Source organism: Paenibacillus pabuli NBRC 13638, from assembly GCF_001514495.1.
Lineage (GTDB): Bacteria > Bacillota > Bacilli > Paenibacillales > Paenibacillaceae > Paenibacillus > Paenibacillus pabuli.
This window is the reverse complement of record NZ_BCNM01000004.1, coordinates 115,343-173,013: the sequence shown is the minus strand read 5'-3', so window position 1 is coordinate 173,013 and position 57,671 is coordinate 115,343. Positions and strand designations below refer to the sequence as shown.

General features: G+C 48.2%; 56 protein-coding genes (2 of these 56 running past the window's edge). 17 read left to right on the top strand and 39 right to left on the bottom strand.

Annotation, left to right across the window (positions count from 1 at the left end; genetic code table 11):
- Positions 1-597, bottom strand: partial view of a vWA domain-containing protein gene (locus tag PPA03S_RS07895; RefSeq protein WP_062321552.1) — the beginning only. The gene continues 1,197 nt to the left of window position 1, outside the view; only the first 597 of its 1,794 coding nucleotides appear in the window; its start codon is at positions 595-597; its stop codon lies beyond the left edge, outside the window.
- Between the two features lie 536 nt (positions 598-1,133).
- Here PPA03S_RS07895 and PPA03S_RS07890 point away from each other — a divergent pair.
- Positions 1,134-2,066, top strand: coding sequence for a hypothetical protein (locus tag PPA03S_RS07890; protein WP_068964010.1), 933 nt, complete (start codon positions 1,134-1,136; stop codon positions 2,064-2,066).
- 233 nt (positions 2,067-2,299) lie between these two features.
- Here the strand turns inward: PPA03S_RS07890 and PPA03S_RS07885 are convergent, their stop codons facing one another.
- From PPA03S_RS07885 to PPA03S_RS07775, 22 genes are all read right to left on the bottom strand, one after another.
- Positions 2,300-3,853 (bottom strand): DEAD/DEAH box helicase, encoded by a 1,554-nt coding sequence (locus PPA03S_RS07885; RefSeq protein ID WP_062321549.1) that lies wholly within the window; start codon positions 3,851-3,853, stop codon positions 2,300-2,302.
- A gap of 458 nt (positions 3,854-4,311) precedes the next feature.
- Positions 4,312-5,763 carry a SulP family inorganic anion transporter gene (locus PPA03S_RS07875; RefSeq protein WP_062321545.1) on the bottom strand — a complete coding sequence of 484 codons (1,452 nt, stop codon included), beginning with the start codon at positions 5,761-5,763 and terminating at the stop codon, positions 4,312-4,314.
- Between the two features lie 516 nt (positions 5,764-6,279).
- Positions 6,280-6,600 carry a hypothetical protein gene (locus PPA03S_RS07870; protein WP_062321543.1) on the bottom strand — a complete coding sequence of 107 codons (321 nt, stop codon included), beginning with the start codon at positions 6,598-6,600 and terminating at the stop codon, positions 6,280-6,282.
- Positions 6,601-6,623: 23 nt separating this feature from the next.
- Positions 6,624-7,079, bottom strand: coding sequence for a GNAT family N-acetyltransferase (locus tag PPA03S_RS07865; protein ID WP_062321541.1), 456 nt, complete (start codon positions 7,077-7,079; stop codon positions 6,624-6,626).
- Positions 7,080-7,092: 13 nt separating this feature from the next.
- On the bottom strand, positions 7,093-7,641 hold the full coding sequence (locus PPA03S_RS07860; RefSeq protein ID WP_167665998.1) for an ATP-binding cassette domain-containing protein: 549 nt from the start codon (positions 7,639-7,641) through the stop codon (positions 7,093-7,095).
- A 309-nt stretch (positions 7,642-7,950) separates the two neighbouring features.
- Positions 7,951-9,621: an ABC1 kinase family protein gene (locus PPA03S_RS07855; RefSeq protein ID WP_062321538.1), complete on the bottom strand. Its 1,671-nt coding sequence runs from the start codon at positions 9,619-9,621 to the stop codon at positions 7,951-7,953.
- On the bottom strand, positions 9,622-9,999 hold the full coding sequence (locus tag PPA03S_RS07850; protein WP_062321536.1) for a phasin family protein: 378 nt from the start codon (positions 9,997-9,999) through the stop codon (positions 9,622-9,624). It lies immediately after the preceding gene.
- 72 nt (positions 10,000-10,071) lie between these two features.
- A complete protein-coding gene (locus tag PPA03S_RS07845; protein ID WP_062321534.1) occupies positions 10,072-10,710 on the bottom strand; it encodes a ThuA domain-containing protein in 639 nt (212 codons plus the stop codon).
- A 35-nt stretch (positions 10,711-10,745) separates the two neighbouring features.
- Positions 10,746-11,468 (bottom strand): SDR family oxidoreductase, encoded by a 723-nt coding sequence (locus PPA03S_RS07840; RefSeq protein ID WP_245683546.1) that lies wholly within the window; start codon positions 11,466-11,468, stop codon positions 10,746-10,748.
- Positions 11,469-11,815: 347 nt separating this feature from the next.
- Complete coding sequence (locus PPA03S_RS07835; RefSeq protein WP_062321532.1) at positions 11,816-12,652, bottom strand: uroporphyrinogen-III synthase; 837 nt, start codon at positions 12,650-12,652, stop codon at positions 11,816-11,818.
- A 129-nt stretch (positions 12,653-12,781) separates the two neighbouring features.
- The gene (locus PPA03S_RS07830) at positions 12,782-13,987 is read right to left on the bottom strand and encodes a GerAB/ArcD/ProY family transporter (protein WP_062321530.1); all 1,206 of its coding nucleotides are present in this window, start codon (positions 13,985-13,987) and stop codon (positions 12,782-12,784) included.
- A 56-nt stretch (positions 13,988-14,043) separates the two neighbouring features.
- Positions 14,044-14,265, bottom strand: coding sequence for a hypothetical protein (locus PPA03S_RS07825; RefSeq protein ID WP_062321529.1), 222 nt, complete (start codon positions 14,263-14,265; stop codon positions 14,044-14,046).
- Positions 14,258-15,457: a Ger(x)C family spore germination protein gene (locus tag PPA03S_RS07820; protein ID WP_062321527.1), complete on the bottom strand. Its 1,200-nt coding sequence runs from the start codon at positions 15,455-15,457 to the stop codon at positions 14,258-14,260. The genes PPA03S_RS07825 and PPA03S_RS07820 overlap by 8 nt, the downstream gene beginning before the upstream one ends.
- Before the next feature lie 4 nt (positions 15,458-15,461).
- Positions 15,462-16,922 carry a spore germination protein gene (locus PPA03S_RS07815; protein ID WP_245683552.1) on the bottom strand — a complete coding sequence of 487 codons (1,461 nt, stop codon included), beginning with the start codon at positions 16,920-16,922 and terminating at the stop codon, positions 15,462-15,464.
- 283 nt (positions 16,923-17,205) lie between these two features.
- Positions 17,206-17,541 (bottom strand): hypothetical protein, encoded by a 336-nt coding sequence (locus tag PPA03S_RS07810; protein WP_062321525.1) that lies wholly within the window; start codon positions 17,539-17,541, stop codon positions 17,206-17,208.
- A 46-nt stretch (positions 17,542-17,587) separates the two neighbouring features.
- Positions 17,588-18,289 (bottom strand): pirin family protein, encoded by a 702-nt coding sequence (locus PPA03S_RS07805; protein WP_062321523.1) that lies wholly within the window; start codon positions 18,287-18,289, stop codon positions 17,588-17,590.
- A 279-nt stretch (positions 18,290-18,568) separates the two neighbouring features.
- Positions 18,569-18,979 (bottom strand): DoxX family protein, encoded by a 411-nt coding sequence (locus PPA03S_RS07800; protein WP_062321521.1) that lies wholly within the window; start codon positions 18,977-18,979, stop codon positions 18,569-18,571.
- Between the two features lie 42 nt (positions 18,980-19,021).
- Positions 19,022-19,882 carry a M56 family metallopeptidase gene (locus PPA03S_RS07795; protein ID WP_062321519.1) on the bottom strand — a complete coding sequence of 287 codons (861 nt, stop codon included), beginning with the start codon at positions 19,880-19,882 and terminating at the stop codon, positions 19,022-19,024.
- A 1-nt stretch (position 19,883) separates the two neighbouring features.
- Positions 19,884-20,300, bottom strand: a complete 417-nt coding sequence (locus PPA03S_RS07790) for a BlaI/MecI/CopY family transcriptional regulator (protein WP_062321517.1) — start codon at positions 20,298-20,300, stop codon at positions 19,884-19,886.
- Positions 20,301-20,743: 443 nt separating this feature from the next.
- On the bottom strand, positions 20,744-22,207 hold the full coding sequence (locus PPA03S_RS07785; RefSeq protein WP_062321515.1) for a catalase: 1,464 nt from the start codon (positions 22,205-22,207) through the stop codon (positions 20,744-20,746).
- 248 nt (positions 22,208-22,455) lie between these two features.
- Positions 22,456-23,262 (bottom strand): winged helix-turn-helix transcriptional regulator, encoded by an 807-nt coding sequence (locus tag PPA03S_RS07780; protein ID WP_062321513.1) that lies wholly within the window; start codon positions 23,260-23,262, stop codon positions 22,456-22,458.
- Complete coding sequence (locus PPA03S_RS07775; RefSeq protein WP_062321511.1) at positions 23,238-23,633, bottom strand: Fur family transcriptional regulator; 396 nt, start codon at positions 23,631-23,633, stop codon at positions 23,238-23,240. Before PPA03S_RS07775 ends, PPA03S_RS07780 begins: the two co-directional genes overlap by 25 nt.
- Before the next feature lie 275 nt (positions 23,634-23,908).
- Here PPA03S_RS07775 and PPA03S_RS07770 point away from each other — a divergent pair, with 275 nt between their 5' ends.
- The gene (locus PPA03S_RS07770; protein ID WP_062321509.1) at positions 23,909-25,033 is read left to right on the top strand and encodes a GGDEF domain-containing protein; all 1,125 of its coding nucleotides are present in this window, start codon (positions 23,909-23,911) and stop codon (positions 25,031-25,033) included.
- Between the two features lie 119 nt (positions 25,034-25,152).
- Here the strand turns inward: PPA03S_RS07770 and PPA03S_RS07765 are convergent, their stop codons facing one another.
- The gene (locus tag PPA03S_RS07765) at positions 25,153-26,091 is read right to left on the bottom strand and encodes an aldo/keto reductase family protein (protein ID WP_062321507.1); all 939 of its coding nucleotides are present in this window, start codon (positions 26,089-26,091) and stop codon (positions 25,153-25,155) included.
- Positions 26,092-26,344: 253 nt separating this feature from the next.
- Here PPA03S_RS07765 and PPA03S_RS07760 point away from each other — a divergent pair, with 253 nt between their 5' ends.
- Entirely contained in the window at positions 26,345-27,358 is a 1,014-nt protein-coding gene (locus PPA03S_RS07760) for a LacI family DNA-binding transcriptional regulator (protein WP_062321505.1), read from the top strand.
- A 131-nt stretch (positions 27,359-27,489) separates the two neighbouring features.
- On the opposite strand, the gene PPA03S_RS07755 is transcribed toward PPA03S_RS07760, so the two are convergent.
- Positions 27,490-27,720 carry a hypothetical protein gene (locus tag PPA03S_RS07755; RefSeq protein ID WP_062321503.1) on the bottom strand — a complete coding sequence of 77 codons (231 nt, stop codon included), beginning with the start codon at positions 27,718-27,720 and terminating at the stop codon, positions 27,490-27,492.
- Positions 27,721-28,190: 470 nt separating this feature from the next.
- Here PPA03S_RS07755 and PPA03S_RS07750 point away from each other — a divergent pair, with 470 nt between their 5' ends.
- Positions 28,191-30,152: an anaerobic ribonucleoside triphosphate reductase gene (locus tag PPA03S_RS07750; protein ID WP_062321501.1), complete on the top strand. Its 1,962-nt coding sequence runs from the start codon at positions 28,191-28,193 to the stop codon at positions 30,150-30,152.
- A complete protein-coding gene (gene nrdG, locus PPA03S_RS07745; protein ID WP_062321499.1) occupies positions 30,149-30,658 on the top strand; it encodes an anaerobic ribonucleoside-triphosphate reductase activating protein in 510 nt (169 codons plus the stop codon). Before PPA03S_RS07750 ends, nrdG begins: the two co-directional genes overlap by 4 nt.
- A gap of 224 nt (positions 30,659-30,882) precedes the next feature.
- Here the strand turns inward: nrdG and PPA03S_RS07740 are convergent, their stop codons facing one another.
- A complete protein-coding gene (locus PPA03S_RS07740) occupies positions 30,883-33,702 on the bottom strand; it encodes a glycoside hydrolase family 3 C-terminal domain-containing protein (RefSeq protein ID WP_062321498.1) in 2,820 nt (939 codons plus the stop codon).
- Between the two features lie 383 nt (positions 33,703-34,085).
- On the opposite strand from PPA03S_RS07740, the gene PPA03S_RS07735 reads away from it, so the two are divergent.
- The 5 genes from PPA03S_RS07735 (at position 34,086) to PPA03S_RS07715 (ending at position 38,530) form a co-directional block, all read left to right on the top strand.
- A complete protein-coding gene (locus PPA03S_RS07735) occupies positions 34,086-35,639 on the top strand; it encodes an FAD-dependent oxidoreductase (protein WP_062321495.1) in 1,554 nt (517 codons plus the stop codon).
- A gap of 282 nt (positions 35,640-35,921) precedes the next feature.
- Complete coding sequence (locus PPA03S_RS07730) at positions 35,922-36,251, top strand: PadR family transcriptional regulator (protein ID WP_062321493.1); 330 nt, start codon at positions 35,922-35,924, stop codon at positions 36,249-36,251.
- Positions 36,244-36,837, top strand: coding sequence for an HAAS signaling domain-containing protein (locus PPA03S_RS07725; RefSeq protein WP_062321491.1), 594 nt, complete (start codon positions 36,244-36,246; stop codon positions 36,835-36,837). The genes PPA03S_RS07730 and PPA03S_RS07725 overlap by 8 nt, the downstream gene beginning before the upstream one ends.
- Positions 36,834-37,736, top strand: coding sequence for a DUF4097 family beta strand repeat-containing protein (locus tag PPA03S_RS07720; RefSeq protein WP_062321489.1), 903 nt, complete (start codon positions 36,834-36,836; stop codon positions 37,734-37,736). The genes PPA03S_RS07725 and PPA03S_RS07720 overlap by 4 nt, the downstream gene beginning before the upstream one ends.
- 74 nt (positions 37,737-37,810) lie before the next feature.
- Entirely contained in the window at positions 37,811-38,530 is a 720-nt protein-coding gene (locus tag PPA03S_RS07715) for a 3-ketoacyl-ACP reductase (protein WP_053782754.1), read from the top strand.
- Between the two features lie 93 nt (positions 38,531-38,623).
- On the opposite strand, the gene PPA03S_RS07710 is transcribed toward PPA03S_RS07715, so the two are convergent.
- Positions 38,624-39,172 (bottom strand): helix-turn-helix domain-containing protein, encoded by a 549-nt coding sequence (locus PPA03S_RS07710; RefSeq protein ID WP_062321487.1) that lies wholly within the window; start codon positions 39,170-39,172, stop codon positions 38,624-38,626.
- Between the two features lie 59 nt (positions 39,173-39,231).
- The gene (locus PPA03S_RS07705) at positions 39,232-39,597 is read right to left on the bottom strand and encodes a glyoxalase superfamily protein (RefSeq protein ID WP_174532116.1); all 366 of its coding nucleotides are present in this window, start codon (positions 39,595-39,597) and stop codon (positions 39,232-39,234) included.
- A gap of 226 nt (positions 39,598-39,823) precedes the next feature.
- Here PPA03S_RS07705 and PPA03S_RS07700 point away from each other — a divergent pair, with 226 nt between their 5' ends.
- From PPA03S_RS07700 to PPA03S_RS07680, 5 genes are all read left to right on the top strand, one after another.
- Positions 39,824-40,501 (top strand): alpha/beta hydrolase, encoded by a 678-nt coding sequence (locus PPA03S_RS07700; RefSeq protein ID WP_062321486.1) that lies wholly within the window; start codon positions 39,824-39,826, stop codon positions 40,499-40,501.
- A complete protein-coding gene (locus tag PPA03S_RS07695) occupies positions 40,498-41,268 on the top strand; it encodes a DODA-type extradiol aromatic ring-opening family dioxygenase (RefSeq protein ID WP_062321484.1) in 771 nt (256 codons plus the stop codon). The genes PPA03S_RS07700 and PPA03S_RS07695 overlap by 4 nt, the downstream gene beginning before the upstream one ends.
- A 323-nt stretch (positions 41,269-41,591) precedes the next feature.
- A complete protein-coding gene (locus PPA03S_RS07690; protein WP_062321482.1) occupies positions 41,592-42,188 on the top strand; it encodes an SMI1/KNR4 family protein in 597 nt (198 codons plus the stop codon).
- Positions 42,189-42,380: 192 nt separating this feature from the next.
- The gene (locus PPA03S_RS07685) at positions 42,381-43,382 is read left to right on the top strand and encodes a cation diffusion facilitator family transporter (RefSeq protein WP_157284006.1); all 1,002 of its coding nucleotides are present in this window, start codon (positions 42,381-42,383) and stop codon (positions 43,380-43,382) included.
- 246 nt (positions 43,383-43,628) lie between these two features.
- Positions 43,629-44,129, top strand: a complete 501-nt coding sequence (locus tag PPA03S_RS07680) for a hypothetical protein (RefSeq protein WP_062321480.1) — start codon at positions 43,629-43,631, stop codon at positions 44,127-44,129.
- A 522-nt stretch (positions 44,130-44,651) separates the two neighbouring features.
- On the opposite strand, the gene PPA03S_RS07675 is transcribed toward PPA03S_RS07680, so the two are convergent.
- From PPA03S_RS07675 to PPA03S_RS07660, 4 genes are read right to left on the bottom strand one after another with little or no spacing between them, the layout of a single operon-like run.
- A complete protein-coding gene (locus PPA03S_RS07675; protein WP_062321478.1) occupies positions 44,652-45,725 on the bottom strand; it encodes an ABC transporter substrate-binding protein in 1,074 nt (357 codons plus the stop codon).
- The gene (locus PPA03S_RS07670) at positions 45,722-46,531 is read right to left on the bottom strand and encodes an ABC transporter permease (RefSeq protein WP_024632840.1); all 810 of its coding nucleotides are present in this window, start codon (positions 46,529-46,531) and stop codon (positions 45,722-45,724) included. The genes PPA03S_RS07675 and PPA03S_RS07670 overlap by 4 nt, the downstream gene beginning before the upstream one ends.
- Positions 46,506-47,339: an ABC transporter permease gene (locus PPA03S_RS07665; protein ID WP_062321476.1), complete on the bottom strand. Its 834-nt coding sequence runs from the start codon at positions 47,337-47,339 to the stop codon at positions 46,506-46,508. The genes PPA03S_RS07670 and PPA03S_RS07665 overlap by 26 nt, the downstream gene beginning before the upstream one ends.
- Positions 47,329-48,438 (bottom strand): ABC transporter ATP-binding protein, encoded by a 1,110-nt coding sequence (locus tag PPA03S_RS07660; RefSeq protein WP_062321474.1) that lies wholly within the window; start codon positions 48,436-48,438, stop codon positions 47,329-47,331. The genes PPA03S_RS07665 and PPA03S_RS07660 overlap by 11 nt, the downstream gene beginning before the upstream one ends.
- Positions 48,439-48,695: 257 nt before the next feature.
- Between PPA03S_RS07660 and PPA03S_RS07655 the strand changes: the two genes are divergently transcribed.
- On the top strand, positions 48,696-49,967 hold the full coding sequence (locus PPA03S_RS07655; RefSeq protein WP_062321472.1) for an MFS transporter: 1,272 nt from the start codon (positions 48,696-48,698) through the stop codon (positions 49,965-49,967).
- 37 nt (positions 49,968-50,004) lie between these two features.
- Here PPA03S_RS07655 and PPA03S_RS07650 read toward each other — a convergent pair whose 3' ends face one another.
- The 4 genes from PPA03S_RS07650 to PPA03S_RS07635 all read right to left on the bottom strand — a co-directional run bounded on the left by PPA03S_RS07650 (position 50,005) and on the right by PPA03S_RS07635 (position 53,511).
- A complete protein-coding gene (locus tag PPA03S_RS07650) occupies positions 50,005-50,475 on the bottom strand; it encodes an NUDIX hydrolase (protein WP_062321470.1) in 471 nt (156 codons plus the stop codon).
- A gap of 146 nt (positions 50,476-50,621) precedes the next feature.
- Entirely contained in the window at positions 50,622-51,830 is a 1,209-nt protein-coding gene (locus PPA03S_RS07645; protein WP_062321467.1) for a nitric oxide synthase oxygenase, read from the bottom strand.
- Between the two features lie 128 nt (positions 51,831-51,958).
- The gene (locus PPA03S_RS07640) at positions 51,959-52,438 is read right to left on the bottom strand and encodes a Dps family protein (RefSeq protein ID WP_062321465.1); all 480 of its coding nucleotides are present in this window, start codon (positions 52,436-52,438) and stop codon (positions 51,959-51,961) included.
- A gap of 332 nt (positions 52,439-52,770) precedes the next feature.
- On the bottom strand, positions 52,771-53,511 hold the full coding sequence (locus PPA03S_RS07635) for an HAD family hydrolase (RefSeq protein WP_062321463.1): 741 nt from the start codon (positions 53,509-53,511) through the stop codon (positions 52,771-52,773).
- A 265-nt stretch (positions 53,512-53,776) separates the two neighbouring features.
- Between PPA03S_RS07635 and PPA03S_RS07630 the strand changes: the two genes are divergently transcribed.
- Complete coding sequence (locus tag PPA03S_RS07630) at positions 53,777-54,043, top strand: hypothetical protein (RefSeq protein WP_068964008.1); 267 nt, start codon at positions 53,777-53,779, stop codon at positions 54,041-54,043.
- Between the two features lie 105 nt (positions 54,044-54,148).
- Here the strand turns inward: PPA03S_RS07630 and PPA03S_RS07625 are convergent, their stop codons facing one another.
- From PPA03S_RS07625 to PPA03S_RS07615, 3 genes are all read right to left on the bottom strand, one after another.
- On the bottom strand, positions 54,149-55,906 hold the full coding sequence (locus PPA03S_RS07625) for an adenine deaminase (protein ID WP_062321461.1): 1,758 nt from the start codon (positions 55,904-55,906) through the stop codon (positions 54,149-54,151).
- 195 nt (positions 55,907-56,101) lie between these two features.
- Positions 56,102-57,160 carry an ABC transporter ATP-binding protein gene (locus tag PPA03S_RS07620; protein WP_062321458.1) on the bottom strand — a complete coding sequence of 353 codons (1,059 nt, stop codon included), beginning with the start codon at positions 57,158-57,160 and terminating at the stop codon, positions 56,102-56,104.
- 18 nt (positions 57,161-57,178) lie between these two features.
- On the bottom strand, positions 57,179-57,671 hold the 3' portion of the coding sequence (locus PPA03S_RS07615; protein ID WP_062321457.1) for an ABC transporter permease. The gene runs 299 nt beyond the window's last position; only the last 493 of its 792 coding nucleotides appear in the window; the start codon falls outside the window, past its right edge — the gene reads right to left on this strand; it ends in the stop codon at positions 57,179-57,181.

The following is a 57,671-nucleotide window of genomic DNA, read 5'->3' as shown; positions in this document are numbered from 1 at the left end:
ATCCTTGTTCAGTTTGCCGTCTGCGTTCAGTCCAATCGTATAGACGGGAATTCCCTGATCCTGTGCTTCCTTGACGGCCTTTGCCAGATCCGCATCGGACTGAGACTGGGTGCGACCTTTGGTTTTGTTAAAATCATTGTTGCCGTCAGCCAACAGCACAATCATTGGCGAGTGAGATGCGTCTGCCCCATGGTTCAGTACATTCACCGCTTCAGCCACCCCGACAGAGATATCGGTATATGGCCCTCGGCCGAGCTGATCAATAAAATCTTTCAGGCTGCTTTTGTCCGCATCGGACTGTATCTCCAGCAATGCCTTTTCCCTCTCCACCTGATCGGTGTAAGCGACAATCCCTACCTTGTCCCCCTGGACCGGCAGCATATCAATAAACATTTTCATGGCTTCATTACTGATCTTGTCACGGTCACTTGTATTCATTGAATTACTTACATCGGCTACAAGTACCGCATCGATTCCGCTTGTCTGTCCCTGAGCCGCTGCAGCATGTGGCAGCAACGCCTGAGGTAACAGCAGCGATAGAAATGCCAGCAGAACCAGAGTTCCGCTGAGCCAGCGTATTTTGCTTGTCCGCAGCATTGGGTGTACTCCTTCACGTTTGAGATTAAAATGGGAATAGTTTATTATAGGCGTCAAGCCTTAAGGAAATCTTAACAGTCTACTAATAAATTCTGAAAAGCACCCCTATCTTGAGTTACAGTTTTGTAATGACTGACAAAAATCGACGAATTCACGTCATTGGCTGGCATGAAAGTTCCAACTATGGAAATATGATATAGTTATTGCCAGCAAACTGCAATATAACGACGCTTGATCAGTGAACATTATCGTTTATAAAATGAATAGAAGAATCACACGCTAACGAGAAGGGCAGAAAGGTTGTTCTGCCATCGAATTGGGTCGAGTGTGCAATCAATAGTTCATCTTATAATATAAGGAAAATGATCAAGCCATAGAAAGGAACGGATTATGGTTACATACGGATGCCTCGCCATATTGTTTCTTTTTGTCATGATAAAGGTGATTGCGTCCCAGCTTCATCGACGCAAACCCGTTTCCCGGGAAGATGCGGATCGAACCCTCTACACTATTCTGAATGGCGAGCGTGATTGAGCATGAGCACTAAACAAGTTGTATCCATCAGACCTTTTATAAGAACAACACATGCCTTTCAAAAGCTGCGTGTCTGCAAGCGGTGCGGCCAGTATACCTGCCTGTGGGAAGACCACTGTACCGCCTGTGGGCGCGGTACCCTTGCCACAGTGGAAGAACGCGCCTCTTCCCGCGTGAAACGCCGTATTGCACGCGACCTGTTTATCACGGTAATCCTTGGTGCGGCAGCTACCTATTTTGGTGAGACCATAGACCAAACGATGGCGGCGGCCAGCGTCTCCCTGCTGCTTCTGGCTGGATTGATCTTCATGCAAAAGCGATCCTTCCAGGTCGAACAGCAGCGCGAGCTCAAACGCATGCTGCGTCAGGATGAGGAAGCGATTCGACAAGGCATCAACCGGAATTGGGCACTTGTCGCAGAAGCGCGCAAGCAAGATGAAGCGCTAGCCTATGAAATGCTCCGGGAGATCGGCTCACTCGTCTATAACGACCGGATTCGTCTGCAGCAGGTTGCGCTGCTGCAATCCTTCGTCCTGCGCAGCGATATGGACCTGCAGCTCAAACCGCTGCTGCTGCACAGCTTCGAGCGGCTGCTCGCTGAATATATCGGTGAAATCGCGCGGCTGAAGCCCGAATTGGTCCGTGAAGATGCGATCCGTTATGTCGCCACGTACGAAGTTAATATTTTGCAGCTGCACAATGGGATTAAGATTCTGACGGCAGTAGCCGCAGCCGCTGTACGTAAAAGTAAATATATTGAGTTGTTCCCCAGTCTTATTACCCGCTATGCCCGCTTTATGCCCAAAGATCGGTTTATGCGGCTCTATCGAACTCTGGAGCTGTATCCAGGTAAAGCACGCGGTGGTCTGGCGGAATCGGTTGGTCGGGTGTATAACGAGAAGTATCGGGATAACTATGCAGATATTCATGTGTAGAGCTGTTGTATATGGACTCGAAACGTAAATTAGTGCAAACTCAATCCCTGTATATAGACGAACTGAACTTCATTAACCCCTGCATGCATTCTGGAATTATGCGTGATGTTGCATAACTTTTATCATATAAGCTTCGACGAAAAAACACCCCATCCTTAGGTCTAGGATGAGGTGTTTTGTTGTTTGGAAAATGTATGGCGTTCTTCCAGACTGCTTGCCATGGGTTGTATCATTTACCGACCGCGACGAGAATCGCGACGGTCGTTCTTGACCGGCCCGCGGCCCTGCTTGCTTGGGCCGCCTTCACTGCCGCGCCCGGCGCTGCGCTTGTCGGCGCTACGGCCGCCCCAGCCGCTGCTGCGTTCATCGCCGCTGCGCCCTGCACCGCGCCCGCCTTGGCCCACTGCGCTGCGACTGCTGTCGCTGCTGCGCGCGGAACCACGGCCTGCGCTGCGCTCATCGCCACTGCGGCCGCCACTACGACCACCGCTGCGTCCACCTTCACCGCCGCGGGAACCACCACGACCGCCACGTCCGCCTTCGCTGCGGCCGGTGCGACCTGCGCCGCGACGGGCACTGCCTGTCCCAGCGGAGCGTCCGCCAGAACGTTCTTCATCACCCTGACTGTTGATGGAACGTCTATTTGCTCCAGTTGATGCTACTGGACCTTCACTTGTCCATTGGATACGGGACAGCTTCTGATTGGTGCCTTCCTCAATACGAGCAAGCTCCGGTCTGTCGTGCTGTGTTGCAAATGTCACGGCAAGGCCCGTGCCGCCAGCACGACCCGTACGGCCGATCCGGTGGATATAGCTTTCCGCATCATGCGGCATATCGTAGTTGAATACATGCGTTACGCCTTCAACATCCAGTCCGCGTGCCGCAACATCCGTAGCAACGAGGATTTGCAATTTCGCGTCGCGGAATGCTTTCATTACGTTCTCACGCTTGGATTGGGACAGGTCCCCATGAAGTTCATCGCTCGCATAACCTGCTTCGCGCAGATCTTCATTCAGCTTGGATGCACGACGCTTGGTCCGGCAGAAAACAATTGCCAGGTACGGGCGATACGTATCAATCATGCCGCGAAGGGCCTCAAGTTTGCCACGATCCGTGCACTCCAGCACCTGCTGGCGAATCTGATTGATCGGAATCACGGACTTGGAGGATACTTTCACATCCTCCGGGTCTTTCATGTAGTTCTTCGCCAGGTTGCGAATGCCTTTCGGCATCGTTGCCGAGAACAGCATTGTCTGACGTTTCTGTGGCAGTTCACGAAGGATGGTCTCCACATCATCCAGGAAGCCCATGTGCAGCATTTGGTCCGCTTCATCCAACACCAGTTTTTTCACATTATCCAGCTTCAACGTGCCACGACGCAGATGGTCCAGAAGACGTCCCGGCGTACCAATCACGATCTGTGTACCGTTCTGCAGTTTACGCAGCTGTTTGTCCACATCTTGTCCGCCGTATACCGCGAGCACATGCAGCTTGTCGTCGTTTGCAGTCAGCTTCTTCGCTTCTTCCGTAATTTGCAGCGCCAGTTCCCTCGTAGGAGCAATAATTAGCGCTTGCGGCGAGCGGTCGGATACATTAATTTTCTGAATAATCGGCAGCAGGAAAGCCAGCGTTTTCCCTGTACCTGTCTGTGCCTCAGCAATAATATCACGCCCACCCAGCAGTACCGGAATCGAACGCTCCTGTACCGGAGTCGGCACGGCGATGCCCTGATGTTTCAGGATCTCGCACCATTCCGGGCGAATGCCCAATTGTTCAAAGTTTGCCAATCGTTACACCTCTGTATATTCATTTAGATAAGTCCATTTCATAAATGCTTTCACTTGAACTTCAATCAAGACTAGTTTTCCGTATATCAATCATGATTATGAAATGAATTTTTTAAAAAGCAATCGGTCCGTTGCTCTTCTTCTCCATACCCTGTAGTTTACACGTTAGTCAAGCAAAACAAAAGGGGATCAGGAGTTACTTTCCTCCATTTGATCACAAATGTCCCGGATCGTTGTGTTTAAAGCGTTAAGGAATCATACTACGGTTCGTAAGAATATCGGACGCATGAAATTACAGGCAATAGGACGTGTCGGGTTCGTTAGACCCAAACTAATTAAGTTTTTAGCTGACCTATATAAAAAAAAGGCCGTCCCTGTCATGATCCATCATGACTTGCAGGACAGCACCTTTTATCACCTATCAATGTTACTCATTTGGATTCAGCTATAGCAATTAATTACGAACTTTGCCCTTGCACCGTAGCCAATCCACTTTTATCAAGCAAACGAGAGCTTTCCTCGTTCAGTCCGCGCAGATGTACCGTTTTGCCCAGCTTCGCATATTTGAACTTCACTTTCCCAATGGCGACAACCGCCGTGTTATCCCAAATATGTGAGCCACCAAAATCAATCGTGATTTCCTGCGGATCGGCTTCTGCATTGAACTCATCGACAAAGCGGGAGGATGAACCGAAGAAGAACGGTCCGTTAACCTGGTACACCTTCTGCCCCTGCTCCTCATTAGCCTGCACTCGGATTTTGGTCTGTTTCCAGCCAAAATGAAGAACGCTAAGGACAACACCGACCATCACACCGATGGACAGATCGTGAGTATACACTACAATTGCAACCGTGATGATCATGACAATGGCTTCCGCCCGTGGCACACGCGCAATGTTCTTGATGGAACTCCAGTCAAACGTACCGATGCACACCATAAACATCACACCTACGAGTGCACCCATCGGCACCTCTTTCACCACACCACTCAGCAATAACAACAATATGGCGAGAAAAGCCCCTGCCGTAAATGTCGATAATCGACCTCGACCACCAGATTTCACATTAATAACCGACTGTCCGATCATTGCACAGCCGCCCATGCCGCCGAACAAGCCGTTGACAAAGTTCGCGATTCCCTGACCGCGTACCTCGCGGTTTTTGCTGCTCTTGGTCTCGGTCATTTCATCCACGATGGTAGCGGTCAGCAGGGATTCCAACAAACCTACCAGTGCCATCGTGAACGAATAAGGCAGTAGAATCATTAGCGTATTGAGGGACCAGTCAATATTGGGCAGGTGGAACATAGGCAAAGTACTTGTGAGATTGCCCATATCACCTACGGTTTTGACATCCAAATGTAACAGCGCCGTAATGATCGTCATGATCACAATGGCAATCAGTGGAGCCGGAACGCTTTTGAAAAACCTTGGCAAAATATAAATAATCGTCAGCGTGCCTGCTACCATCGCATACATAATCCAGTTGGCGCCCGTGAAATGGGTCAGCTGCGCCATAAAGATCAGAATCGCCAGTGCATTCACAAACCCTGTCAGTACCGAATGAGGTACAAACGTAATAAACCGTCCAACCTTGAAAATTCCCAGAATAAACTGGATAATACCTGTCAGAATTGTAGCAGCAAACAGATATTCCACGCCATAATCCTTGACGAGTCCTACCATCAGCACCGCCATGGCGCCCGTTGCTGCCGAGATCATGCCCGGTCTTCCACCAGCAATCGAGATCACAATCGCAATCGTGATCGAAGCGTACAATCCGACCATCGGATCGACCCCTGCAATGATCGAGAACGCAATAGCTTCCGGGATTAGCGCCAGCGCTACCGTTATGCCTGCCAGCACGTCTCCGCGAATGTTGCCAAACCATTGTTGTTTTAAAGTATTCATAAGTCCTTTGTCGTTCCTCCTACGTGTATCAACTCAAATTTGTCTTATCACCTGATGGGTAACGAAACGATTCATCACTGATCCATTACAACAGACAGCACAAAACAGCGGAATACTCTTCCGCAAAATTCGTCAATCGTGGCTAAATAGCATCATATCTACAGCATAATCAATTCGGCGCATTTCACTGTTCCCAAGCTTGATCTTGGTCTGTACCTCAAATTACGAATCTTTCACCACAGGAATTAGGCTATACAACATCAATTTTGAACACGTCTCATCCGTTCCTGTGGTCCCGCTTGTTTCCGTCCCATTCCGTTTTCTTTTTCTTGCCTTCAGGGCACCATGAGCAAAGCATGGCACCTATAGTTTTCCCCTCTCAGAAAAACTGGGTCCGTTAATGTACTGACCTATTATTATAACCACAGGATGCAATATGTACAACACAATTAAGCTAAGAATATAACAGTATATCTCTTAGAATCTAATCTTTTCGTTACTTTATTCAAAAATACTTTATTTTGAACATAATAATCTAATGACAAAAAAACCTCCCTCGTTGGGTTTCATGGAATGATTCAGACCGGGTTCGATGGACGAATGGTCCCAGCGCTGGGCCCCTTCTGTCTGAACGACTACATTTACGTTGCTGGAAGAGCCGACTCTCATCATTTCCTTTAAGTCATCGCTTGCCATATGAAAATCGCTTGCCATATCCGAACCGATCATATAGATGAGAAAGGTGTAATCGGCCTGCCGATCGGATGCTTTTAGTTCAGACACAGGAAGAAACGAGACAAGCAGAATGAACACAAGCAGCTGTATTATTCTTTTCATTGCTTTCCCTCCTTGTTTTCACTCTATGCGATATGCCATAAAGAGAAATAACCATCTTCATCGGGAGCCTCGTTCTCCAGTACAAAACCAGTAGACTGAAAACACTTCAAACAAGCAGCGTTGTCGGCTTCAATTCCGGCGTACCATTTATGGATCGTTCCCAGCTCGGGCAGCTGCATGGCTTTTCCAACCACTGCCCTGCCGTAGCCCTTGCCCCGAACCGACGGATTGACAACGATGGCAATGCTTCCCGTATTATGCTCCTCCTGCTCAATCATAATTACGCCTACAGCTTCATCCTCCGAAAAAGCGACCCACACGTCATAACCGGGATGCTGCTCGACATGCCGGTACCACTCGCCTAAAGGAAGCATTCCCTCCAATCGTCGATGAACCTCTGCATCCTTAAACCAATCCTCCAGCATCGCCAGATCGCGTTCCGTAAACGGCCGCAGGTTGTCAATCGTTACCACGCTCATTTCATCTCACCTCTTATCTGTATTTTTGAGCCTGCATGTTGTACAGTTCGGCATACCCTGCCCCATTCACAAGCAATTGGTCGTGGGTTCCCGTCTCCATGATTCTACCCTGTTCCATATAGACTACATAATCTGCGTGGCGTGCAGTGCTTAACCGATGCGAGACGATGACCACCGTCTTGTTCTTCATTAAATCCCGCATTCGCTGGAATACGTCTTCCTCCATGAACACATCCAGCGCTGAGGAAGGTTCGTCCAAGATCAGCAATGCGGCAACATCCTCTCTCATAAAAGCACGGGATAATGCAATCCGCTGCCATTCTCCTCCGGAAAGGCTTCTGCCTGCGAACAGCCTACCCAGCTGTGTATCGTATTTTTGCCCCAGTTGGTGGAGAAATCTGGCCACTCCGCCCAGCTTGGCAGCTCTTTCGATCATCCTTCGCTCGTTAACAGCTGCAAGATTGCCTAGTCCAATATTGTCCCCAAGATTCATTTCATAGCGTACAAAATCCTGGAATACCGCTGTGGCCTGTGTTCGATAGGCAGCGATATTTTCGCGCAAGGATAACTCATATTTTCCGAATTCCTGAAAAAACAACCGAGATATGCTCTCTCAGCTCCCTGACATCAAACGAGCGAATATCCACACCGTTAATTTTGATCTCGCCTTCGCAAAACTCATAGAAACGGCACAGTAGCTGACAAGTGTCGTTTTGCCCGAGCTGCAAAAATTGATAAAGGCGGAATTACATTAGCTGTCATGCCTTACGTATACTGATGCTGGCCTGAATATGGCATTCTCCAAAAAACTATAAAAATAAGACCCGCAAAGATTCTTTAAAAAGATCTCTTCGCGGGCCTTGTTGTTATGCTAGAATCTCCCTGATTTAAATATCGAATAGAGCAAGAAGGCCACCATCAGAATCGCTACCAGAAAACCAATCTCAATTACGGGAATATCCCATAACATGGTAGATTGGTGACTGATAGAGGAACCAATAATCAACCCCACCATAATAATACAAAAAGCGAGCAGCACGATACTAAAGGACAATCGGTTACTGATCTGGTCCAGTCTGCGCATAAGTGCTTCAAGTTCAGGGACATTGATCTCCAGCCGCAGTTTTCCTTTGCTGATGATCGATGAGATCTGTCTCAGCTGTCCCGGAAGCCCCATGACACTCTCAGCCATATCAGCAGCACTTCGAAACAGACGATTCTTGATCCGCCCCGGATTGAAACGTTCCTTGATCAACTTCCGTCCAAAGGGCTCCGCCATATCCACAATACTCAAAGAAGGATCGAGATGTTCGATAACACCTTCCATGGTGAGCAGCGACTTCCCTAGCAGCAGAATGTCGGCAGGCATGACGACCCGATGTCGCTGGGCTACGCTGAACAGATCATTCAATGCTTGACCCACGCTGATTTTGGAAAAGGGAATATCGTAATATTTGCTGCGCAGCTTGTCCAGATCGCTATGAAGCCCTCGCAGATCCATATCATCTGGCATCATGCCCAGCTTCTCAATTGCCCGAATCATGCTGTCCGTATCCTTGCGCATCAATCCGATAATGAGCGAAGCCAGCTGCTGCTTCATTTCATCACTCAGACTTCCCACCATGCCAAAATCGATAAAGGCCAGCCTTCCATCCTTCAACACCATCAGATTGCCCGGATGCGGGTCAGCGTGAAAAAATCCGTGAATGAAGATCTGATTCAACAATGAATCAACCAGTCGCTGCGCAATGTTATTCAGATCATGTCCACGTTTAATCAACTCGTCGCGGTCATTCAGCTTGATGCCCTCAATGTATTCCATGGTGAGTACACGAGAAGAAGTTTGATCCCAGTAGATCACGGGGATTTTCACTTTGTTATCCTGCTGATACTGCTGTGCTATCTTCTCGGTATTACGGCCTTCCACCGTATAATCCAGCTCGGCCATCAGTGCCTGGGCGTATTCTTCCACCATTTGCGGAATCTGGTACTGCTTCACCCAATCCCAGCGTTTCTCCGCCATGGCTGTCAACTCGCGCAGAATATCCAGATCTCGCTGGACAATACGCGAAATGCCGGGCCGCTGAATTTTGATGGCTACAGCCTCACCGCTTCGGAGTTTACCCAGATGCACCTGTCCAATACTGGCTGCGGCTACAGGAGTATCCTCGAACCGGGAAAAGATGTCCTCCAGCGGTGTATCCAATTCCTGTTCCAAAATACCCCGTGCCGTCTCCGAAGAAAATGGGGGGACCTGATCCTGCAGCTTCACAAGTTCGCGGATGACAGACTCCGGCAACAGATCTGCCCTTGTACTTGCCAGTTGCCCCAGCTTAACGAAAGCTGGCCCCAGCTCCTGAAGTACAAGCCTAATGCGCTCACTCAGCGTTAAGGTGGTGTGTGCCTCACGCGACATCCATCGGCGTGGTATAGCCAGCAACTGGAACAATCCCAATTCCTCGACCATATAACCGAAGCCATGACGCACCAGCGCCATGGCGATTTCCCGGTATCTGCCGACATGTTTAATTCGCACAGCCATTTACTCGATCTCGTTTCCTTTGAGAGGAGGAACTTCAAGCGGAGCTGGGGATGCCTCAGGTTGCAGCTGGGGTGTGCCTCCCAGTTCAGCGAGCTTTTTCTCAAGGACCGCAACACGCTGTTCCAGACTGGTTACATCACTTTCGGATGGCACGCCTACTTCCTGAAGTACACGTTTGACCTGTTCCTGTATCATTCTTTTGAACTGGCCCTGCTCCTCATCGCCCCGTTCCATCAGGCGCTCGACCAACGCTTTGGATTCACCGGGCGCAAGTTCACCGCGCTTGACCAGATCATCCACGGTTTTTTCGATTTTTTCCTTGCTTACGACGGTAAGGCCGAGACCTAACGAGATTGCCTTTTTGAACAAATCGCTCATTCTTGTCATCCTCCTCTTCGTTGATCTCTATATTATACCCCTAAATATCACGCACACAAAAAAACGCCCCGACTATACGTAACGCGCAGCCCATTTGCCAGCCTGCAAAATTAACTGGCGATAGGTTTCATGTGCAAACGAAGGGACATGATGTCCAGGCATAAGGTAAACAATACGTCCAACACCATATCTATGTGCCCAGGCTGCAGGCTTCGGACCTTCTTCGGACTGATATTCAAGCAGAATTTTCGTTTCGGCAAATGAACCGAATTCAAACAGATACGGCTCTTCTTCCATGGTAAATCCGGAAATACCTTCCGTCACCGGATGGCTTTCCTCGGTTACGGTGAATTCAAGTGGTGCATAAGGGGGATGATGCAGGAACTTGGCACCGATCATCTGCTTCAACTCATAACGATTCTGGAGTGTAATTCCGTTATGTATAATGACCAGTCCACCTCCATTGCTAACATAGGACAATAAACCTGCTGTCTGCTGTGGAGAGACTTTCCCCTTCCAATCGTCCATGTAACAGATACATACATCAAATCCGGTTATATTTTCTTGCAGCAGCATGTTGCGATTCTCACTGCACTGCACAGTCATAGTATCGTGGAAAATCCGGCTGATCTCCGCATCCACTCCTTGCAGCGGATGCCAATCCGGATGAGTATAATCACCAAGTAACAACGCTTTTTTACGATGATCCATCATTAAAAACTCCTTTCAAATTACCAGTCACAACATTACCAGGGAAGTGCGTCCCCCTTGTAATCGACATACGCGGGTTGATCCCCCATGAACTGCTTATGGCGATCGATGAGTGCTGTGATATATTGTGCCGATTGATCAGGCGTGAGGTCTGCGGCGGTATTCAATTCCCCGCTCATATAACTCTGTACCCAGCCGGGATGAATCAGCATCACTTGCCCACCTTCATTCTTCAGACCATTATGCACAAGGCGGGCCTGCATGTTTAACGCAGACTTGGACATGCAATAGGCAAACCATCCATCCCGGCTGCATTGCTCAATACTGCCTGCCTCCGAAGATATATTGACAATCAGCTTGTTTGTCCCTTGAAGAAGGAGGGGCAGCAGGGCATGCGTTACACGCAATGTTCCCAAGGTATTTACGTTAAATACTTCTGCCATCTCCGCCATATTTAACGGGCCGCGGATATGATCGGTTATACTTCCTAGTATAGCCGCATTATTGATAAGCATATCCAAATGCGCTGTATCCAGCTTAAGTGTCTCCGTGAACAAAGCCACAGACAGGTCATCAGCAATGTCCAGTTCAATGGCGCGTAAATGCTTCGGATAGGCATCCGTAAGAAGACGAATTCCATCCGACTTTTCCAGGTCGAGCCCTGCCGCATAGACGGTATAGCCTCTTTTCAGCATTTGTGCCGTCAGAGCCAGTCCCAATCCCCGGGCCGCCCCCGTTACACATACGGTTTTCATCATGCTGTCCCTCCTTCACAAGCCTAATCGGTCTTTAATTCATTCCACATAATTATCTGAAAACCTTTAATTATGAGTGAACACGCCGAACTTCACGACCAAAGTCTCAGATGACTTTCATGTGATCCGAGTCGTTAAGCTTATACAGGTGATTCAGGGCATATTCAGCTGCAACATTTCTGGTAGCATCGCTCTATCTAATGACTTGTCTCGACTTGTTGAGAGCAGAAATCACCAGACAAAACACAAAAAATTCTGATCCATGAATCGGATCAGAACCAGGAATGCTATGAATCTCGGATGTGGATACAATTCATCATGGTATCAACATTGCGCTGGTACAGTTACACTTATTGCAGAAGATCAGCCTTGTCCACACGTTTGGCATCGTAATAACGCCCCAACTCAACGATTAGGGCTCCCATCTTCTCGTCCTCTGGAACTACAAGTGCTTCGATACCTTCCTCACGCATGGCGTTTGCTGTAACCCTGCCCACTGAAGCCGGTACGACATCTTGCCGAAAAGCCTCCTGCATGAGTTCAAGCTTTCCCTTGGACGCGGCATATTCAACCAGAAACCTCACCTGCGGGCCACTCGTAAATGCGACAGCATCCACTTCATGCAGCAAAATCTCATTCAGCAGCAGTTCGAGTTCTCCCTCCTCAGGCGGAACGTGACGATAAGGAAGCACCTGACGTACAAGAGCACCCTGTTCCTCCAGCCATCTGACCAATTTGGGAGCTGTCTCCCCATGCAATTGCAACATTATGCTCCGCCCCGCCAGATCATGTGAAGCGAATTCACGAATCAGTCCATCCGTACTGCCGTCATCATCCCGGACCAGCGGAGTGAGTCCACGCTTTCGAAGTGCATTAACGGTTTTGTACCCTCTTGCCGCAATTGAAGAGTCCGACAACGCATCCAGTAATTGAACAGCAATATCCATATCCTCAGCCATATCAAAAATAGCATCCAATCCCATGCCCGTAGTCAATACCGTCCAGTCTGGCGGATCGGAAATCCAGGATACCAGGCCATCCCGAATATTACGATCATCCAGAAATACAGTTCCTTGTGCAGGTCGAACAAGTGGAATTCCACCCATTTTCTCAACCAGCAAGGACATCTCTTTGGATTTTCGCGGTCCTGTCAGTGCTACACGTATACCTGCCAAATGTTGAACCATTCCTGTTCCCCCCGTTCATTCAGCCGAATGTCATCCGTCTGACTACAGTATACAGGGTACGTCTATGGAGGGAAACCGTGTTTTCCCTCTTTACGCCGGTTCATCTATAACGATTTTTGATGACATGTATCAGGAAGGCTGCAGTTCGCCACCCTGAAGCCCTTCATGCTTGTCCTCGCCTGATTCCCCACCATCCCGCGACACCTTTTCTTGTTTATCCTCCTGGGAAGGCTGCTTTTGTTTCGGATTGTCCGTTGAACGTCCGGTGTCCTTCTCCTTTTTGCGGGGACGAAGGAACACAAAGAGTATAATGGGAAACAACACTTCAAAAATGATTGCAATCCATGTCCATTCCCTTGTAAAGCGAAAGAGCTGAATTGCGTTTTTGAAAAACCAGAAGGCACACACAAAACCAATCAAAGCAACCGGTCCCGTCATGATTTTACCTGAGACTTTGGGAATCATTCGCTTCAACCCCCAGCAGACAAAGTACAGATCAAAGGCAATCTTGGTAATCATCGCAGGCAAAGTCACTGCTGCCAGAGCCAAATCAAATCGGTCAAGAAAATCACTAATCTGCAGCTGCCTTGCCAGCTCATAGGAAGGATAAACCAGTCTGGATGCAATGGGCACACCAATCGATGCAATGGTCTCGATCAAAACCAGAATCAACACCAAGGTTGCAATTGTAATTCCCCATAAGACGGATTTGAAACGAAAATCACTGCCCTTGATCACAAAAGGCAATGCAATCATCTCTCCAAAAAAGGAGAATAAGTACCAGCTTCCCTTGCCAACACCTGCAACATCGATGTCAAAATACGGCATCAGATTTTCCAGTTCAATTTGCTTAATAAGCATAAACGGCACAATTAAGGAAATCAGCAGGAAAAGAGGTACATACAACTCGGACATTCCAATTAAAGACCCCAGCCCTCCCCTCACGATGAAAATGGACATGACCAGAAGGGACAGTACAATGATGGAAATTGGGGTTGTCTCCAGCAATGTAATACTTACATAGTCACCAATTAGCCGGATATCACGGGCAAATATAAACAGATAAAACAAGATATACATCACACCGGTCAATCGACCCAAAAAGGGGAATCGTTCCACCAAAGATTCAAACAGGTCCTTATCGGGAAACCGACGCTGAACACGACTCAACATCCATAAAGATCCCGTCATGACAACAAATACAGGGATGTAGGACAAGTAAGCATGCTGTTCTGCATAAAAAATGGCCTGTGCATGGGGCTGAATCAACGTGCCTGTAATGCTAAGCAGCATGATGAACAGAACCAACTGACGAGGGGTCACTCCCTGATTCATCGAATACCTCCTTTCCGTTTATTCAAGCAAGGCATTGGGACTGGATGACACTCACGTTACGGTAATGGCAGCCAATGCTGGACCAATTGGGTAAGCCATGCAGATACAAAGACAGTTTTGCTTAAATTCGTCACATAGAACCAAATTCCGGCACTGATGGCGATCAATCCATATGACACCCAGCGATTAATGGCTGCCGCCTGCTTCAAATGTCTGAAATCCATGATAATCACGGCAACAACCATAGCCAAATAAGTGAATAGCAGCGGCTTAATCATGGACAATGTCCTCCTCTTGTAATCCAATCGGTTTATTGATAACCCCTACATTTTCAATAATGACATGTGGTTCAACATTTACCTTCACGTCTGGATAAATATCATCCCAGCGATCCTTGATCTTCTTCCATTCCTTGGGCATCTGCTGATGAATGGAACGACCCACACCCAAAATATCTGCAGGATATTTTTTTTGGATCAGCCTTACTCCCTCTTTAATATCATCTTTAATTTTCTGGTGAAGGGCGTGATTCAGGCTCTTCATCTCTTGGTCGCGCAAGTCACCATAATTCGACTCGTTGTCTACCATGACTCCCTTGGCATACAGTTGAACCGTCACTGATACTTTTCCATTCTCAATATGAGGATGCAATGAAGAGTTGTTTTCGTTCAATTTGATAAAAATATCACCTTTCCCACGCGGAGCTTTAACCATCACCTCTGGCTCGTTGGCTTCACCCATGGCTAATATAAGTGCACTAGCAGGGGCTTTTTCAATCATGCCTATCAATTTGTCCTTCTTGAAGATCGCAAGCCCATCCAACTTGATATTCGTCTTGACATCCTTCCAGTTGCCCGGCACATTGTCAACGGCCGAAGCGACAGGCAAAAATGGATCTACGCCCTCAGAAAGAATTGCATCTGTGAATGTCTTGAGGGACCGTGGATTGCGCATATCCAGGAAACATAATTCGCGCACCATTTCCGAAGGGAATTTTTCAATGGGTGCATCGGTATCCAGTACCTTGTAAGCAGGACCTTTGGTAATAACCGGCAAAGCAGAGAAGCGGTTAAGTGGGAACCGTGTAAGCAAATCCAGCATGGGAGCAACACCATCTCGTGCAAGTTCTTCCCCAATCAGCATCGTACGTCGGTGGGCATAATACAGCTCGCGAGAAAGTGCTTTTTGACCTTCAATGGACGTTCCGCGCAACGTTTTGGCTGTGTTGGATAGCATAAACCAGGATTTATCCCCGCTTGTGCCTCCGCCTCCGCCTTGACTTCCTGAAGAACCGGATTGGCCTGGGAGAGCAATTTGCAGACTCGACCTGTAATTGTCGTTTTCTTTGTCGACGGCAACTCCAATTACAAAAGCAATATCATTAATTTCCTTCCTGTCCCAGCATCCGGATATAAAAATAGAACATAGGAGCAGTAAGGTTACCGCACGTCGTTTACGGAGAAGAATCATGCACTCACCACCCCTCCTCTGCTTCAGGCGAACCGTTGATCTTGTCGTTCATCCGCTGCTGATCACGGTGAACATTAGAAGGACGATTGATCATTTTCCACCATGGTGCACGAATAACAATATCCTTGGTATCCGTTTTACTGTAGGGACTTAGGCCGGACAGATAAGGCACACCAAAGGAAGTCATCTGTGTCAGATGTACGGAGATCAACACCAAGCCAATCACAATGCCGTACAAACCAAGTGCCCCGGCTAGCAGCATGATGGGAAAACGCAGCAAACGAACCGTAATGGCAAAGTTAAACCGCGGAATCGTGAACGACGCAATACCTGTCATCGATACGATGATAACCATCGGTGCCGAGACAATCCCCGCCTGAACTGCTGCCTGTCCAATGACAAGCGCCCCCAGAATACTGACAGCCTGACCTACCGTTTTGGGTAATCTGACCCCCGCTTCTCGCAACGCCTCAAATGACAATTCCATAATGAGGGCTTCAACCAGTGCTGGAAATGGAATGGCCTCCCTCGCCCCGGCAATGCTCAGAATTAATGTAGTCGGTAACATATCCTGGTGGAACGTTGTAATGGCGATATAAAATGCTGGAAGGAATAAAGCGATCGCCACAAACAAAAAACGAATCCATCGCACCAGATTACTGATGAAGAAGCGTTCGTAATAATCTTCACTGGCCTGAAGCATCTGCCACATGGTAACCGGGGCAATAAGAGCAAATGGACTGCCATCCACAAAAATGCCAAATCGTCCTTCCAGCAAGTTGCCAGCCAATGTGTCCGGCCGTTCGGTATAATGCATCTGTGGAAAAGGGGAATACGGATGATCCTCAATGAGTTCCTCAATATATCCCGTTTCCAGAATGCCATCGATCTTGATCTTGTTAAGGCGCTTTTTGACGTCTTTGATCAGTTTCGGATCTGCAATATCGTCGATATAGGTCAACACAACACTGGTTTTGGTTTCGGTTCCAATCGTCATGCTTAACATCTTAAGCGCAGGTGTTTTCAGCTTGAACCGAAGCAGTGCCGTATTCACACGCAAAGTCTCGGTGAACCCTTCGCGTGGTCCCCGGATAACCGACTCGGTCTGAGGCTCCTCCACACCACGCCGTACGCCGCCTTTGACGTTAAATAACCAGGCTTCCTTGCTTCCGTTAATCAACAGCAGAGCAGATGATTCCAGAACCCCATCCGCTGCGGCAGCCCAGGAGTCCACTTTTTTCACCTGCGTCAGGGCAATTCTGGTATCATCCAACGGGGCTTCAGGTTCATCCGTTCGTTGCTCAATCAGTCCCCGAATCAGAGGACGAAGCATATGATCCTGGATATCCGCCGAATTCACGATGCCTTCGATATACACCAGCAGCCCGTCCATTTCAGAGGTGATTCTGACATTGCGGAAAACGACATCCGAACAATCCGAGAAGATGTCTTCCAGTGCCAGCATATGGCTTTCATGCGAGAGCCCTATCGGTTGCCGCAAAATAGGGGGAGACGGCAGCCCGAGTGGGATCTGCTTTTTGCCTTCTGAATTCCGGGAACCCTCTTTCCCTGATGTTCTGTTCGCCATATGCCGCCCCTCCGTTCCTTTTTTATACAAGGTAGCTTGTACCAGATCGCGCATAATTATGTGGTCTTTTTATAAATATCCCAATGCCCTCTTCAATTTGGACAACAAAAAAAGGCCTCTGTGTGGATCACAGAAACCTTGGGATGTTTTACGTTCCGATTTAATCGGCAAAATAATCTTCAGGGACATAGCGAATTTCCGAATTCGCATAGATGGTTAATGTGTGGCTTGGGCTGTCATACTGCACCTGATCCCCCTGAACATAGTACCATTGCTTCACAAGGGGTTGATCCTTGCGTTGTACAAAGCGAAACACGTTCAATTCGTGTCTAAGCTCCATAATATGGTTCACCGCTTGCGGATCCAGACCTGTAACAGTAAACATAAAGCCTGTGCCCTCTTTCTGATAGCGATAGGACAACGAATCGGATTTGCTGTTTGCCAGTCCTCGTCCAGTCACCGCATGCTTCACCATAAACCATTCCTGCTGCGTCATAGCGTACATCCTCCTTTGCTCTTGGAGTTTCAATCGATTTCAGTCATTAAGGTAAGTCGATCAACATATAGAATGCATTTTCGCTCGCTTCCAGCTTCATGGATGTGGTCTGTTCCACACGAGCCGTGTCGCCTTCATTCAATGAATGCTCACTGTTTAAGCCAAGCTTGCCTTCAATAGTAAAAATGTACATGCGGCGATCAGGGGCCTGCTCATAGGTTAAAGCTTCCCCTTTAGCCAAGCGACCAAGATAGATCGTCATATCCTGATGAATGGATGCAATACGCGGCCCGCCTTCAGGGGATACCACAGCTACAAGGGCTCCCGCAAGTGCGTCTGGATCGAACGAGGTCGTCTCGTAAGACGGCTCCAGCCCTCTCGTATGTGGCATGAACCAGAGTTGAAGTATGCGTACTTCTTCGGTATCCGAAGCATTGTGCTCGGTATGAATCATGCCACTGCCTGCTGACATGCGCTGGATTCCACCGAACGACGTAACAGCCACATTGCCCAGATTATCTTCATGACGCAGCTTGCCGTTCAGCACGATGGACACAATCTCCATGTCACTATGCGGGTGTGCCCCGAAACCGCGACCAGGTGCAATAACATCGTCATTGGCTACTCGCATTGGTCCAAAAGCAGTATTCTCCGGGTCTTGGTACTCTCCAAAGGAAAAGCTGTGACTGCCGCGCAGCCAGCCCCGATCGAAGCTGGAGCGGGCATCGGATGGAATGACATTAATCATAAAAGTGCATCCTCCTCAGTTTCTAATTGATTGGTCCTGTTGATTACTCTTATTGAGCGCTCTTAGTGAATGCTCTTATTTTTTCTCAGTAGCATACTTATTCTCATTGTACCAAAAGCATAGCGAGTCGTCCAAATGAAAAAGCCCTTTCCGGGTCAGTTCGGTTCGCGAGTGTAATTCCCGTGCCGGACTGGCCTGAAAAGGGCCCGTTGCAGGTTAAACCTGCACCTCTATTCTTTTGCTTCTTATCGTTATCGACCTATGCTTAAGATAATTGTATCAAGCACTCACATTCTGACGAGCGTTCCCTTGTCTGGAGAACAAATGATCCACCGCCAGAAAACGGCTGCCTGTAAACAACAACGTCAATGAACCCGCAAGGAGCATGTAATCCAGCTCTGTACCATTGAGGAAAGGTGCTCCCGCTTTTGCAGTGAGCAGGGCACCAGCCATCACTGCGATAAACAGTGCTGCAAATACACGTGTTCCCAATCCCAGAATCATTGCTGCGCCACCCGCCAGCTCAACGATGGCTACTACCGATGCCAGAAATCCAGGAATACCGATACTTTCAAAGAAACCCACTGTACCGCTAATTCCGCCTTCGAATTTGCTCCAGCCGTGTAGTACAAAAATAAGTCCAATCATGATCCTGGAGAAAAACAATCCAATCTCTACACTTCTATTCATCGTTTATCATCCTCCTTCGCATTTCAATTCAACGTCTCAATGTCATCCGATGGACCAGACAAACAAGACAGACAGCATTAGAATCACGGTCGCAGATATAAATACCGCATAACGTGGAAGTGTAAGCGTAACATCCTGTTCCGGGTCCAATAGACGGGTAATTCGTACATTCACCGAAGTATCGGCAAATGACGATTGAATAGATGAGGTCCGGAGTTGCCAAGGCTCGGGGCAGGCACGAATCAGTTTGAGCAGCGCGCTGCCAATCCCCGCGACATTCCCGGTACGCTCGATCGCTTCATTATCGGCCAATATTTCTCTGACGATATGGTAATGTTTTGAAGTATGCTTCAACACCGGAATATAAGGCATCATGGTGGCGAATACCGAAAGCAATGTCGTCTTGAGTGGATCACGATGCCACAGATGATGAGCTTCATGATACACAACTGCCTTTTCTTCTTCGGTATCCAGCATCTGGAGCAGCCCTGTGGAAAGCACAATACAGGGTTTCCAGAGACCGATCGTGAACGCAGCCGGTGACGGCTTGTCCACCACGATGAATCCAGGTTGTTTCAGATGACGGTATCGCACCTCCAATTCACGAGATTTGGCGCCATCCTCCATTGACCTTAGTTTCCGTATCGCTGCGCGGGTCTGAATCATCCGAGTGAGCAGCAACCAGCCTGTACCGCCAAACGTCAGGAGCACCAACGCCATAAGAACGTGCCCTACAGACAGCCAGCCCAGCCTGCTCATCCAGTGATTGCATAGCCAGAGCAGATTAAACGGGATATCCCATCCAAATATTTTGTACATGGCGTACATAAACATCTGGATGAACACGAGTAACGGAATGCCAAACCCGACGGTAAACAACAGTTTCGAGCGGGCTTTCCACATGTCAATCGGTATCCTTTTTCCATTGTTTGATCTTCTGTTCCAGACGTTCAATTAAGCTCGCGTCTGCTTCATCCAGTGCATCCAGCATGTGATTCAACGCCAACGCCCCGAACTCATCCACCAACTCATGTGACAGTTCCTTCGATTGGTCGTTCATAAATTCCTCCCTGCTCTGCAACGGATGGTACAGTGATGTTCGGCCCTTCTGCGACTTGCGGAGCAGCTCCTTGTCCACGAGACGATTCATCACCGTCATGACTGTATTGAAATTAACGTCTTTGTCTTGTTCAAGTGCAGTTTGCACTTCACGGATGCTGCTGCCTGGACGCGCCCATAAAATGTCCATGATCTTCGCCTCCAGCGGACCGAAAAAGCGGTTCAGTCCACGCTCTCCTACTTTAAAATTGTGTATTCTCATGTTCAGACACCCCTCACACTACTCATTGTAGTGCCAACAACCGAGAAGTCAACCTCTATGTCAGCTATTTATTGTAAATGATTTGTAAATATGTTTTCCATTTCTGAACACTATTTGCATACGCCAGGGCCACTTTACAGATACACAGAGCTGAAAGAAGCTGTCTCCAAAAGGATTTTCTGTTATTCCACGCGCTAACGAACATAGCGCATCCTAAGAGATGGATATTCAAGGAATGCTAATTCTAACGAATCTCAGTAGCGTTATTCCATTATAAACTAGTGTCAGAACTTAAAAGGTTGACCAAATGCACGAAATAACGCCTCTCTGATTCGTTAGAAAAAAACGAATAAAGGGCCGTCCCCCCGTCATGCTCATGACGTATGGAACAGCCCCTCATTATATAATGATCATTCTTTTCTGAAAAAAATGAAATAAATGCTTTATTTACGATCCTGTGATGGCATAAAGGCGGATATATCCACGCCAAGTCCATGAGCCAGACGCCCACCTAGCTGTCCATCTGCCTGGAAGAAATGACATAGAGCACGCAGCTGGGTCTGTTCCGGTGTAGCCTTCAGGTCATTGATCAGGTTATCGAGCAAGTGCTGCTGCTCCACCGCTGTGAATGATCGAAATAATTCCCCTGCCTGCGTATAGTTATCGGTCTTTTCAATTTTCTCGCGCGTAACATGCCCCTGGATCGGTGCTTGACTGTCACGGTATTCCGGTGCTTCCTGTGGACTGCTGCCCGAACTGTTCGGTTCATAGTTTATCGGGGACGTGTCCTGATTCACATTCATGAGACCATCGCGCTGATGATTGCGAACCGGAGCATAAGGGCAGTTCACTGGAATCTGCAAATAGTTCGGCCCGAGGCGATGACGCTGTGTATCCGGATAAGAGAACAGACGGCCTTGCAGCAATTTATCTTCGGAAGGCTCGATGCCGGGCACCAAAGCACTTGGTGAAAAAGCTGCTTGCTCTACTTCTGCAAAGAAATTTTGTGGATTACGATTCAACGTCATGGTTCCGATGGTCTGAAACGGCAGTACATCTTCCGGCCACGTCTTGGTCGGATCGAGTGGGTCAAATGCAAAATCATCCATTTGCTCCGGTTTCAGCAATTGCACCTGCAGCTTCCACTGCGGGTATTGTCCATTTTTGATATGCTCATGTAAATCCCGGGTTGCGTGGTTGAAGTCCTGTCCTTGTACCTCAGCCGCCTCTTGGCGCGAGAACCCTCGTACACCTTGAGCCGATTCCCACTTATATTTGACATAATGGACTTGCCCTTGAGCATTAATCCATTTGAAAGCGTGTACGCCGAATCCATCCATCTCACGGTAACTTGCCGGCGTGCCCAGATCGGAGAACAGCCAGGTCATCATATGTGTTGATTCCGGCGATAATGTCATAAAGTCCCAGTAGCGCGCAGGGTCCTGGATATTCGTATCCGGGGCAGGCTTCAGGGAATGAACCATATCCGGGAACTTCATGGCATCACGGATGAAAAAGACAGGCAAGTGGTTCCCCACAATATCGTAATTTCCTTCTCGGGTATAGAACTTCACCGCAAAACCACGTGGATCTCGCGCAGTCTCCGGTGAACCCGTACCGTGAATGACCGTGGAGAACCGAACCAATACATCCGTCTCTGTGCCCGGGTCTTGCAAGAAATCGGCTGTCGTATAAGCCTTCATGCTCTTCTCCAGTGTAAACACCCCATGTGCACCGGCACCTCTCGCATGAACGACCCGTTCCGGAATACGCTCACGGTCAAAGTGGGCGATCTTCTCCAGCAGATGATAATCCTCAAGTAAAGTGGGACCTCTTCTTCCTGCGGTACGAGAGTTCTGGTTGTCACCTACGGGTGCGCCCTGATTGGTTGTCATGCGTTCTGTCATATCGTTATCCTCCTCATGTTGGTCTCATGCCTGCTGTATATACTCTATTCAAATCATATTCGGCGTCAGTTTAAATATACATTTAGACTTGATCTAACTGTTAAATTGATTCTAACATGTCCCATTCCCATCTTGCATGAGGTTCACATGAGATTAAGATGAGTTTTCTGAAACGTTTCATGAATGAACCATGAACTTGTTCGAAATGCTTAGAACCTGTACCGCGCCTGGGCACAAAAAAAAGCGGACTAATCCGCCAGGCGGTAGCCCACTCCTCTTACAGTTACTATATATTGCGGCGAAGCCGCGTTATCGCCAAGTTTTTTGCGCAAGCTTTTGATATGAACATCCACCACGTTGCTTCCACCTGTGAAATCCGTCTCCCAGATATCGCTGAGCATCTCCTCACGGGAAATCACCGCACCTTTGGCATCGATTAGCTTCAGCAGCAGATCATACTCAGTCTTGGTCAGATGAATGCGGTCATGATCCCGATGTACACTCATTCGCTCACGGTCCAGCCACAGATCCTTGAAACTAATACGTTGTCCTTCCTGAGGCAAAAAGCCGCGTTTGGGAGCAGCCGGACTATTGCCGATCATACGCTGAACCCGGTACAGTGCTTCCTGCGGACGGGCTGGCCAAACCAATAATTCCTCCTGCAGCATCGGACCGCTGGCACTGCCAATCATCTTCTCCCCGACCAAATACAGACAAGGGGTGGCATATTCTGCTTCCCGGTTCAGACGGCTGCTGATTCCGGCAAATGCATCAATAGTTCCAGCAACAGACAGGTCATAAATCAACAGATCAAATACAAGCCGTTCATGTAAATCGGGCTCCCAGCGGTGAAACACCAGCACATCGAAGCAGCTATCCGTAAGTGCCTTAACGAGCTCATGTACTTGTCCGGGCATCGGACTGATCAGAATGACACGCCTTGTGACCGGACAATTATCCACAAGTGGCGTTGATTCGGACAGGGCGGGCTTGACCCGAAGTGGCAAACGACGACCGGACAGATTTATTTTTACTTGATCCGTTTGTTTCTGCATTCCTCGCAGACACCTCCAAAGACCACATGAGCGTGATCAATCGCATATCCGGTTTCCTCCGCGACTTGTTTCATCCACTGCGGAGGAACTTCTGTCATAACTTCGTCAACTTTGCCGCATACCTCGCACATAATATGCTGATGCTCATCCATGCGGGCATCATAGCGACTGGCTGTCTCGCCCAGCTTAAGTTCCCGGATCAGTTCCTTGTCCGTTAAGTATCGGAGCGAATTATATACCGTACCATAAGCCAAATTATATCCTTGCTCCACAAGACGGTTCATGACTTCCGCAGCGGTAGGATGGTCATCGGAATGACGGACTACATCGTAAACAGCTTGGCGCTGTATTGTCAGATTAAGAGTTCTCACCAGCAATTCTCCTTTATTTACCCATTCAAAAGTATATAAGATGACACAGCAATCCACGGATGGCTGTGATTCCCTGAAATATCAAAATCAATTTTGATTTAGATTAAGTATAAATCTCATTGTATATTGAAGTCAATATCCGTTCTATTTTGTTCATGATAGGCTTTACCAAGACTTTTCCCAGCAATCGCCTCTTATATTTGGGATAATATGGTTCGCTACTCCACTTCATTTCAGCTAAAATATAGGAATGTGCGCTAAAGGGGGGATGCTGGTTGTTAAGCACGTTTTTCGTCAATCTCTGTGTTATGATCACGTTCATGTATGTGTCCGGAATCATGGCCAAATTCTATCGTATCCGTTTGCCCTTGCCCTCGCTGCGTGTTCAGATGATTGGTGGTGTACTGTTCGGGATCTATGGGACTGTACTAATGAATTATTCCTTCCCCCTGAACGAAAGCACCATCGTGGATTTGAGACATCTGGCCATCGTAACAGCCGCTGTATATTTGGGAGGACTGGCTTCGGTCATCACGGGACTCGTCATCTCTATTCTGCGTGTTGTGATGTTTGGATTATCTTCCGCTGCCATTGATGCAGCATTCGTCATGACCATCATTGGACTGTCGGGTGTATATTTTGCCTATGCTCCCTGGTCAAGACTAACCAAGATTATTACCATGAATTTGCTGGGTATGGCCCTGATTTTTGTCATCCTGATGCTAAATACCTCCAGCATGAATTCTTTAATGAAAATATATCCGGTTCAGATGACCATTTCCTTTGTCGGTGGAATCTTTATTTATTTCATCGCCGAGTTCATCAATAAATCCAATGAGATGCTGTTCCTGCTCGAACGAAGAGCTTCTACCGATCACCTCACCAACCTGAGTAACCGCAGACAATTTGAGAAGTCACTCGAATTGGAGCTGGAACGGGCGCGGGAATACAAGCAAAAGCTTTCACTGCTGGTCATCGACATTGATCGGTTCAAAAAAGTAAATGACACCTTTGGTCATACGTCAGGTGATGCAGTCCTCAAACAGCTTGGACAATTGCTCATTGAACATGCCCGCTCGGCTGACATCGTCTCTCGAAACGGAGGCGAGGAATTCGCCATACTGCTGCTTGATTGTGGTCATCACCAAGCCATGGCTATTGCGGAATCCATCAGACAGGCTGTGGAGAAATACCATTTCGCCCTGCCCGATGGCCATACAATTCGGCTGACCATATCCATCGGCGTAGCTGTATTCCCTGATCATTGCGATGATCGGGATGACAATGACTTCTTTGAACAGGCAGACCGCGCATTATATGAAGCCAAGAATACCGGCCGTAACCGGGTGTGTGCCATTCCGATGCACTCCATGCCACTCTCTTCCCAAAGTCCTTTTTAAGCCGAATATGCCAAAAGGGATGTTCCAGCAAGCCACTACAGGCTAACCGGAACATCCCTTTCTCTTCATGTTGACTCACCAGAACAACCCATGGGGTTGGACCTGGCGTCAAGCCAATATCAGGCCAATATTTGTTCGATTTCTTCGACGATTGAAGCATCCAGCTTCACACCGGAAGCGGCTGCATTCTCTTTCACCTGTTCCGGTCGGCTTGCCCCTACCAGTGCACTGGATACATTGTTCTGGCGCAGTATCCATGCAAGAGCCAATTGTCCGACCTTCAGATCCAGCTTGTCCGCAACTTCAATCAACTGGCGAACCTTGCCGATCCGGTCAGCATTAATTTTGCCCTCATCCCAGCCCAGCTTCGCTGCCCGGCTGTTCTCGGGGATATCGGACACCGAGGTGTATTTACCTGTCAGCAGCCCTTGTGCCAGCGGGGAATAAACGACTTGTCCAATACCTTTGCGCTCACCCAGCGGAATGATTTCATTTTCGATATAACGGTCAAACATATTGTACACAGGCTGGTTCACTACGATATGATCCAGTAACAGACGATCTGCGGTACCCAGTGCAGCTTCCATCTGTGCCGCTGTCCATTGGCTAACACCCACGTATAACACCTTGCCCTGACGCACCAGATCATCCAGTGCCCGCAGCGTCTCTTCAATCGGAGTTTCGGTGTGATAGCGGTGGCAATAATATATGTCTACATAGTCAACGCCTAACCGCTGCAAACTGGCTTCGCACTGTTCCTTGATATGTTTACGGGACAGCCCCTGGTCATTCGGTCCGTCGCCCATTTTGCCAAATACCTTGGTTGCAAGCACATATGAATCACGGGAATACGCTTTCAAAGTCTGCCCTAGCAGTTCTTCTGCTGCACCCCGCTCATACACATTGGCTGTATCAAAAAAGTTGATGCCTTCATCGAATGCAGCTTCAATTGATTTCACCGCATTTTCACGTTCCACATACCCTCCGTATGTCAGCCAGCTACCCAAGCTGATCTCGCTTACTTTCAGTCCGCTTCCACCCAATCTACGGTATTCCATTGAATGCACATCCTCCTCTAAACTGATTAATGATGAAGTTCCCTTTCTATTGTATCGTATTCGGCTCGGATTAAAAGGGCTTTAGGATCATCATTGGAAAATAGATATGGATCACATTTCGGTTCAATAAAACCACTCATTCCTTACTATATCCAGATTCTGTTAGAATCGGGCATGCCTTGAAATCGTTTTCAATTGGAATTATAATGAATTTGAATTCATTGTCAATCACTTATTTGGAGCTGTGGAGAATATGGATGTCAAAATTATCGATGTGGCCGCGATTGCAGGTGTGTCCCCGGCAACGGTATCGCGGGTCATTAATCAGCATAGCAAGGTTAGCACCAAAACCAAAGACAAGGTGATGCGTGCCATTGAACAATTAGGTTATCATCCCAACGCAGCAGCTAAAAACCTTCGTTCACAGCGAACGATGACCATTGGCGTCATTGTTCCGGATATCAATAATGCTTATTATGCCGAAATTATCAAAGGCATTGAGAACATTGCCTATGCCCGCCATTACAAGGTCATTATATGTGATGCCCATAACCTGAAAGAGCGAGAAGTCGAATATCTCAATTTGCTGCTGGATCGGACCATTGACGGTGTTATTATTATCACGCCTTTGCTTGCCGATGAAGAGTTATTTCAGCTTGCCGATAAGGGATATCGCATTGGTATCGTTGGAAAGTATGTTGAACATGACCAGATCCCGTGCATCTACACGGACAACGTGAAGTTCTCCCAGGAAGTTGTTCAGCATCTGGTAGAGACCGGACATGACGATATCGTTTTCTTAAATGGTTACCCCGAAGCGATCGACAGCTATGAGCGGTTGGAAGGCTATCTGAAAGCCTTGCGCAATCATGGAATTCCGTTCCGCCCTGAACTGATTGAGAATGGAAATTTTAATGAAGAAGGCGGATACGAAGCTATCAAAAGACTGTTTGACAAGGGTCTTTCTTTCACTGCTGTATATGCGGCTAATGATGAAATGGCTCTTGGTGTATACAAGGCATGTACGGAATATGGTATCCGCATTCCCGAGCAGCTGGCTATTGTGGGCGTAGACAACAACCGAATCAGCAAATATATTCACCCCACGCTGAGTTCGGTTAACCAGCCCAAGTATACAATGGGAGCCATTCTGATGGAGAAAATCATTGATATGATGAATACCAATGAATTTCAGGACAAACGTGTATTCAAAGTCGACTCGGAACTGCTTATTCGAGCTTCTTCTTCCTTCCAAAGGCCAAAATAAACGCACCCGTTAACAGGGTGCGCCGAGAAATTTATATCTTCTCATTCTCTTAGTGCAAAATAACGCTTAACGCATTCAATAAATCAGCCTGCTTCACCGGTTTGGTCAGGACCGCATCGAAGGCTCCCGCTTCATGCGGATCGAACCAAGCTGCAATATGAAGCTTCAAAAGGAAGTTCGCTACCCTTGGCAATCCACTCTTCCTTGCGGTTAAAAGCCTCAATAATGACATTGGTCACCCCATCATTCGTGGCAACGAAAATGGTATTCACTTTCATGATGCCGCTTAATACGTCGACGATATGTGACGCGGCTTCCTGTATATTTTCATAGAAGCCCCCTGTAATGCCTACCGTTCCCATGGTTCACCCCTCTTGTCTTCGCTGCACTTCTAATTCGTCTTGCACAGAATGATCCATTCGAGTAACGAGGGTCCTAACGATCTGAATCAGATGTCACAACCTATTCAAATAGGATTAACACCGCAGAAATCAAAAAGAATCTATGAATGGATATCACGTTTATTCCTCTAACAGGAAATGAGCATGGTTAAATAGGGAAAGCTGGAACAATCGCTTCCCTGCACGTTTTTGTTCCATTTCCACGCCTCGTCTACGGCAATCGCATGATAAATAGAGATTATACGCTTACCCTTCCCCTTTGAAAACCTTTATCCTTCAAAACCACCAGCCTTACGTGTCATGCGCCTATTACATGTGATGATTATCACACCCAAAAAACCATATATAGTTTATAAATGGATAATACGAATCTATATGTAGTATTCAACGAGTATTTTAATATACATACCCATTATTAGGAGGAACCTGATATGAACGTTCTTGAGACCATCTCTCCCCCGGCATCCGATCTGCTATCCGATCTGGGAAGACGAATTATCGGCGCTGAAGATGCCGATACCCTGAGAGAGAATGCCAATCTGAACGGAGACTCGTTTAGTGGCAAGATGAGCAGGCTGGGCTCGGAGACAGCCAAGTGGCATGCCCTGCGCCATGTGCTGCCAGCGGAACTGGCTCTAGCTGTGGAGAACGGCGATCTGTATGTACATGATCTGGACCAGTATGCCCTGGGAACGACCAATTGTATCTTTATCCCGTTTGACCGTCTGCTGGCTTCCGGTTTCAATACGGGCAACGGTTCAGTTCGTACACCACAGACGATCATGTCTGCCATGGCACTGGTCGCCATTATTTTTCAGTCCCAGCAGAACAGTCAGTACGGCGGCGTATCCGCCAATAAAATCGACTGGGATCTGGCCCCTTATGTGAAACGCTCGTTCCGCAAGCATTACCGCAAGGGACAGCGACTGTTTGGGGAGAATGCCTTCATTGAGGATGAGCAGCTTCATCTGGATAGCTTTGAAGCGAAGGAAAGGAGTCCACAGGCCTTTGCTTTTGCCAAGGAAGAAACGGAACTGGAGACGGAACAGGCTGCAGAATCCCTGATCCATAATCTGAACACCATGAGCAGCCGTGCAGGCGGACAGATCCCCTTCACGTCGCTGAATTATGGTCTGTGCACTTCAGCAGAAGGCCGGCTGGTGTCCCGGTCGCTGCTCGGAGCAACGATTCGGGGACTTGGCAACGGAGAAACTCCTGTCTTTCCACAACATATTTTTCAATGCAAGCAAGGAATCAATCAAGGTGAAGGTGAACCCAATTACGACTTGTTCCGGCTCGCTGTGACCTGTTCTTCACGTCGCATGTATCCGAATTTTGTCAATGTGGATGCATCCTTCAACCTGCCCTATTACCAACCGGATGATCCGGATACAATCATTGCCACGATGGGATGTCGTACACGCACACTGGCTGATCGCTTCGGACGCAATCGCCAGAGCGGAAAGGGCAACCTGTCCTTTAACACCATCAATCTGGTCAAGCTCGGCATTCGATATGGCATCTGTCAGGGAGCAAGAGCCGTCGCTGATCGGGCAGGCTTCTATACTGCATTGGAATCCGTCATGCACAATGCAGCTGCCGGATTGCTGCACCGTTATCGTATCCAGATGCACCAGCCTGCCAAAGCATCGGATTTCATGATGCGGGAAGGTGTGTGGGAAGGCGGAGAGCAATTGGATCCGAATGAACCGGTTGCCGATCTGTTGAAGCATGGCACGTTATCCATTGGTTTTATCGGGCTTGCCGAGTGTATGACTGCTTTATATGGCCGTCACCATGGACAAGACCTGCATGTTCATCGTGAAGCGCTGAATGTGATCCGTACGATGAGAGAGTTCTGTGACCGGATGAGCGAGCAGCATAATCTGAATATCACCTTATTCGCAACGCCTGCCGAGGGTCTATCCGGCAAGTTCACCAAGATAGATCGTGAGCGTTACGGCAGCATCGCCGGGGTCAACGACCGGGAGTACTACACCAATTCTTTTCATATTCCGGTCTATCATACCCTTCCCGCCTATCGCAAGATTGAATTGGAAGCTCCTTTTCACACCTTATGTAATGCCGGAGCGATCTCGTATGTCGAACTCGATGGGAATGTGAGAGCTAACACCGCAGCTTTTCAACGAATCGTGCAATACGCGCTGGCCCAGGACATCGGATATTTCTCCATCAATCATCCGATTGACCGCTGTCCATCCTGTGGTTATGAGGGGGTAATCGGAGAGGTATGTCCTGGATGCGAAGCGCATGAAAACCACGTTCATTTCCAGCGACTGCGCCGGGTGACAGGATATCTGACCGGTGATTATAAAGTGCGTTTCAATGCAGCGAAACAGGCCGAAGTGCGTGACCGGGTAAAACATCGATGAATCTGTATGGTTATATCCCGGAATCGGTGAATGAAGGTACGGGCCTGCGTGCCGTGTTGTTCATCAGTGGATGCCGCCACGCCTGTCCGGGCTGCTTCAGCCCCGGTTCGTGGAGCTTCCGGGCTGGAGAGCCCTTCACGGAGGAGCGACAGCAGCAGATATTGCATGAAGTGGTTACTCATCCCTTGCTGGAAGGGGTTACGTTATGCGGAGGTGATCCTTTTTTCTCTGCTGCGGAGTGTACCTCCTGGGTGCGGCAGCTTCGGGCTGCACGGCCTGATATGACCGTATGGGCCTATACGGGATTTGTATATGAAGAACTGATTACAGACCCGGCCCGGGCAGAGCTATCCCGGCTATGCGACGTAATTATTGATGGACCTTATGTCGCAGCTGAGCGTGATGTGTCTTTGCCCTTTCGCGGCAGTCGCAATCAACGCATCATCGATGTGGGTGCAACGATGGCTGGCCGGACAATCATTACCATGCCTTTCGAAGCAGGGTAACGATTCTTGGATTGGAATAGAAACCGCAATGATTGATGGCTCGCGCTACATGCGTGGCCATGCTTAAAAGGGAAGTCCCGTCATGAATCTGACAGGTACTTCCCTTTTAAGCGTTAATTATTGTTTAATGATTCAGGTACATTGCATATTATTAGCTGCGATTTTTCTTTTAAGCTCCTGTTGATTCCTCAGCGCTTTGACCCGAGAGATCTGCTGCTTCCGCCTTAATGAACCTCAAAATGGCTGACACGGACTCCTGCGGATAATACCAGATATACATCCTGTTGACCTGACACGCCTTGGAGGCCTGCCTTAACCGTAGACCACTGTTGGGCTCCGCCCTTCGTCCATTCCACGCGTCCTGCCAGTGCACCATCAGGTGCACCCAGTCGAACTTCCAATACTGCACCGTCCTGCTCTGCGGATACACGAGCTTCAAGCGCTGTGATACCACCGCCCAGATCTGCATCCTTGAAGGCAATCCAGCCTTGTTCACCAATTACACGGACCGAAGTGCCGCCTTCCTTGCTTTCATCCAGGTCCACACCCAAGTAGGCATCGTAGTTCTCTGCACGAGTGATCACACTCAAATTACGGGCTGGAATCGTCTCCCCTTGTACCGTCAGGTCAGCAACAAGCTGAACATCTGCGGAGGATTTGCCTACCATAATAGAGTATGTGCCGCTTTCGACCACATAACGATCACGGGTTACATCCCAGATCGCCAGTTCCTGAACTGGCAGTGTGAAGCTGACTTTCACTGTAGCTCCAGCTTCAATATGAAGACGACGGAATCCTTTTAACGTTTTGAGTGGACGTTTTACACGGGACTGTCCGGCACGCACATACAACTGCACAACCTCATCACTGGCAATCGTTCCTGTATTCGTCACGTCCACATGCACAGTAATGGTCTCTTCGACTCCAGCTTGGGCCGGACTGAGCTCTAAATTACTGTATTTGAACGATGCATACGTTAAGCCATGTCCGAATGGATATAGTACATCACCTTCAAAGTACTGATACGTACGTCCCGATTGAATGATATCGTAGTCTCTGATATCGGTCAGCTGATCCGCCGATTGCACCCACGTCATATTCAGGCGGCCTGCTGGCGCATAATCGCCATACAATACATCAGCCACAGCATTCCCCAACTCTTGTCCAGCATGGGATGTATATAATACAGCCGGAATGTTCTCCTGCACCCAGTTGGACGTGAACGGATAACTTCCCACGATAACTACAACGGTATTCGGATTGGCTGCATAGACTGCTTCAACCAGACACTGTTGCGATTCAGCCAGATCCAGACCTGGACGGTCGACCTCTTCTTTACCATTCACAAGCGGATTGTTGCCGACAAATACAATCGCCGTCTCCGCTTCCTTCGCTGCCGCTACAGCTTCCTCCAATCCATTCACCACAATATCCTTTTTGAACGTCTCCGCAGCACCGAATGATTTCAATTCTTCGGACACTGCGAATGCATCGTTTCCGCTACTGGCTACTGTTACTGTTTTACCGTTCCAAGTGGTCAGCCCCACACTTCCGTCCTGTTGAGGCAACAGATGAAATACTTCCTTTACAAACCAGCCGTATACTTCATCCGCGGATGCCGTAACCGTCTCTTCATCCGTGGTCAGATATTTACCGTTGCTGTCTGCCTTCAGCGTGTAACTCCCGAAGCCCCAATCCGTCACCGTAAAAGTCTCGCCATCGCCTGAAGCAATAACGGGTGATTTCTCACCTTCACCCAAACCGACAGCCTTTCCGCTTGCGACGGAAGTCAGTGTAATACGGTCGTTGCCATCTTTGAATGCAACCTTGTCGCCGCCTACTTTGCCTCTGATTGCTTCAAGCGGGGATACGCTATATGGCATGGTGCCTGCATACCAGTCACGGTATACTGTTCCGCCCAGCTGACCAATAACAGCCACTTTGCCGGATTTCTTTTGATCCAGTGGAAGCGTGCTTTTATCATTTTTGAGCAATACCACTTGTTCTCTCGCCGCTCTCAATGACAATGCCTTCGCCTTCTCCGTCATCATCGCTTCTTCACCGATCGAAGCATATGGATTACCCTCAGCCGGATCGAATTCACCCAGACGGAAACGTACACGGAACGTATTGAACAACGCCAGATCGATGTCTTCCATCGTGAGAGTGCCTTGCTCCAACCCTTCACGCAACGCCTGCTTCGACAGATCCGCATCATCGGTGATGCTATCAATACCGGCTTTGACAGACTCAACTGTACCTGGGGTATGAGAATCGTAGTATTTATGATCGTTCTTAATCCCCATGACATCCCCTGCGTCACTCACAATGAAGCCATCCATGCCCCATTCGCCCTTCACAATCTCGTTTACAAACGGATGCAGTAAAGCGGGTGTACCATTAATGGAGTTGTACGCAGTCATCATGGACTGCGCGCCTCCCTCCTTGAACGGTTTCTCGAACGCTTTCAGATAATATTCACGCATGTTGCGCGGATCAATGCTGGATGAACCACTGCCGCGATCCACTTCATTATTGTTTGCAAGGAAGTGTTTCAACGTGGCAACGGCCTTGTAATACTTCGGATGGTCGCCCTGAATCCCCTTAACCAGCGCTGTCGTCAGCTCAGCAGTCAGTTCCGGGTCTTCACCATAAGCCTCTTCGTTCCGACCCCAACGCGGATCACGCTCCATATCCACCGTAGGTGCCCACAGTGTCAGACCATTTACTGCTGGATTGCGTTTGTAAAACACACGTGCCTCGTCTCCGATTACGGAGCCGATCTCCTGCATCAGGTCTGCATCCCATGTGCACGCCAGCCCTACCGGCTGTGGGAAAGAAGTGGCTTCGCCAAGCCAGGCCAGACCGTGAGCTGCCTCTGTGCCATGTTTGTATGCTGCAATACCCAGTCGTTCAACTGCTGGTTGGTATTGCAGCATCGATTCGATTTTCTCATCTTCCGAAAGACGGGACACAAGGTCCTTTACACGTGTATCCAGTTCGAGCGTTGTATCCTGGAAAGGATATTTCGTTTGGTTGGTCATGATATGGGAATCTCCTTTGGACTATCTTGATTTATTGGAATGATAGCGAATACATAGTTGATAAGAGATAATGAATTGATCTGGATGTATCCGACATCATGATTTGAAGTTTTATCCTTCTAGAACAAGGACTTTAGCGCATTTGGCGTCTGATGTTAACACTTCTTTTTATTTACTAAAACGATTTCGGTAAAACTATCATATCGCATGTATGACCAAAAAAACAGGGGTGCTTTATAGAAAAATGTGAACTTTCCTCAGGAAAGTCTGCAGGAAATCGTTTTTTTCTGGCACAGTGTGGTAATCATGGATAAGAGTACAATCAGATGCGCTGAATACCAAACAAATGAATAGAAGAAAAGATGATTTGAGGAGGAGAACGAATGAGCGATAATCATCAGTCCACGTCAGGCCTGCCCCCCGTTCCGGTATCCCTGTGGCGGGCCACTCATGAATTTAGTGCCTATCCTAAACTGGAGGAAGACATCTCGGCCGATGTAGCCATTATTGGTGCAGGAATTGCAGGTATTACAACCGCTTATTTGCTTGCCCAAGCCGGCATGCGTGTGGTAATTCTTGAAGCCGGAAAAGTACTGGACGGCACCACCGGGCATACAACCGCCAAAGTATCCGCACAGCATGGTGTGATATTCGATGAATTAATGCACCACTTTGGACAAGAACAGGCCCGCATGTATTATGAGGGTAATGCAACCGCCGCCAAGTGGATTCGTGATCTGGTAAAAGAGAAACAGATCGATTGCCAGTGGGCGGAAGAAGATGCCTACGTCTACATTCAATCCGAGGAGAATCTCAAGAAGCTGGAGGTTGAACTGACCGCCTATGGCAAGCTCAATATTCCAGGTCAATGGGTCGACCCACTGCCTATCCCGGTCCCGTCCAGAGCAGGCATCAGGATGCCAGGTCAGGCTCGTTTTGATCCGTTGGCTTATCTGCACTACCTGCTCGATTCCGCGGTCCAGCAAGGTGTACGCATCTATGAACATACAACAGTGACCGATGTGGAAGAAGATGCTTCACTGCATGTGCGGACATATGGCAATGGTCCTTCCGTTACAGCAGATCATGTCGTTGTTGCCTCCCATTTCCCGGTTTATGACCCTGGATTCTATTTTTCACGGCTGCACGCTGAGCGCTCCTATGCTGTTGTTGTTGAACCTCAGAAGCCGTTTACTGGTGGGATGTACCTCTCGGATGATGAACCTTATCGTTCACTTCGCACCGTTATCCATGAAGGGAAGGAACACATCCTTTTCGGCGGCGAAAATCACAAAACAGGACAAGGCATCTGCACGTTTGGTCACTATGAACATCTGGAGCGCTATGCGGCCGAGACCTTTGGCATTCGAAACATTCCGTTTCGCTGGTCAGCCCAGGACCTGATTTCACTCGACAAGGTCCCTTATATTGGACCGATTACCGGACGACATGAACGTGTTTATGTAGCTACGGGCTTTGCCAAATGGGGCATGACTACAGGAACGATGGCCGGACATATTCTTACGGATCGAATTACCGGACGGGATAACTCGTACGCGGCCGTATTTGATCCTGCAAGGTTCAAGGCAGATCCTGGAGTGAAAAACTTCATTGTTGAGAATGCCAATGTAGCCAAGGAACTGATTTCCGGCAAAATCGGCATTATTCACAAGAACGCTGGAGAACTCGGCAACGATGAAGGGTCAGTTGTTCGCCATGACGGCAAACGTGCTGGCGCCTACAAGGACCCGAGCGGCAAACTCTTTCTGGTGGACACCACCTGTACCCACTTGGGCTGTGAAGTGGAGTGGAATGAAGGGGAGCGCTCCTGGGATTGTCCATGCCATGGCTCACGCTTCGACTACGCAGGCAAAGTCATTGAAGGACCTGCTGTTAAAGATCTTAAGGTACTGGAAGCACAGGAAGTACAGGAATAAATTAAAGCTGGTACGCCCATCGTGGCAGACCTTCATCCCACAGACCCGGATCGGAATCCGTCCTCAGACGGAAGTAACCGATCCGGGTTTTGCGTATGCTGATCTATAGGTAATTAGCGAGAAAACGAAGTTAGAAGTTAGTTCAACTTAGCGGTACACCATGATATGGAACTATTTTAAAATCACTACCTTGCATTAAACAGTACTGAGATGCTATGATGAATTCATAACTACTGAACAATACACACTAGTGATTGGATAGAGCAACAAGGAGGAACCCGAGTGAATGTTAATATTCAATTCAAAAAAGGAGTGCTGGAGCTATGCGTCCTTGTGCTAATCAACCGCCAGGATCGGTACGGCTACGAATTGGCTCAGGCTGTATCCCAGCATATCGAAGTGGCGGAAGGTGCGCTATATCCCCTTTTGCGAAGATTGGTCAATGACGGCTATTGTACGACATATCTGCAGGAATCCAGTGAAGGCCCGCCGCGTAAATATTACAAACTGTCCGTTACCGGTCGTGACTATATGAAGACCCTCACGAATGAGTGGAATAGTTTTGTGCGCAATGTCGCAAATCTTATAGAGGAAGGTACCCCCAATGAATAGACAACAATTCATGCAGGCCATGGAGGTTCATCTAAGACCGATGGACCCGCAAGAACGGGCAGAACTGCTCGCTGATTATGATCAGCATTTTGAGATGGGATTGAGAGAAGGAAGACTGGAAGAGGAGATTGCTCATGAGCTGGGTCACCCCATTGAGATTGCAAAAGAAGCGCTTGGTTATCGGTATGACGCACAAACACCCGGATCTGATCCGTTCTACGCGCCAACATATGGAGAGATGCGTCTACCAAAGAATAGTAACCGAGCAGCTCGCAACTTTTTTACCGGCATCGGCCTGGTTTTCCTGAATTTGATCCTCGGTATTCCTCTTGGTCTAATTCTGTGGTCGGTATGGCTTGTGATCGCCAGCCTGTCCTTACTGGTATTATCCCCTGTGGCTGCTGCAGTGGACTTCCTGTTTCTTCATCATTTTGATAAGGCAGAACTGTTCGTTTCCATTGGGGCGTTGGGTGTGGGTATTCTATTCTCCCTTGCGACCAAATGGGTATTCCAAGCCTTCAAGGTAACCACTCTCCAATATATCAGATGGAATAAAAGGACGATGAAAGGAGATGCATCCGCATGAGTACAAAAAAATGGATTGCTTTAGCAATAGTATGTATCGGCATAGGCCTGCTCGGAACATCCATATACGGGGTTCAGTTCGGAGACAAGCGGGAGGCGTACTCCAAGCGATGGGATTTCAAAAATGATGAGTTACAAAACATAGTCATGCATACTAACTTTAGCGCGGATATTGACTTTGTAGTTAGCCCGGACTCCGATGGTTATATCGAAGTGGACGGCAAATGGGACCCGGCCGCGGTTAAAAGCTTTGAACAGGCAACCTTCTCCGACGGTACATTCAAGCTGTCCCAGTCAGAACGTGCGCAATTGCAATTTTTCACTCTTTATTGGAATGACAGAGACTCCAAAATAACGGTCGCTCTGCCTGAGGGGCATCAGATGAAAGAGGTTAAATTGGAATCCTCCTCAAGTGATTGGAATCTGACAGGTTTGAAAGCCAATCTGCTGGAGTTGAATAGTACCTCCGGTGCTGTTCAACTCCAGGATATCACCGTGCCGGCCATTCAACTGGAATTGACCTCAGGTGATATTAAAGCCACAGCCATTGCAGGAGATATGGAAGTAAAACAAACATCGGGAAGTTTCAGGCTGGATGGACTTAACGGGAAAGTGACCAGTCATATCCAGTCGGGGGATACAAAGATCACGCAATTAAACGGTGCAGCAAACGTTGAGTTTACTTCCGGTAGTGTGAAGATTGAGCAAGCTTCTTCCGGTCCGATCGATGTATCGGGACAGTCAGGGGATATTTCCATAGAGGCGGCGCCTGATTTTGACGGAATATACGACGCACAGGCTACTTCCGGAGATGTGAATATACCTGAATCCCCCATGGTAAGCCGTGAAGTCATCAAAGCTCGTACGACGTCAGGCAGCGTTAAGATCAAGCAACAATGATGAAGTAAATATCCGAACTGTGGGTAATATAGTATAATTAAATGCCAGTCTAACTCTAAGGAGGAATTACCCACATGGAACTTAAAAATAAAACGGCTGTCATCACTGGCGCCGGTAAAGGTATTGGACGTGCCATTGCTCAAGCACTTGCCAAGGAAGGTGTACATCTCGGACTTATCGCTCGGACGGCCTCCGATCTGGAGGCTCTCCAGCAATCGCTGAGCCAGGAATATGGTGTAAAAGTAACCAGTGCCATTGCTGATATTTCGGATCGTACTCAGGCTGAAGCAGCCGTAGCTGCCATTGAGATGGAGCTTGGTGCAGTCGACATTCTGATCAACAACGCAGGCATTGCAAGCTTTGGCACACTGCTGGACATGGACCCGGAAGAGTGGGAACGTATCCTGCATGTGAATGTCATGGGTACATACTACGTCACTCGTGCTGTACTGCCAAGCATGATTAAGGAAAGCAGCGGCAGCATTATCAACATTGCCTCCACCGCAGGCGAGCGTGGATTCGCTACAGGCTCAGCTTACTGTGCTTCCAAATTTGCTCTGCTCGGCATGACCGAATCCCTGATGCAGGAAGTGCGCAAATCCAATATCCGGGTGACTGCGTTAACACCAAGCACAGTGAACACGGAGCTCGCGACCAATGCCGGACTCAAAATTGGAGACGAAGACCGCATGATGCAAGCAGAAGACGTAGCTGAACTGGCGTTGGCAACACTCAAACTGTCGGACCGTGTATTCGTCAAAGCCGCAGGCATCTGGACAACGAATCCACAGTAAGCCGGATCGTTGGTACGGAGAGTTCACTCGTTCGTTAGAAATAATAAAAGGGCAGTTCCCATCATTCATGTCATGATTTTGGGAACCGCCCTTTTATGCATTCCATAAACGATCCAGATCCAGTTCCTTGGACACGGCGATCAGTACTACCGCGGGCTCCTCACCAATATTGGTCACTTCATGAGGCACGATGGCATTCCAGCTGAACGAATCTCCCGCCTCCAGAATCTCCACATCCTCACACTGCTCTGCGCGTATTCTACCCTGAAGCACCAGGTGACTCTCTTCTCCGGTATGCTTGCTAACACCTGTGGATGCACCCGGCGGCAGCTCTACAATGGACATCCGCATGGCGCCCTTTGCCGTTAGATGCTGTACCTTAATCTGCCCGCTTCCGGCAGTTGTTTCTTTGCGCTCCTCCTTGCGCACCACATTCATCCGCTGCTCGGGTGACAACAGCAAGTATGGCAGTGGCACTTCCAGATAATCCGCGATACTTTCGAGCGTCGCGATGGACGGTGATGTTTTATTATTTTCCACGTTGCTGATAAACCCCTTGGACAGCCCAGTACCCTCGCACATTTGCATGATGGTGATCTGTTTTTGTTTGCGGATCGTACGAATGGCTAGACCAATATCCATGCTGCAATCCTCCCCCTTTGATCTTCTGTATATCCGATTTGAATATTCAATACACAATCTTATTCCGCGTTAGGTTCATAAAAAACAATCCGATTGCCAAACGGATCCATCACTGTCATTTCTCTTAGATTCCATGGCGTGTCGGTAATGCCAGGTCTGGAATGCTTGTACTTTTTCCGATTGAGCGCCTCACATAATGCATCGAGCGCATCCGTTTCTATTCGTAAAGCCGCTCCAGGCGTACAATCGCCATGATGTCCGGATAGATGCAATTGAATGGAGTCCAAAGATACCTGCATATATAGCGGCAAATCTGGCTCAAACCGATGTTCCCAATCCAATCGAAAACCCAGATATTCCAGGTAGAACTCTTTCGCCTTGTCTTCATCAAATATCCTCAGAATAGGTACGATTCCGTTGAGCATAATTATCACGTCCTTGGGAGTAATATGTGGATTATTTGGGCGATCCGCCGGATACAGCGTTATCGCGCATTATAGATTTCTTATACGGAACATATTTTCATAATACAAAAAAAATATTGACCCTTCAATGGAATCATGATAAATTTTGTTCATCTATAGAAATATTAATTTCATATTAGTGAACTTAATTTGCTCGTACCCATTTCTCTTCAGGTGGTGATCTCATTTGAATTATTCATTAACTTACGAGGTTCGGCTTCCTTCCGATTACAATACAGAACACCAATATCCCGTTATCTATGCCCTGCATGGCATGGGTTCGGATGAGCAGGATATGCTTCGTTTAATGGAGCCTCTTCAGTCCGATTTTATTATCGTCGCCGTACGTGGGCCCATTGTTCAAGGGAGCGGCTACGCCTATTTTCAAATTAAAAGCATTGGTAATCCCGTCCGTGAGCTGTTCGACGCCTCTGTTCAAGGACTGCAACAGCTCATTGTTGACTTGTCTGCTAAATATGCCATTGATCCCGCAAGGCGTTATATCGTCGGGTTCAGTCAGGGAGCCATTATGGCAATGACACTCTCACTGATCATGGGAGATGCGATTAAGGGAATTGCAGCCATGAGTGGCTACATTCCGCAATTTGTGAAAGACGAATACAACATACAGCCCGACTCGGCGCTATCCGTATTCATATCGCATGGCGATCAGGATCATCTCTTCCCGCTGCAACTTGGCGAGGATAACGCCAACTCCTTCCGTGAAAAGACCAATAACGTTACGTATGTTCCATATCACGGTGGTCACCAAGTTACCCCCGACTTATATCAACAATTTCAACAATGGCTTCGGACAGATGCCAAGCTGGCTGCCGAAGGTCAGAAAGGACTGAGTTCATCATGATGCCATCCCTGTTTATCGCTCACGGTGCACCATCACTTGCACTGGAGGAACATGCATATACTGAATTCCTGCAAAACCTTGGACAGGAACTGCCGAAACCCAAAGCAATCGTATTGTTCTCTGCTCACTGGGAATCCACAACTCAGTTGGTTTCTTCGGTAGCCAATTACGAGACCATCTATGATTTCGGTGGCTTTCAGCCCGAGCTGTATCAGATCAAATATCCGGCACAAGGACATGAAGAAACAACCGCAGAGATTCAGCGCTTGTTCACAGATGCCGGCATTCCGGTAGAAAGCGACGCTGTCCGTGGTCTGGATCACGGTGCTTGGGTAGTTCTTCGCCTGCTTTACCCGAATGCGGACATTCCGGTCGTTGCGTTGTCTGTGAACCGTTATCTGTCCAATGAACAGCAGTATCAGGTTGGGCAGGCACTCGCCACATTGCGTGAGCAGGATGTTCTCGTCATTGGCAGTGGTGGAACGGTACACAACCTGCGTCAGTTAAACTGGGAAAGCGCAGGCGTTGATCCTTGGGCCATGGCGTTTGACAACTGGCTGCATGACAAGCTGGTGAGCTGGGATACAGCGTCCCTCTTCGCCTATGACAAGCTGGCACCCTCAGCCCAGGCAGCCGTACCTACTCCCGAGCATTTTGTGCCATTGCTGATCGCCATGGGCGCTGGAGATCAGAACAAGCAGGCATCGCTACTCTTCAAAGCCTATCAGTATGGCAACTTGAGCTTGTCCTGTTGGAAGTTTGATTAAAGAGGACTATATACAAGATTAGTTTCATTTATATAGTAGATAAATAACTAGCGTGGGTTACAGGGAATGCCCCTGTTGCTCACGCTTTATTTGTTGTTAGGAGCGACTTTCATGATGGTTGTACGTAATCGATTGGGATGGAGCCAGGTGTGCTGATATGCAACAACCACCTTTGAATAATGAGGCCATTGTAGCATGTAAGCAAGGACTCCGGTTTCTTGTGTGCTTTTCTGGATTATAACTATAATATGAGGTGAAATCAGGCACAGTTTGCTCGCATACACTCACCATATTATCTGAATAGCTCATACGGAGGGAATTGAATGCCAGAACAGCGTATATATGAATTGATGGATGAACTGGATATGTTGTTGGAGGAGAAGGTACAAGATGAGGAGAACCGAGAGCTATTGGAGGCATATCGCGAGTTTGAAGGCGTGACGGATGAGCAACTTGACGCATTCGAGCAGGAACACGGTATTCGATTACCTGCTGATTTCCGTGCCTTTTATAAACGTAAAAATGGGAGTGGTTATGGCTTTCACGTCTTGTATCCAAGCCTTGAGGAAGGACGGGAATCCGAGCCATTTTACCTGTTATCCCTGGAAAAGATTCAAAAGGGGCATTCCACCCTGATGGAGAACCGCCTGGATGATTATTATACCGAAGAAGAGATCCGTGAGCTTGATCCCCGAATCAAACCATATCTGTTTCAAAAGAAATGGATTACGTTTGGCATGCTTGGAGGTGGATCGCTGTATCTGATGTTTGACTTTGATCCGACGGAGCAAGGTACATATGGGCAGATTATTATGTACATCCATGATCCGGATTTTGTATATTACGTGGCTGGAACATTTACGGAGCTTTTGGAACAATCTAACCGAAATTTGCGCGCTCTGGAGGCCATTGAATACTGATTCCTGGGGACGTATCCAAGTTCGAATCCCCCAACTTCCTATGAATTACATCGTTGATATGATGATATGACCTTTTTTGCATAATGCTGGGATATGTCGGAGACGTTATAATAACATTTAGTGGAAATCACAACCTATGTAGTTGAGGACTACCTTTCTACACATCACATTGATCTGGGAGGAACATTCAAAGTGGCTGAACAACCAAAGTCTGAGAGCTTGATGTCTCTTGTCAAAAAGGGAAACACATCCTCGGCCGTAGCGATGGCAGGTAATGCCGTACTTGCACTGTGCAAAGGAGGCGCCTTCCTATTCAGTGGTAGTGGCGCCATGTTTGCTTCGGCGATGCATTCGTTGGCCGATGCCATTAACCAAGGGTTTGTCTTTGTTGGAAGTGTGTTGTCCGAGAAAAAACCTACACGCCGCTTTCCGACCGGATTCGGACGGGTCATTAACATTTTCTGCATGATCGCCGTTATTGTTGTTACCATTATGGCGTATGAAACGATCCATGAAGGGATTCACTTGTTGCAGCATCCTGCTGGTCACTCGGGTGGCCTCTGGATTAACATCGGGGTGCTTGTATTAAACATTCTGATTGACGGTGCTATTCTGATCAAGGCGATGAAGGAAATTCTGAAAGAAGCACGCGCGCCAAAAGCTGCCGGATTGGCCTTGGTTCCCGCTGCAATCAAAAATGTAGGGCGCGCTGCACCGCCAACACGTCTTGTATTTTACGAGGATGTTGTAGCCGTACTCGGTGCACTCCTTGCGCTGATCTCTGTTGTAGTCATTGCAATGACCAATTTTGCATTGCTCGATGGAATTGTGACCACCATTATTGGATGCCTGATGATTGCTGTCGCGTTCCGCGTCGGTTATGACAACATGATCGGACTGATCGGTGTAGCAGCTCCGCAGGATATCGAGGATAAAGTATCCCAGACCATCCTGGCCGATACTCATGTTGCGGATATTCAAATGATGCGAATTATTCAGGAAGGCCGTTATTACCACGTCGAGGGTCTGATTGAGCTGACCAAAGGACTAAGCCTTGCTGATGCCGATGATATCAAGTTCCGTATCCAGGAGAAGTTAATGACAGATCCGGACATCGCCGATGCAGCCATCTCCATTATCGAAGATGATGGTGTGAACAGCTGGGGCAAGAAACATTCAGATGTGGTGAAATAACGTATGGCTTTCCTTCTATAAAAGAAAAGGTCTGAACCTGGATAGATAACGTATATAGCTGCATGGCATAATGGGATTCGACAGTTGAATATTTAGAAGAGTATATTGGTCCTAGACTTTAGTCTAGGACCACTTTAACTCCAAAGACCGAGGATACCTTTTTGCGGTTCATGGTATGCTGTGAATAACGAGAAAACATACACCATGAACGTTCGGAATCCATATGAATTGAAAAGGAGAGATATCATGGCTAAACGCACCATCCTTGCGCCTGTGCTTATTTTGCTCGGCGTGTACCTGATCCTGAACCAGGGAGGTTCACTCGGTCCGGGTACGATCTTTGCCAATTTCTGGCCCACCCTATTTGTGATTCCACTGGGGCTATTCTTCCATTGGCTCTACTTCTCCATGATTGGCAGAGGCGTGGGATTGCTGGTTCCAGGAGGCATCTTACTTACGGCAGGTGTTGTCAGCCAGATCGCCATGCTCTTTGGTAACTGGAGCACAATGTGGCCTGGCTTCATTCTTGCGGTAGCAGTAGGCCTGTTTGAACTGTATTGGTTCGGCGGCCGTAACAAATGGCTGCTGATCCCGATCAACATACTGACGGTTATATCACTGCTGTTCTTCGCCGTCATGTCGATTGGTACGATGCTGACCAGCCTGTCCTTCATCCAGCCGTTCGTGGCGATTGTGCTGATTATGGGCGGGGCCTGGATCATGGTGGGTCGCAAAAAGCGTATGTAAATCTTAATTCGTATACACTGACCACTCCGATGGCAGAACAACTTTCGATCGCTGTTATCGCCGGATTTTTTTGATCCCCCTTAATAGAGGGTAAAATCCGGCGATAAAGGCGAGCGCTTCGCTTCTCCAGTTTGTTCTGCCCTCTCCGTTATTGTGTAAACAAAGATAAGACAACCACCTGAGCTATTTGCTCTGAAGTAGGTAAAAAACATAGGGGTGCTGCTCGTCATCAATTGAAATGACGAGCAGCACCCCTATTTGATTTCTCAAATCTAACGAACTGCGCACACGCTATTGGCGGTCATTTACGCCCACTTGAGTTTTAACGAATCAGAGAGACGTTATCCTGCGCAAGTAGCGGCTTATTGTCGTTTGACACCTGTTTTATGAGAAATAGCGCCGCTGAAATTCGTTAGCCTTCGTAATCCATGCAAATCAGCCCAATTAAGGTGTGGTAGATTCGTTAGCGGCTTGAACGTGCATAAACGCACGTTCATCCGCTACATCTCGCTCGAATGCCCCTTATTTGCTATGCATTTTAAATTCGAGGAACAAATCGTTATAATGCGAAAGCATTTTTTTGCCCAGATTATCGTACACTTCAAGCTTACCCGTCAGCGTCTCATCTGGATAGAATCGTTCATCCTCCGAAATATCCTCTGGCAGCAGCTTCAATGCCTCCGCATTCGGTGTGGAGTATCCGACATATTCGGCGTTACGGGCCGCATGATCCGGGTCCAGCATAAAGTTGATAAACTGATGCGCCCCTTCAATATTACTCGCCGTCTTCGGAATAACCATGTTATCAAACCAAAGGTTCGATCCTTCCTCAGGAACCACGTAATCCAGCTTGTCGTTCTCATCCATAATTTCTGACGCATCCCCAGACCATACGAGTCCAACCGCCGCTTCCTCGTTCGCCAGCAGCATTTTGATCTCGTCTCCGACAATGGCTCTGACGTTAGGCGTCAATGTGGACAATTTCCTCAGAGCCGCCTGCAGATGATCCTCGTTGGTATCGTTCAGCGAATACCCCAGGCTGTTCAGCCCCATACCAATGACTTCACGGGCACCATCGAGCAGCAGGATTTGATTTTTCAAACGCGGGTCCCACAGATCATTCCAGCTCTCAAAGGTTAATCCATCGACCAGTTCGGGATTATACACAATCCCTACTGTTCCCCAGAAGTAAGGAATGGAGTACTTGTTGCCCTCATCAAAGGACAGGTCCATGAACCGTGGATCAATGTTACTCAGATTAGGCAGCTTGCTATGATCCAGTGGCACGAGCAGGTTCTCTTCTTTCATTTTGCTAATCGCATATTCGGAAGGAATCGCCACATCAAACGTGGTTCCCCCCTGCTCAATCTTGGTCAGCATTGCTTCGTTCGAGTCAAACGTTTGATAGATGACCTTGATTCCCGTCTCTTCTTCAAATTCCTTCAGTAAATCGGGATCGATATAATCGCCCCAGTTATAGATCGTCAGCGTATTGCCTCCGGAATATCCCTGACTCTTGTTCAGATAGGAAGCCAGAATCATTAGGGCAAAGGCAGCCACAAATACAATCGCAAATGTCCGTACCAGTTGCTTCATGGACGCAGCCCCTTCCCTCCGGGTGGTATCCGTGTTGCACGGCGGTTAATGAAGTAGTAGCCAACCACCAGCAGCACGGTGAGCAGGAACAGCAGTGTAGATAGTGCATTGATGGACAATGACACTCCCTGCCTTGCTCTGGAATAAATCTCCACAGAGAGTGTAGAGTACCCGTTCCCTGTAACAAAGAACGTCACCGCGAAGTCATCAAGTGAGTAGGTCAATGCCATGAAGAATCCCGCAAAAATGCCCGGTTTAACGTAGGGCAGTACGACACGAGTCAGGATCTGCCATGATCCAGCACCCAGGTCACGCGCCGCATCCATCAGCGTTGGACTCATCTCCTGCAACTTAGGTAGTACCATAATCACGACAATCGGCACGCTAAACGCAATATGAGACAACAATACCGAAGTAAATCCAAGCTTGATGCCAATCATGGTGAACAGAATCAGAAAGGATGCACCGATGATAACATCCGGACTAACGATCAACACGTTATTGAGTGACAGCAACGTATTCTTGGTCCGTTTACGCCGCACATGATAAATCGCCAGTGCCCCTGCCACACCGAGCATCGTTGAGATCGCAGAGGACAAGAGCGCAATAATAAACGTATTGAGTACAATGATAAGCAGCCGAGTATCGGCAAATACTTCCCTGTACCATTCCAACGTAAACCCTTCGAAGCCGCGCATATGGCCGCCACTGTTGAAGGAATAGAAGATCAGATACGCGATCGGTGCGTACAGTATGGCGAATACAACGGCCAGATAGACGTTAGACAGCTTTCCGTTTCTTCCCATTACGCACCTCCTTCTTGCCTGATCCGGTCAGGAACATAATGATCGCCATCGCAATAATCAAAAAGACAGCAATCGTCGAACCCATCCCCCAGTCCTGGGTGACGAGAAAATGCTGTTCAATCGCTGTTCCCAGCGTAATTACCCGGTTCCCCGCAATGAGGCGGGTAATCATGAACAACGATAACGCTGGAATAAATACAGCCTGACAGCCGGATTTCACGCCGCTGATGGTCAGTGGGAAGATGACCCGGCGGAACGTCAGCCAGGACGATGCCCCGAGATCCCGCGCAGCGTAGATCAATGACGGATTCATCTCTTCCAGCGCGTTGAAAATCGGCAGGATCATGAACGGAATGAAGATGTACACCGAGACAAAGATAAAGCTGAAGTCGGTGAACAAAATCTGCTGTGTACCAATACCCACCACTTCAAGCAGGGAATTGGTCAGGCCATACGTGCCGAACAGGCCGATAAAGGCGTACGCTTTTAACAACAGATTAATCCAGCTTGGTAAAATAATAAGCAGCAGCCACAGCTGCTTGTGTTTCGTACGAGTCAGTAAATACGCCGTCGGATACGAGACCAACAGCGAGAACACCGTAATCAGGAATGCATACCAGAACGAGCTCAGAGTCATCTGCATGTACACAGGTGTAAAGAACCGGGCATAGTTACCCAGCGTGAAGTTGCCCTCCACATCGAAGAATGAGTAATATACCACCAGCAGAACCGGAGCAACTACAAACAACACCATCCATAACACGTATGGAATCAGATACACATTGCGTGTACTCGACTTAGTCTGCATGAACGGCCTCTTGGTAGGCTTCCAGACGTTTGTCGAACTCTTCTTCCGTCTCGTTAAAGCGCATGACGTGGATGGCTTCCGGGTCAAAATATAGTCCAATACGAGCGCCTACCACGGCTTTCTTCGTAGAATGCACCAACCACTCATTACCCGCATCATCGTAAGTCGATATCTCGTAATGCACTCCACGGAACAGCTGGGAGTCCACATTGACCTGCATCTTGCCCTGTTCCTCGGTTGTAATCTCCAGATCCTCTGGACGAATCACAATCTCCACAGGCTCGTCCGGCTGTAGCCCCTGATCGACACACTCATACTGTGCACCAGCAAATTCCACCACAAAGTCCTGCTTCATTTTGCCGGATACAATGTTCGATTCACCGATAAAGTCCGCCACAAAACGGTTAATCGGCTCATCATAGATATCATTCGGCGTGCCGCTCTGTTGAATGACGCCGCCGTTCAGGACAAAGATCTCATCCGACATCGCCAAGGCTTCCTCCTGGTCATGCGTGACAAAGATAAACGTAATGCCCAGTCGCTGTTGCAGCTCGCGCAGTTCATACTGCATTTCTGTCCGCAGCTTCAGATCGAGTGCCGATAGAGGCTCGTCCAGCAGCAAAATCTCGGGTTCATTCACAATCGCCCGTGCAATCGCAACACGCTGTCGTTGTCCGCCGGACATCTCACCAATCTCACGGTTCTCATAACCGGAGAGATTGACGAACTTGAGGGCTTCCAACACTTTGCTGCGAATTTCAGCGGTTTTCATTTTTTTGATCCGCAAACCAAAAGCTACGTTCTCAAAGACATTCAAATGTGGAAATAATGCGTAGTCCTGAAATACGGTATTCACCTGCCGCTGGTGGGCCGGCACACGGTTAATCAATGCACCGTTAAAATAAATACTGCCCTGTGTCGGCTCCGCAAAGCCGGCGATCAGGCGTAATATCGTTGTTTTCCCGCAGCCTGACGGGCCGAGTAGCGTATAAAATTTACCCCGCTCAATCTCGAAGCTGACTTCCTTCAATACGGCTTCATCCTGATCGTATTGCTGGGTCACCCGGTCGAACCGGATAATCGGTTGTTGTTCTGACATGCTTCATTTCGCCCCCTTTAAACTTGAGGTATACCTTGAGCCTGTACACTTCTTTTCATGCATGCTTCATTACAAATCCCATCTATTATATATGATTCAGCTATATCCGCAATGCTTTTGATGTAAACGCCCTGTGTTATTTCTTCTTATTCTCACAAATACAGCATACATTACGGGTATATGTCGATATCTACGCATGCAAGTAGAGCGATTTCATGAGGATTTCGGATTAAGTTTAAGTGAAAGGAGTCTTGTTCGTGGATATTCGCAAAAACCTGCCTTTGCTGATGACCATTTGTTTTCTGAGTCAGATGGGCGGCTTCATGATCCTCCCCCTTTTCCCTCTGTTTATTGAGGAGTTCGGCCTGTCCGGCTGGATGATGGGGGTTATTTTTGCACTCTTTTATGTCGGTAAAGTGATTGGCGGGGTGCCGGCTGCGGCGCTCTATCGTAAACTTGGGGGCAAACGGGCACTTATTGCCATGCTGCTGCTGCTCGCTGTCTGTATGGGTGGTTTCGCGGTATCTTCTGCCGCGTTAGTATTCGGTCTGCTGCGCCTGCTGCAAGGGCTCGCTTCGACCGGACTGACAGTCGTTATTCGTTCCATCATCGGAGATGGGGGGAATACCGATAACCGAGGCCTGTATAACGGTTATATTAGCAGCAGTGAAGGCGGAGGCATGGTTCTGGGTCCAGTCATCAGCGGCTGGCTTGCACTGCACTGGCCATTGTCGGTACCCTTTTTGCTTGTGACGGTATGCTGTCTCATGGCAGTGGGTGCGGCGATGGGGATAAAGTCAGCTGCAAAAGCAGGTCTCGCATCCGGAAGCGAGGTGAACGGCCAAGCCGCACAGGCCATTTCAACTGCTGTAAAACAAACGCAAACGCATATGGACAGTACAACTTCTCCAGCATACGTTACTCCTCGTCCAATCGCTCAAGACTCGTCCACTGGACTTACCCGGCGGCAGCAACTGATCGGCTACGGTACGGTCCATTTCCTGGAGATGAGCGCCTATGCCGTGTTTCTGACTTATTTTGCGCTGTATGCCGCTCATATCATGCACTGGGATCCATTTGCGACCAGTCTTGCCTTTACCGTAGCCGGGATTTCCACACTTGCAGCTGCCCCAATAGCAGGTTACCTTTCTGATCGGCTGGGGGATCGGCTGCTGCTCTGCATGTTCGGCATGCTGATGATTGGCATCGAGGTGGTCGTTTTCCTGAGTACATCTTCTTATGTGCTGGTTTACGTGGGCATGCTGATCGGCGGCGTAGGCGGTGCATGTTACATGGACTCATTCTTTGCTCATATCGGGGATCATATCCCGGACGAGGGTAGAAGTTCCGTCATTGGCAAAATTGTGTCTGCAGCAGAGATCGGTTCAATAGTATCCCCTCTGGTTGCAGCCCTGCTTGTGGAGGTCGGATCGCTCTACACTGTGTTTGTGTTCAATCTGCTTCTGATCGCAGCCGCCATTGCCGTTCAGGCAGTGATGCGCATCCGTTACCGATCGAAACGAGTGTAGACGCACAAGACTGCCCACATCAGTGGGCAGCCTCCATTTACTTATTTACACCTAATAAAGTTGCTATATGTAGCGCATTTTCTTCGATTTTACTTTTTAAATAAGGGTCTGTGTTCTCAGGCAATTCCGTCGGTTTGTAAAACTTCGCTTCAAGAACTTCCACCCCATCGGGCTTCAACTCGCCTTCGAACTCCGTGCAAACATAACCAATGACCACATTATAATATTCATGCCCCTTTCTTAATTTCGTATATAAATCTTTCCCCGAAAAGACGCCGTATAGCACAAGTTTCTTGATCTGTATTCCAATTTCTTCCTTGACCTCTCGCCTCGCCGACTCTTCCACAGATTCGCCCAACTCCATAAATCCACCTGGTACACCCCAGGTATTATCCACATGTCGAACCAACAAAATTTCGCCTGATTTATTCAAAATCAACACACTCGGTCTTACCAGAATAACAGGTGCATTGCCAACCATTTCTCGAAGCGATTCAATGTATCCCATGTGTTGTTCCCCCTCTAAGTTTAGTCCATGGGCTTATTATAGAGGGAACATTAATTTCCATATAGAGAAAAAAACTCTACCTTTTTTTCCTATTTTAAACTACTCTTTTTAGAATCACGGCTACAAAAAAATAACCCGATCACACATCAGTGTGCAAACGGGCATTTCATCGGTGAATCTTCGTTCTGCAGCTGGCGATTCACTTGCTCTGTATTCTGTATTACACCGTTCTCCATTGTTTCACCAGATAATCCTCCATCCAGGTTAAAAGCCTGATCCTGACGGAAAAAATTGGGCTTCACAATCTCATTGCGGTAGGAACTGTGAAAAATATGCGTCGTCGCTGGAGACACCGGCGGAATCAACCAAACCCAATCGCCTGTCAGCTCGCGCCCGGCCTTCTCTTCCCGCTGTTCAAACAAGGCAAATTGCGCTGCCGCCGTGTGGTGATCCACAATGCTGACGCCTGCTTTCTTGAACGAATGCAGCACAGCTACATTCAGCTCTACCAGTGCCCGATCCTTCCACAGAGTCGTTTCACTCGACGTATTCAGACCAAGCGCTGCCGCCACCGCAGGTAGTTTATTATACCGAAACGTATCCGCCAGATTGCGTGCGCCAATCTCAGTACCCATGTACCAGCCATTAAACGGTGCTGCCGGATAGGATATGCCGCCAATCTCCAGCCGCATATCGGCAATCATCGGCACACCGTACCAGCGCATGTCCAGTTCAACAATCTCGGGACGCTCCGGGTGCTCAATCCTCACTTCCACGATGTCTTCCTCGGGCACAGAATACCATTTCGGAGCTTGCCCCTGCGCCTGAATAATAAGTGGAAGTACATCATATGGCGTGCCCTCTCCCTGCCAGCCAAACGACATTGCCAGCTTCGTCAACTCAATAGATGCAGGATCACCTACAATGCCTTCCGTCGTCTCATATCCGGCATAACGGATCAATTGGTGATTCCAGATCCGCACAGGGGCTCCGCTTGGTCCATCCGGTGGTAGGATCGTAATCATTGGAATGATTTTGCCTCCGTTGGAAGCCGCTCTGATATGCGTCATCACCGCATCCGCTGCTGATTCAGCGGTATCTGCGTGACGCGCATCAACGATGCGCAGTTTATCCCAGAATAGCCGTCCGATGCAGCGATTGCTGTTCCGCCATGCCATTTTACAGCCATGCTCCAGTTCATCTGCAGTATGCACATATGTGCCTGTATGGTCAATTTCGTTCATAACAGCAATAAGCCGGGCCTGTGCGTCTTCACGCGAATGGCCCAGCTCTTCATAACATCTATATATAAACCGTTCAGCTTCATCCCGCAGTTCATCCAGGTCTGTCCGCATTATTCATTCCACCAATCTATACATCTTGAATGCCATCATTATACGGCAAGCACACTGGATTTGTAAGCGAACGGGCACTTTGTTCACGGACTCTACATATCGTTGTTCAGGATGCAGGATAACTTAGCTTATTTGCCCAGAAATGCGTTTAACATCCAGACCTCTTTATCCAATGCAGCAGTGAATCCAATCAGCATATCTTCGGTCGCATTATCCTCAGCTTTGCCAGCTGCTTGAATACCCTGATTAATTACATCCACCATCGCTTGCAGATCAGCAACTACGGTTTCTACCATTCCTTCAGCCGACAACTGTCCCTGTGCTTCCTCAACAGGTGACAACCGCAGTTGTTCAGACATCGTTGCGACCGGACGTCCACCAATGGCCAATAGACGCTCTGCGGCTTCATCCATATTCACCGTAGCCATGTTATATAACTCTTCGAATTTCGCATGCAGTGTGAAGAAATGGGGACCTTTGACATACCAGTGGAAGTGGTGCAATTTGGTGTACAGTACAGACCAACCTGCGATCTGGCGGTTCAGGACCTCTTGAAGTTCAGTGGCATGGTTTGCAAAAGTATTGTTTCTAGTTTGGATTGTGCTCATGGAATTTATCCCCTCTCGAATACGATATAATTATGATTTTAAGTTAACTTGCTTCCATTCATTTAATTTAGACTTAATCTAAATCTTGTTTTAATTATAACACCGACCTTATCCTTTGTGAAGGCTTTAGCCTATTCATTCGAATGAAGATTCCATGAAGCTAAGCTTCATCTTTGAACCCATGTTGGAAGACCCTTTTAACACCTTTACAATAGTATCTATACCTCGATTTTAGCCGATGTACAATGACAATCCTCACTTCGCATACAACAACAAAAACAGCCCTGATCCTCAATGGGATTAGGACTGCACCAACGTACATAGCACACGTTTTATTGTTGAACCAACTCGGATGTAAGGATACGGCTTACCTCTTCATAACTGCGCGCTATATGATGCGGCTGATGCTCTGATTCTGGCAAAGCATCTCGGTGGTTGAACCAGATCACCTTCCATCCGGCATCCACTGCACCGACAACATCATTGCGCCAGGAATCGCCGATGTAATAACTGGAACCGGAATCCGATCCCGTCTGCCTGCTTACATGCTCAAACAATCTTGTATCCGGCTTGGCATAACCAAGTGTACCCGATATGAAAATCCGTTCCTCGGGAATAAGGCTGAATACATCCAGCGCTTCGAGCTTCCGCTGCTGATGTTTCCCTTCTCCATTGGTGATTAATCCTACCGTATGCCCTTCTGCAAGAAGTCTCCGAATAAGTTCATATGCTCCTTCAAAGGGCTGGATCTGAAACTGTCTACTCAAATACTGTGCTTGCAGTTCTTCAGCCTGTCCAGATTGCAGCGGAAGTCCAAATTCCGCCATGGTCAGCTCAAATCTCCGATGACGCATCCGTTCCACCGCTTCCGGTTCGGGTACAGCAGACAAGTCTTCTTGGGCAGACAGCCAGTCGCTATAATAACGGAAGCGATGATATGCCTCCCCATAAGGGAAATCGTCTGGTAGACCAAGTACCTCCTGTAGTGCTCCTTTCAACGGCTGCAAGTGGTCATACAAGGTATCGTCTACATCGAAAAATATAGCTTTAGCCGCATTTATTTTATCTATCATCGTTGTTAATCCTCCTGCTCTTTGCTCAAAACATACTCTCCAACTATATATGTATTCCGTTTCTCCGTCCAAACAAGGATTCATTGCTCCAACATGATTACCCCGTACTTGGACTAGCATACAGATTTATTTTATATATGTTAAAATAAGGATGAATAATCTCAGGGGTGATGCTTATGTTCAATCCAAAAATCTTCTTCTATTAGTTGTGTCTAAGGCCATGGCTCTCGAAGCCAAAATCTAACCCGGCACAACGGGGATGAAGATGTTTACACAGGAAGAGATTCGATCCTGGGAAAATGAACAATCGCTTAGTCTGAAAAACAGCAGGAAGTTCATTGATCCAAGAAAAGAGAAACTCAAAGATTTCCGTAAAGGAATCAAGAGCGTTCATTTCAACAAAGAAAGCAAAATGGATCGAAAACATGATTATCGTCTGTATAGAACCAGAATGAAACGGTTGATGTACTTGCCGGGCTCAGCGCATAGAATTATGATTTTGAATCCTTGGCTATACACCAATACCCCGTGACACCACTCATCGTGGCGAAACGGGGTATTGGTTTCTTCTTTTTATACTATTAGTTCTAAAACAACAATCTAATTGGAGGTACATCACGAATAGTGTGTATTCGAATTAGATGATTAACGGTACAACCTTGCCTGCATTCACATCAATCAGGCCGTGATCCGTAATTTTCAGAGCCGGACTTACCGCAAGGGAATGCGTGCTAATCGACATGATCGGGTTATAGTGCACATAGCCAAGAGACAACATCGCTGCTCGCAGCTCTTTCACTTGGTGAGACACCACTGCCAGCGGTTCTTCCGTCAAAATGCCACCCACAGGGAGTTCGAGATGGGACAACACTTTGCCGTCTTCCACCACACAAAACCCACCCTGGCTCGAAATCACCGTGTTAGCTGCCAAGATCATATCTTCACGATTACGACCTACGACCAGGAGGTTGTGGTTATCGTGTGAATACGTTGTCGCAATGGCCCCTCGCTTGATCGTGTCTCCACCAATCAGACCATGCGCCCGATTGCCGTTCACACCATAACGTTCAAAAGTCGCAATCTGTCCATATTCGCTTTCTTCCCAGAGCAGTTCACCATTCGCAGCCTGAACCTGTGCAATATGCTCTTCCACAAAGGTTGAACCATCCTTCACCATCATGACCCGGCAGTTGTTTAGACCCTGTTCAGATAACTGCGCTTCTGAAGCTGAATCTTCACCTTTCCCATTCACCTTCGGATCAGACAAACGGATTGCAAAGTCTTCGGCTCCCAGCATCTCCAGTTGCACACTTCTGTAAAAGTGAGGCGGGAACTGTCCACTAATTCGGTCCTGCTTGTACGGTTCGTAGTCGTCATAAGCTTTACGGCCATTTTTGTATACCTGCTCTACTGCAAGTGTATCTAAGTTGGACAGCAGCACATAATCCGCCACTTTGCCTGGGGCAATGCTGCCGCGATCCGTCATTTTCATACGGGATGCAGGGGTTGAGGTTGCAGCGTAAATCGCATCTTCGGGGCGCATACCCATCCGAATGGCCTTGCGCACAATATGATCCAAATGCCCGCGTTCCACCAGCGAATCAGGCATAACATCGTCCGTTACGAAGCAGAAGTGCTGAGCAACATCATGCTGAATCAGGTACTCCATGACTTCCGGCGTCATCGATTTTTCCTGAATTTCAATGAACATGCCTGCCGCAATTCGCGCCTGTAAACCCTCAATACTCTGATGCGTATGATCGGAATCAACGCCAGCATAGATCAATCGGTGCAGATCGAGCCCAAGTAATTTCGGTGTATGACCTTCGATCACAAGATCGGGATAGTTTTTGCGAATATGCTGAAGGATCTGGTTCGTCTTGCATTCTGGATCACGGATGACGTCCACATAGTTCATGATCTCACCCAGACAGATGATCTCTCCAGTAGCCAGCAGCACATCCATATCTTCGATTTCAATTGAACCACCCGTTGTTTCCATTGGCGTCGCCGGAACGGAGCTTGGGATGGCGTAGAACATGTCCACCGTTGTCTCACGACTGGCCGACATCATCTCCTGCACACCTTCCAGCCCAAACACATTCGCCATCTCATGCGGTTCCGCCACAATGGACGTTACCCCGCAGCGGATCAGGCCATGGGAAAAGGTTGCTGGTGTCACCATCGTACTCTCAATGTGCAGATGGATATCAATAAGGCCCGGTATCATATAACGTCCGCGTGCATCAATCACTTCATCCGCTTCAATCATCTCCGGTCCGCTTGGCCCAACATACATAAATCTACCGTCCAGCACGGCCACGTTGTTCATTTCAAATTGTTTATAATAACTGTTATACACATGTACATTCTTAATTAGTTGATCTGCACGCATGGGGCATAATCTCCTTCTTCATGAGCATCTAACAGCGATCCAGAGCAGCATCAGCTACAACTAGCTATATTGAATGGAAACTGCCATTTTGAATAAACGCACCCAATATCCACTTTTTTTCCATTCACTACACTGTAACGCGTCCTCTGGAATCAGCTGATAAATGCATCTTTTGCTGCTTTCTGCTTCCTGCTGCTATTCCACAAGGACAAGCTTATCCTGCGGGAAAATCAGATTAACCCGCTGTCCGCTGAGATAAGGCGTCTCCATCTCCTGATTGGCCGTAAAGTCGCCAAGTTCTGTCTCAATGACATACTGATAGCTGCGCCCAAGGTACGTACTTACTTTGATAATCCCTGGCAAAGCATTTGTAATGTCCCCGGAGGTATCCCCACTAACGATCAGATCATCCGGGCGAATCGCACCTTTGCGTGCACCGGGACGTGCCGTTCCGGGATGCGCAGTTGCGGTGAACAAACGGCCTCCTGCTTTCAGCGTAATCACTTCTCCTGCATCACTGCGCTCTGCGAATTCAATAAAATTATGGAACCCGATAAATCGCGCCACAAATTCCGTCGCCGGGTATTTGAAAATGGTTTCCGGGCGGTCGAGCTGCTCGACCACGCCTTTGTTCATAATTGCCACCTGGTCTGAGATTGAGAAGCACTCTTCCTGATCATGAGAGACGTAGAGCGTCGTAATGCCCAGTTCCTGCTGAATCCTGCGGATCTCGACCCGCATATTCAGCCGCAGGTTGGCATCCAGGTTACTGAGCGGTTCATCGAACAACAGCAAATCCGGTTCAATGACCAGTGCGCGGGCAATCGCCACACGCTGACGCTGCCCACCGGACAGTTCCTGTGGAAATCGCTTCTCGAAGCCGTTCAGGTTCACCACTTCCAGGATTCGCATCACGCGTGACGCGATATCCTTGTCTTTCACCTTGCGCATCCGCAGGCCGAAGGCCACGTTGTCATAGACAGACAGATGCGGAAACAGCGCATAACTCTGAAATACAAACCCGAAGTTTCGCTTGTTCGTCGGAACCTTCGTGTAGTCCTTGCCGCCGAATATAAATTTGCCCTGTGATGCTTCCAGGAATCCGGCGATGAGGCGCAGCGTAGTTGTTTTGCCGCAACCGCTCGGTCCGAGCAGGGAGAGCAGCTTACCTTTTTCCAGCTCCAACTGAAAATCCTTCAGGATTGTCTGCTTATCGTATGCCACGGATACGTGGTCTAATGTCAGCAATGCCATAGCGTTCTGCGCCTCCAATTAACGTTTAGTAAAATATGAGAATCCGCCCATGATCCGTTCGATCACGAACATTAAAAGTCCAGTCAATACCATCAACAGCACGGAAATGGCTGCAATGGTTGGGTCAAAATAATTTTCCACATAGGTCAGCATCTGAATTGGCAATGTGCTTACCCCTGGTCCGGTCATAAATACGGAAATGTCCACGTTGTTGAACGACTCCAGAAAGGCAATCAGTACCGCCGCGATAATTCCTGAACGAATGTTGGGCAGCACAATCTGGAAGAACGTTCTGATACGTCCCGCGCCGAGACTCAGGGCTGCCTCTTCCACTGCAAAGTCAAAGCTCGACAGACTTGATGCGATAACACGAATAATAAATGGAAGCATGATAATCGTGTGACCGATCAGCAGACCCAAGTACATCGGCAGATGATAGATTACGATCAGGTATTTCATCAATGTAAAACCAAGCACGATTCCCGGAATGAGTACCGGTGACAGGAACAAT

What these genes read in the sequence shown, in the direction of transcription:
- PPA03S_RS07645 (WP_062321467.1), bottom strand. Translation starts at nt 51,830, where the DNA reads ATGCGGACAGACCTGGATGAACTGCGGGATGAAGCTGAACGGTTTATA.
- PPA03S_RS07785 (WP_062321515.1), bottom strand. Translation starts at nt 22,207, where the DNA reads ATGACAGAACGCATGACAACCAATCAGGGCGCACCCGTAGGTGACAAC.
- PPA03S_RS07690 (WP_062321482.1), top strand. Translation starts at nt 41,592, where the DNA reads ATGCCAGAACAGCGTATATATGAATTGATGGATGAACTGGATATGTTG.
- PPA03S_RS07750 (WP_062321501.1), top strand. Translation starts at nt 28,191, where the DNA reads ATGAACGTTCTTGAGACCATCTCTCCCCCGGCATCCGATCTGCTATCC.
- PPA03S_RS07825 (WP_062321529.1), bottom strand. Translation starts at nt 14,265, where the DNA reads ATGATTAAGCCGCTGCTATTCACTTATTTGGCTATGGTTGTTGCCGTG.
- PPA03S_RS07705 (WP_174532116.1), bottom strand. Translation starts at nt 39,597, where the DNA reads ATGCTCAACGGAATCGTACCTATTCTGAGGATATTTGATGAAGACAAG.
- PPA03S_RS07845 (WP_062321534.1), bottom strand. Translation starts at nt 10,710, where the DNA reads ATGGATCATCGTAAAAAAGCGTTGTTACTTGGTGATTATACTCATCCG.
- PPA03S_RS07835 (WP_062321532.1), bottom strand. Translation starts at nt 12,652, where the DNA reads ATGGTTCAACATTTGGCAGGTATACGTGTAGCACTGACAGGACCGCGA.
- PPA03S_RS07710 (WP_062321487.1), bottom strand. Translation starts at nt 39,172, where the DNA reads ATGGATATTGGTCTAGCCATTCGTACGATCCGCAAACAAAAACAGATC.
- PPA03S_RS07830 (WP_062321530.1), bottom strand. Translation starts at nt 13,987, where the DNA reads ATGAATCAGGGAGTGACCCCTCGTCAGTTGGTTCTGTTCATCATGCTG.
- PPA03S_RS07675 (WP_062321478.1), bottom strand. Translation starts at nt 45,725, where the DNA reads ATGAAGCAACTGGTACGGACATTTGCGATTGTATTTGTGGCTGCCTTT.
- PPA03S_RS07760 (WP_062321505.1), top strand. Translation starts at nt 26,345, where the DNA reads ATGGATGTCAAAATTATCGATGTGGCCGCGATTGCAGGTGTGTCCCCG.
- PPA03S_RS07855 (WP_062321538.1), bottom strand. Translation starts at nt 9,621, where the DNA reads ATGGCTGTGCGAATTAAACATGTCGGCAGATACCGGGAAATCGCCATG.
- PPA03S_RS07890 (WP_068964010.1), top strand. Translation starts at nt 1,134, where the DNA reads ATGAGCACTAAACAAGTTGTATCCATCAGACCTTTTATAAGAACAACA.
- PPA03S_RS07735 (WP_062321495.1), top strand. Translation starts at nt 34,086, where the DNA reads ATGAGCGATAATCATCAGTCCACGTCAGGCCTGCCCCCCGTTCCGGTA.
- PPA03S_RS07790 (WP_062321517.1), bottom strand. Translation starts at nt 20,300, where the DNA reads ATGAGAATACACAATTTTAAAGTAGGAGAGCGTGGACTGAACCGCTTT.
- PPA03S_RS07765 (WP_062321507.1), bottom strand. Translation starts at nt 26,091, where the DNA reads ATGGAATACCGTAGATTGGGTGGAAGCGGACTGAAAGTAAGCGAGATC.
- PPA03S_RS07680 (WP_062321480.1), top strand. Translation starts at nt 43,629, where the DNA reads ATGGCTAAACGCACCATCCTTGCGCCTGTGCTTATTTTGCTCGGCGTG.
- PPA03S_RS07755 (WP_062321503.1), bottom strand. Translation starts at nt 27,720, where the DNA reads ATGGGAACGGTAGGCATTACAGGGGGCTTCTATGAAAATATACAGGAA.
- PPA03S_RS07810 (WP_062321525.1), bottom strand. Translation starts at nt 17,541, where the DNA reads ATGACGCAGCAGGAATGGTTTATGGTGAAGCATGCGGTGACTGGACGA.
- PPA03S_RS07665 (WP_062321476.1), bottom strand. Translation starts at nt 47,339, where the DNA reads ATGCAGACTAAGTCGAGTACACGCAATGTGTATCTGATTCCATACGTG.
- PPA03S_RS07670 (WP_024632840.1), bottom strand. Translation starts at nt 46,531, where the DNA reads ATGGGAAGAAACGGAAAGCTGTCTAACGTCTATCTGGCCGTTGTATTC.
- PPA03S_RS07660 (WP_062321474.1), bottom strand. Translation starts at nt 48,438, where the DNA reads ATGTCAGAACAACAACCGATTATCCGGTTCGACCGGGTGACCCAGCAA.
- PPA03S_RS07800 (WP_062321521.1), bottom strand. Translation starts at nt 18,979, where the DNA reads ATGAATAGAAGTGTAGAGATTGGATTGTTTTTCTCCAGGATCATGATT.
- PPA03S_RS07850 (WP_062321536.1), bottom strand. Translation starts at nt 9,999, where the DNA reads ATGAGCGATTTGTTCAAAAAGGCAATCTCGTTAGGTCTCGGCCTTACC.
- PPA03S_RS07695 (WP_062321484.1), top strand. Translation starts at nt 40,498, where the DNA reads ATGATGCCATCCCTGTTTATCGCTCACGGTGCACCATCACTTGCACTG.
- PPA03S_RS07780 (WP_062321513.1), bottom strand. Translation starts at nt 23,262, where the DNA reads ATGCAGAAACAAACGGATCAAGTAAAAATAAATCTGTCCGGTCGTCGT.
- PPA03S_RS07715 (WP_053782754.1), top strand. Translation starts at nt 37,811, where the DNA reads ATGGAACTTAAAAATAAAACGGCTGTCATCACTGGCGCCGGTAAAGGT.
- PPA03S_RS07740 (WP_062321498.1), bottom strand. Translation starts at nt 33,702, where the DNA reads ATGACCAACCAAACGAAATATCCTTTCCAGGATACAACGCTCGAACTG.
- PPA03S_RS07620 (WP_062321458.1), bottom strand. Translation starts at nt 57,160, where the DNA reads ATGGCATTGCTGACATTAGACCACGTATCCGTGGCATACGATAAGCAG.
- PPA03S_RS07630 (WP_068964008.1), top strand. Translation starts at nt 53,777, where the DNA reads ATGTTTACACAGGAAGAGATTCGATCCTGGGAAAATGAACAATCGCTT.
- PPA03S_RS07840 (WP_245683546.1), bottom strand. Translation starts at nt 11,468, where the DNA reads ATGATGAAAACCGTATGTGTAACGGGGGCGGCCCGGGGATTGGGACTG.
- PPA03S_RS07625 (WP_062321461.1), bottom strand. Translation starts at nt 55,906, where the DNA reads ATGCGTGCAGATCAACTAATTAAGAATGTACATGTGTATAACAGTTAT.
- PPA03S_RS07795 (WP_062321519.1), bottom strand. Translation starts at nt 19,882, where the DNA reads ATGTGGAAAGCCCGCTCGAAACTGTTGTTTACCGTCGGGTTTGGCATT.
- PPA03S_RS07720 (WP_062321489.1), top strand. Translation starts at nt 36,834, where the DNA reads ATGAGTACAAAAAAATGGATTGCTTTAGCAATAGTATGTATCGGCATA.
- PPA03S_RS07650 (WP_062321470.1), bottom strand. Translation starts at nt 50,475, where the DNA reads ATGGGATACATTGAATCGCTTCGAGAAATGGTTGGCAATGCACCTGTT.
- PPA03S_RS07820 (WP_062321527.1), bottom strand. Translation starts at nt 15,457, where the DNA reads ATGATTCTTCTCCGTAAACGACGTGCGGTAACCTTACTGCTCCTATGT.
- PPA03S_RS07805 (WP_062321523.1), bottom strand. Translation starts at nt 18,289, where the DNA reads ATGATTAATGTCATTCCATCCGATGCCCGCTCCAGCTTCGATCGGGGC.
- PPA03S_RS07725 (WP_062321491.1), top strand. Translation starts at nt 36,244, where the DNA reads ATGAATAGACAACAATTCATGCAGGCCATGGAGGTTCATCTAAGACCG.
- PPA03S_RS07870 (WP_062321543.1), bottom strand. Translation starts at nt 6,600, where the DNA reads ATGAAAAGAATAATACAGCTGCTTGTGTTCATTCTGCTTGTCTCGTTT.
- PPA03S_RS07640 (WP_062321465.1), bottom strand. Translation starts at nt 52,438, where the DNA reads ATGAGCACAATCCAAACTAGAAACAATACTTTTGCAAACCATGCCACT.
- PPA03S_RS07815 (WP_245683552.1), bottom strand. Translation starts at nt 16,922, where the DNA reads ATGCTGGCACTGGAAGACATCTTCTCGGATTGTTCGGATGTCGTTTTC.
- PPA03S_RS07865 (WP_062321541.1), bottom strand. Translation starts at nt 7,079, where the DNA reads ATGAGCGTGGTAACGATTGACAACCTGCGGCCGTTTACGGAACGCGAT.
- PPA03S_RS07635 (WP_062321463.1), bottom strand. Translation starts at nt 53,511, where the DNA reads ATGATAGATAAAATAAATGCGGCTAAAGCTATATTTTTCGATGTAGAC.
- PPA03S_RS07875 (WP_062321545.1), bottom strand. Translation starts at nt 5,763, where the DNA reads ATGAATACTTTAAAACAACAATGGTTTGGCAACATTCGCGGAGACGTG.
- nrdG (WP_062321499.1), top strand. Translation starts at nt 30,149, where the DNA reads ATGAATCTGTATGGTTATATCCCGGAATCGGTGAATGAAGGTACGGGC.